Here is a 57671-nt window from a genome sequence, read left to right on the forward strand (position 1 = left end):
GGCGACGGCCGGCATGCGGGTGGAGCCGCCGACGAGGACCACGTGGTCGATCTCGGACAGCTGGATGCCGGCGTCCTTGATGACGTTGTGGAACGGGGTCTTGCAGCGGTCCAGGAGGTCCGCGGTCAGCTGCTGGAACTGGGCGCGCGTGAGCTTCTCGTCCAGGTGCAGCGGGCCCTCGGCGGAAGCCGTGATGTAGGGCAGGTTGATCGTGGTCTCCGTGGAGGAGGACAGCTCGATCTTCGCCTTCTCGGCGGCCTCGCGCAGACGCTGGAGCGCCATCTTGTCCTTGGACAGGTCGACGCCGTGGCCGTTGGCGAACTGCTTCACCAGGTAGTCGACGACGCGCTGGTCCCAGTCGTCACCGCCGAGGTGGTTGTCACCGTTGGTGGCCTTGACCTCGACGACGCCGTCGCCGATCTCCAGGAGCGACACGTCGAAGGTGCCGCCGCCCAGGTCGAAGACGAGAATGGTCTGGTCGTCCTTGTCCAGGCCGTAGGCCAGGGCGGCGGCGGTCGGCTCGTTGACGATGCGCAGGACGTTCAGGCCCGCGATCTCACCGGCCTCCTTCGTCGCCTGACGCTCGGAGTCGTTGAAGTAGGCCGGGACGGTGATGACCGCGTCCGTGACCTTCTCACCCAGGTAGGCCTCGGCGTCGCGCTTCAGCTTCTGCAGAATGAAGGCGCTCATCTGCTGCGGGTTGAAGTCCTTGCCATCCAGGTTGATCTTCCAGTCAGTGCCCATGTGGCGCTTGACGGAGCGGATGGTCCGGTCCACGTTCGTGACCGCCTGGCGCTTGGCCACCTCGCCGACGAGGACCTCGCCGTTCTTGGCGAAGGCGACGACGGACGGCGTGGTCCTGGCGCCCTCGGCGTTGGTGATGACGGTGGGCTCGCCGCCTTCGAGAACGCTGACGACGGAGTTAGTGGTGCCCAGGTCGATGCCGACCGCACGTGCCATTTTGATTTCCTCCAGCTGACTTGAGTGGAACAGACTCAACCATGCCGCATGGCCGCGCGCGCGTCAACAGAGGTGAGTGGAGTCGACTCAACTTTTATCCCGGCCTTAAGCTCACTCGCAGGGCGCACTGCCTCGTACCCGCAGCTCACCGGCCTGCACCGGCCTCCCCCGGCCTCTCACCGGCAGCTCGCCCGGGACGCGCCGCGGCTTCCGGGGGCCGAGCGGGCGATGCTCGGCCGGCCCACTGCGCGGCACCGCGGAAACCGCCGGATACGCGGGCAGGGTGCCCCCATGCCGCTGCCGCCGCTCACGCTCCCTCCGGTCCGGCCGTTGCGCGAGCTCCTGCTCCTGCTCCTGCCGTCGCGCCCGGCCGCTTGCCGGCCGGACGTGTCCGCGAAGCGGGTGGTCGACCTCCTCGGGGCCACCGCGCTGCTCGGGCTGTTCGCGGTGCCGCTGCTGGCCGTCGGCGCCCTGCTGTACGCGACCCAGGGCGGGCGGGTCCTCGTACGGCAGCCGGCGGCCGGGCTGGCCGGCCGGCCGTTCCGGACCTGGCGGCTGCACACGGACGCGGCGGGCCGGCTGGGGGCGGCGGTCCAGCGGTGCGCCCTGGACGGGATGCCGCAGCTGCTGAACGTGCTGCGCGGGGAGATGTCACTGGTCGGGCCGCGACCGGAGGCCCGCACGGACCGGGCCGACCGGCTCCTCGTACGGCCTGGAATGACTGGTTTGTGGCAGGTCAGCGCACGCTCCGACCTCCCCTGGGAGGAGATGGCCCTGCTGGACCGGCACTATGTGGAGAGCCATTGGCTGGGGATGGATCTCGCGATCCTGGCTCAGACCCCTCGGGCGGCCTGTCGACACAGGCATGCCTGAGCGACACAGATCACCGCTCGCTCACCTACATTGCGGCGCGGGGAATGGGTAACCTCAAGCCTTGACTCAATAAGTTACCGCTTAGTAAGTCCCGCCCGAGGAGCCCTCCCATGCAACTCGCCGCGATCATCGTGTCGCTGGTCCTGACCGTGGTCGGCGTCGCGCTGCTCGCCCGAGCCGTGGCGCAGATCTACCGCTTCGTGAAGCTCGGACAGCCCGTACCGGCAGGCAGCCGTACGGACGATCCGAAGGCACGAACGCTCACCCTGGTCCGGGAGTTCCTCGGCCACAGCCGGATGAACCGCTGGGGCATCGTCGGCTTCGCGCACTGGTTCGTCGCCATCGGCTTCCTGACGCTGCCCCCGACGCTGCTGCAGGCCTACGGCCAGCTCTTCCAGGCCGACTGGGTGCTGCCGATCGTCGGCGACTTCCTGCCGTTCGAGCTGTACATCGAGTTCATCGGCGTCATGACGATCCTCGGCATCCTGGTGCTGATCGCCATCCGGCTGCTGTCGCTGCCCTCCCGGGCGGGCCGCAAGTCGCGCTTCACCGGCTCGAAGGCCTGGCAGGCGTACTTCGTCGAGTACGTCATCCTCACGATCGGGCTCGCGATCCTCACCCTGCGCGGCCTCGAGGGCGCGATCCACCACGTGGACTCGTACGAGCCGGCGTACTTCGCCTCGTACCCGCTGGTGCTGGCCTTCAAGAGCCTCTCGCTCGGCACCCTGCAGAACGCCATCTACTTCACCGCGATGATCAAGATCGGCGTCTCGCTGATCTGGATGATCGTCGTCTCGCTGAACACCAACATGGGTGTCGCCTGGCACCGCTTCCTCGGCTTCCCGAACATCTGGTTCAAGCGCAACGCCGACGGCGCGACCGCGCTGGGCGCGCTCCAGCCGATGACGAGCGGCGGCAAGGAGATCGACTTCGAGGAGCCGGGCGAGGACGACGTCTTCGGCGTCTCCCAGGTCGAGCAGTTCTCCTGGAAGGGCATCCTCGACTTCTCCACCTGCACCGAGTGCGGCCGCTGCCAGTCGCAGTGCCCGGCCTGGAACACGGGCAAGCCCCTGTCCCCCAAGCTCCTGATCATGTCGCTGCGCGACCACGCCCACGCCAAGGCCCCGTACCTGCTCGCAGGTGGCGGCAAGACCATGGAGGGCGAGGAGAAGGCGACCGCGGAGCAGCTGAAGGACGTCCCGGCGGCGGCCCTGGCCGAGGCGGAGCGCCCGCTGATCGGCACCGCCGAGGAGAACGGCGTCATCGACCCGGACGTGCTGTGGTCCTGCACCACCTGCGGTGCGTGCGTGGAGCAGTGCCCGGTCGACATCGAGCACATCGACCACATCGTCGACATGCGCCGCTACCAGGTGATGATCGAGTCCGCGTTCCCGTCCGAGGCGGGCACGATGCTCAAGAACCTGGAGAAGAAGGGCAACCCCTGGGGTCTGGCCAAGAAGCAGCGCGTGGAGTGGACCAAGGAGGTCGACTTCGAGGTCCCGATCGTCGGCAAGGACGCCGAGGACCTCTCCGAGTACGACTACCTGTACTGGGTCGGCTGCGCGGGCGCCCTGGAGGACCGGGCCAAGAAGACGACGAAGGCCTTCGCGGAGCTCCTCAACATCGCGGGCGTCAAGTTCGCGATCATGGGCGGCGACGAGAAGTGCACCGGCGACTCCCCGCGCCGCCTCGGTAACGAGCCGCTGTTCCAGCAGCTCGCCCAGGAGAACGTGGCCATGCTGAACATGGCCTTCGGCGAGGACGACGAGGACCCGTCGACGAAGAAGCCGAAGTCGGCGAAGCGGATCGTCTCGACCTGCCCGCACTGCTTCAACACCATTGCGAACGAGTACCCGCAGCTGGGCGGCGAGTACGAGGTCATCCACCACACGCAGCTGCTCCAGCACCTGATCGACGAGGGCCGGCTGCTGCCGGTGACGCCGGTCGACGGGCTGATCACGTACCACGACCCCTGCTACCTGGGCCGGCACAACAAGGTCTACACGCCGCCGCGCGAGATCATGTCCGCCGTGCCGGGGCTGCGGCAGCAGGAGATGCACCGCCACAAGGAGCGGGGCTTCTGCTGTGGCGCCGGTGGCGCGCGGATGTGGATGGAAGAGCGCATCGGCAAGCGCATCAACAACGAGCGGGTGGACGAGGCCCTTTCCCTCAACCCGGACATCGTCTCGACCGCCTGCCCGTTCTGCCTGGTGATGCTGACCGACTCGGTCAACGGCAAGAAGAACGACGGCCAGGCCAAGGAATCCGTCCAGGTCGTGGACGTGGCGCAGCTCCTCCTGGAGTCGGTGAAGGCTCCGGGCCCGACGGAGGAGGAACTGGCGGCGGAGGCGGCGGCGGCCGAAGCGGCGGCGAAGGCCGAAGCGGAGGCCAAGGCAGAGGCCGCGGCCAAGGCGAAGGCGGAAGCTGAAGCCAAGGCGAAGGCCAAGGCAGAGGCTGAAGCCAAGGCCAAGGCGGACGCTGAGGCGGAGGCGGAAGCGGCGGCCAAGGCCAAGGCGGAAGCCGAGGCAGAGGCTGCGGCTGCTCCGGCTGCGGCGGGGGAAGCTGCCGAGGCCGAGTCGGCGGAGGAGGCTGCCGCCGAGACCGAAGCCGCTGCGCCGGCCCCGGCCGACGCGGACGCCGCTGCAGAAAGGGCGGAGGCCACTGCGGAGGCCGAGCCGAAGGCGGAGGCCGAGCCGAAGGCGGAGGCCGAGCCCGCCGCCGAGCCGAAGGCGGAGGCCGAGCCGAAGGCGGAGGCCGAGCCCGCCGCCGAGCCGAAGGCGGAGGCTGACGCCGAAACGGCGGCAGAAGCCGACGCGGAGGCCGAGTCGGCCGCAGGCGCCGCAGCCGACCCCAAGGCGGAGGTTGCGGGCGAGGGCGGAAGCGCCAAGTAGCCCGTAGCGACGCGAGCAACGCAACGCCGGTGCGGCCGGTCCCCTGAGCGGGGGCCGGCCGCACCGGCGTTTCGGGTTCCGGGGGCGTTCGCGGACTCGCCGGCCGTGCCGGAGCCGGACGTCCTGCCTGGGGTCGGGCAGCCCGTTACGGAGCCGTCGGTCGCGGAGCTGTCGGTCGCGGAGCCCGCCGTACCACCCTTCGTACCGCCGCTGTCTTCGCCGGCACGGCCGCCGTCCTGGCCTTCCCGGTCGGGTCGGCCTCCGGCTGCGTCGCCTCCCCGACCCTTCGGTCCCGGCCCTCAAGCCGCCCTTCGGCACCACGCGCTGCCCCGGCTCCTCCGCCATCTGCGCCCTCGGTGCCCTCTACCCCCTCTACGCCCTCGGCGCGCTCCGCTCCGCCGTGTACTTCTCGATCAGCTTCCCGTCGAACCGGTACACCCAGCTGCTCCCGCCGCCCTTGCCGTCGATGACGACGAACTTCACGCGCTTCCCGTCCTGGACGATCCGGTACGTCCAGCCGTCGTTCTGCGCGCTCGGGTGCTTCAGGTCGATCGCTGCGAGCCGGTTGCCGTTCGGCGTGGAGATCGCCACGCGCTTGCCGTCGGGGCCGTCGATCAGCTTCGCGATCCGCCCGTCCGGCACGGCGATCCGGACCGAGCTCTCCCTCTTCACCCCGGGCCTCGCCTTCGGCCCGACCTCCATCCACGAGGTCACGGTCCCGTTCGGCTGGAGGACGACGTGCAGCCCGTTGCTCTGCCCGTACGTCGTGGCGCCCCCCTTGCTGACCAGCGTGTCCCGCTTCGTCGAGCCGGCGAAGACGTCGGCCTCGAAGTGGTCGTCGCCGATCTTGTAGACCTCGGCGACCGAACCGTCCGCGAGCTTGACGGTGGTCACGAAGACCCGGGCCGGCTTCGGCTGGACCGCCGGCTGCGGCGCGGCCGACGCGTCCGCGAACGCGGAGCCGACCGGGAGGGCCAGGACAGCGGCCGTGCCGACGCAGACAGCGGCGGTACGAAGGGTGGTACGGCGGGTGCTACGCATGTGGAGGGCTCTCCTCGTGTTCGTGTTCGTGCTCGTGCTCGTGGTCGTGGTCTACGGCGACGGACACGAAGCTACGGACCCGATATCTACGTATTCCGTAGACCATGTAACGAACCCCCGCAGACTGCCCTGCAACCCCGTAAACCGGACACGGGACCGGCTCCCCGGGGTTCCCCTAGGGGATGTCACAGGTCAGCCGCAAACAGTGCTTATTCCGGCGGCCCGTCCACGACGAACCCCGGGACCAGGTACGTTCGATCACGTGGCTGGATTCAGGATCGGACGCGGCAGGGACAACAACCGCGCTCCCCAACAACCCCCGCGGCAGCAGCCGTACGGTCAGCAGCAGCAACCGCCGCAGGCGCCGTACGGCCAGCAGCCCTACCCTCCCCAGCAGCAGTGGCCTCAGCAGCCCGCCGCCGGGGACCACGGCGAGCCCGAGTACTTCGACCCGTACGGACAGCAGCAGCCGCCTCACCAGGCCCAGCAGCAGCCCCCGTACGGCCACGGAGGCGGCGGCGGTGGCTCGTACGCGAACGACAACCCGGGGCACACCCAGGTCTTCGCGTACGGCGAGGACCCGTACAGCCAGGGCGCGACGTACCACGCGGGCGCCGCGGCGGCCGCACCCACGGGCCCGCGGCTGCCGTGGAAGGAACTGCTCCGCGGCATCGTGATGCGGCCGGGGCCGACGTTCCTGCAGATGCGCGACTACGCGGTCTGGGGCCCGGCGCTGATCGTGACGTTCCTGTACGGGCTGCTCGCGGTCTTCGGCCTCGACGACGCCCGCGAGGACGTCATGAAGGCCACCGTCCCCAACGCCATCCCGATCGTCCTCAGCGCGGCCGTGGCCTTCGTCGTGTGCGGCCTGATCCTGGGAGCGGTGACGCACACGCTGGCCCGCCAGCTGGGCGGCGACGGCTCGTGGCAGCCGACCGTGGGCCTGTCGATGCTGGTCATGTCGATCACGGACGCGCCGCGCCTGCTCTTCGCCGTGTTCCTGGGCGGGGACAACATGGTCGTACAGGTACTGGGCTGGGCCACGTGGGTGGTGGCCGGGGCCCTGTTCACCTCGCTCATCAGCAAGTCGCACGACCTGCCGTGGCCGAAGGCGCTGGGCGCGTCCGCGATCCAGCTGGTCGCCCTGCTGTCGATCATCAAGCTGGGCACGCTGTAGGCAGGGCACGGCACGTGAGGTCACGGCGCGGCACGGCACGGCACGGCGCCGCCGCGCGAGCCGCGCGACAGACAACGCAGCGGAAAGGGCCCCCACCACGACCGGTGGGGGCCCTTTCCGCTGCGGAGGGGGTCAGGCGTCGAGGACCTGGCCCTCACGCTTCACGACGGGCGGCTCGACCGACCACGGGAAGTTGATCCACTCGTCGGTCTTCTTCCACACGTACTCGCACTTCACGAGCGAGTGGGACTTCTCGTAGATCACGGCGGAGCGGACCTCGGCGACGTGGCCCAGGCAGAAGTCGTGAACGAGCTTCAGCGTCTTGCCGGTGTCGGCGACGTCATCGGCGATCAGCACCTTCTTGTTGGTGAAGTCGATCGCCTCGGGCACGGGGGCCAGCATGACCGGCATCTCCAGCGTGGTCCCGACCCCCGTGTAGAACTCGACGTTCACGAGGTGGATGTTCTTGCAGTCGAGCGCGTACGCCAGGCCGCCGGCGACGAAGACCCCGCCGCGGGCGATGCTCAGGATGATGTCGGGCTCGTACCCGTCGTCGGCGATGGTCTGCGCCAGCTCGCGGACGGCGCGGCCGAAGCCCTCGTAGTTCAGGTTCTCTCGTACTTCGCTCATGCCTCGTGCCTCACCTGCGTGCGGTGGAAGTTCTGGAAGGAGCGCGAGGCCGTCGGGCCGCGCTGCCCCTGGTACCGCGAGCCGTACCGCTCGCTCCCGTACGGGAACTCGGCGGGCGAGCTGAGCCGGAACATGCACAGCTGCCCGATCTTCATCCCGGGCCACAGCTTGATCGGCAGGGTGGCGAGGTTCGACAGTTCGAGGGTGACGTGCCCCGAGAACCCGGGGTCGATGAACCCGGCGGTCGAATGCGTCACCAGCCCCAGACGGCCCAGGCTGGACTTCCCCTCCAGTCTGGAGGCGATGTCGTCGGGCAGCGAGATGACCTCGTAGGTCGACGCGAGCACGAACTCACCGGGGTGCAGGATGAAGGCCTCGTCACCCTCCGGCTCGACCATCCGGGTCAGGTCGGGCTGCTCGACCGCCGGATCGATGTGGGCGTAGCGGTGATTCTCGAACACCCGGAAAAAGCGGTCGAGACGCACATCGATGCTGGAGGGCTGCACCATCGACTCGTCGAACGGGTCGATGCGGACCCGTCCGCTGTCGATCTCGGCCCGGATGTCTTTGTCTGAGAGAAGCACGTCCCGAGGATACGCAGTGCGCGCGGACCACCCGCAATCGAGAGGGGCGGCCCGCGCGCCTCGCCGCCTATCGCTTGACGGCCGCCCCGACCGGCACGGCATGCCTCAGCCGCGCACACCGCGGACACCGCAGCAGCCGCCCGGGCCCGATCCGGCCGGCACCGAGGTGCTGCAGCGGGAACGAAGCGGTACTGAAAACGTGCCCTTCGGCACAACGGACGACGGTGTTCTCCATCGAGTCCCTTTCCCCAACCTGCCGTACTGCGACGAATCGCCACATTAGGGGATGATCGCGACCCGCTCCAGCCGCCACTCCAGCACCCGGGAACCGCCACCGCGCACGGGTACGTTACGCCCCAACTCCCGTCCCCACGACTGTCGGTGCACCCCACACACGACGACGACCCCGCGGCGGATTCACCGGGGGTCGATCATGGGGTAGAGTGTGCAACGGTACAGCTCCAGGAAACTGGAACGCCGTGCGGATGTAGTTTAATGGTAGAACATGAGCTTCCCAAGCTTATAGCGCGGGTTCGATTCCCGTCATCCGCTCCACAGCAAAGCCCCAGGTCAATGACCCGGGGCTTTCGTGTTGCCTAGACCTCTCTACCCTTCCCGTGCCAGATCCGTGCCAGATGCTTGCTCGGCGGCCTTGGCCCGCAGCGCCTGCACCCGGGCATCGATGCCGGCCGCAACCTCCCGCTGACGCTCTGGATGTGTGGTCCGAGTGCTGGTAGATCATGGCCGCCTTCTCCGAGGACCGGCCGGCCCGCACCCTCGTGTCCTTCGCGTGGCCCCGACTGCGTCGACAGGGTGTGCTTCTGCCCGGTGTGACGAAGGTCGTAGAGGGTGGTCGCGGTCAGTGGACCGCCTATCAGTGTCCGGACCACCCCAGTTACTAACTGGCATGTATCTGGCATCTCTGGCATTTGGGTCTTCATACGCCAGGGTGCGCCATGGAACGCGATGGCCCGCCCTCTTGATTCGCCAGGGTTCGCCAGGGTGCGCTCGGTGGAGAACCACGGTTGAACGGCGGCACTCTGGGCAATGAAAGAGCCCGCCAGCACCGCTGTGGCTGCAACCGATTGCGGTACTGACGGGCATACGACGCTTGCAAAGGAAGCATCTCTATGAGTTTGACGCCTCGACGGTGGCCGCTGTCAAGCACTCTGGGCAGCCCCTGGGCATCGGTTGTCATCATTGTGGTTGTCGTCTGGCGCGTGCCTGCAGAACTCGTTGTGGCCGTACTGCCCTTGCTGGGAGGCGTGGTAGCCCTGCTGTTGGGCAAGGAGGCTGGCGAGCAGGAGACGGCGCCGTCTGTGCGACACGGTTGATCCTGCTAGCAGCGGCGTACGGCAACCGCAATGACTGTTGCTGACCTCTAGAACTACGGATCAGACGGTTGCGGAAGAGGAGACGGCTCGGCTTCGGCCGGGCCGTCTCAGTTTCCGTTTCATTCATCTCCGTCCGGGGCCGCCCATAGGGGACCAAGAGGCTAAGCAAGAATGGCGGCCGGCCGAGCGTGAACGCAGCTGAATGCCTGGGCACCCGCCCGTGATCGGTACCAACAGATTTCGGGGTGGACTGGATCGACTAAACGGACCTACCACTCCCGTCCCGTTCATGGGCGCAGGCCAGTGGCCTGCACGGGGCCCTTGTGCGCAACGGCGGCGAGGAGATCGCCAGATCGGAAGCAGGCCCTGCCGACGTCATCTTTCACGAGCAGGTCGCTCCCGACCCGGACGAGCCGCAGGGTGAGATCTACCACGCTGGGCCGCTCCCCGCTGCCGGGCGGTCTGGGCGTCGCAGCCCTGGACGGGCTCTGCTGGGCGGGTACTTCGCTGTCCTCGGGCTCTTCGCCCGGACGTTCCCACCAATGAGGAACACCTCGCCTTCCAGCTCGTCGGCCGCAGGGGGCGCAGGCCGCCGCACGGTTCGTCGGTGAGACGTACGGCGCCCTCCGCCTCCGGGGATCGTGAGCCTCGTGCCTCAAGGTTCCCTGGGACTGTCCGGGGCCTCATCGCCGCCTTGCGCGCCTCGCGAGACCGCTGCTGGATGTCCGGCCATTCGGACGTGCTCCCGTCACCGGCCGGTGTGCACCGGGGCGTGCACGGAAGCCGTGGGGTGTGCGCGGCCACCGGGAGGCGGTGCGATCAGGTGTGCTCCGGGGGCGAGAAGATGCGGTCCAGGTGGTGGTGGAGCACGGCGATGGCCGACTCCGGGGTGCGCTGGCCCACCAGGATGCTGGTGCCCAGGGTCGCCGTCATCGCGAGCAGACTGATCGCCTCCGTGCGCGGGGCGATCGCCGGGTCGGCCAGGCCTTCGGCCCGGGCCCGTTCGAGCAGGCCCGTCACGGCGTTCTCCGCGGCGTCGGGGTTGTCGATGAAGGGCTGCGCCGCGAGCGCCTCGTCGGTCACCGACAGGATCGAGTAGGAGCTGTAGAGCAGGTGGAAGGTGCGGCCCTCGTCGTCGGTGGGGAGGGAGGCCAGCAGCAGCGCTTCCACGGTCGCGCGCGGTCCGGGGTCCGCTCCGGCGGCGGCGAGGCGGGCGCCGACGCGTGCGGTGAAGCGGTCCGTCAGGTGCTGGAGCCCGTAGAAGAGCAGCTTCTCCTTGGTCTCGAAGTAGTACTGGACCAGCCGGAGCGACACCCCCGCCTCCGCCGCCACGTCGCGCATGCCGACGGCGTGCAGTCCCCGTCGCCCCGCCACCCGGATGAGTGCGTCGGCGATCTGGGCGCGTCGTTCCTCGTGGTCCACGCGCTTTGGCATGCCGGTGTCTCCGCCCGTCGGCCGCGTTCGCCGCCCGGCCTTCCCGGGTCTCTTCACGGCCCCTTCATGGTACCGCCGTACCACCATTATGATACGGTCGTATCACGAAGAACGGATCTTCCAGGAGGTGCCCCGTGCCCGAGACCACGACCCGCGTGCGCCGCGACGTCGGCCGCTACGTCAACGACACCCTGCGCGACCGCTACTTCGCCGCCTCCGACGTCCTCTACGCGATGGGTGCGCCCCTCCGCTCCGAGACGGACGTCGAGACGAGCTTCGGCACCACGCACGTCTACCGGTACGGCCCCGCGGACCCGGCCGCCGAGTCCCGCACCCCGGTGGTCCTGATCCACGGCGCGGGCTACTGCTCGGCGATGTGGTACCCCAACACCCCCGCGCTCAGCGCCGACCGGCCCGTCTACGCGCTCGACACCCCCGGCGACGCCGGGCGCAGCGTCCAGCGCGAGCCGATGTGGCAGCCCGAGCGGGCCGCGCAGTGGATGGACGAGGCCCTCGACGCGCTCGGTCTCGACCGGGTCCACCTCGTCGGTTCGTCCTACGGCGGCTGGCTGGTGCTCAACCAGGCGCACCTGCGGCCCGGACGGCTCGCCTCCGTCACCGCCCTCGACCCGGGCGGCCTGGAGAAGGTGGGCCTGCGCTTCTTCGCGTGGGTCTTCGTGAGCCTCTTCGCCTCGTTCGCACCCAAGGCGCTGCGTCCGCGGCTCGCCGCCTGGCTGGAGCAGCCCGTCCTCGTCGTGCCCGAGATGCGCACCTGGATCCACGCGGGCGCCCGGGCCTTCCGGATACGCCGCCCCGCCCCGCAGCCGCTGACCGAGGACGCGCTGCGCTCCATCCGCACCCCGCTCTACGTGATCATGGGCAAGCGCAGCCTGCTGGTGCACCCGCGACGGCAACTGGAGCGGGTGCCGCGCCTGGTCACCGGGGCCCGCGCCGAGATCGTCGGCGCGACCGGCCACGGACCGCAGATCGACCACCCGGACGTCGTCAACACCCGGATGCTGAGCTTCATGGAGGACGTCGACAGCACGCTCCGCCACTGACGTGCAGGGCGAGGCGGTCGGGACAGGCGGTCGGGGCGGGCGGTCGGGGCGGGCACTCAACTGTTCCGGCTGCGGACGGGCGTTCCCGCCGCTGCGGCGCGCGTACGCCAGCGCGTGTACTGCTGTTCGGGGTCGCCCGTGTACGACCAGGGGACCCGGGTGGCCCGGCCGTCCAGGAGTTCGAACACCGTGGCCGCCTCCGTGAGCAGTCCGGCGTGGACCAGGGCGTGGGCCAGGTGGTTGAGGTCGGCCACGTCCTGGGCCTGGACGGCCGTACGGAATCCGATCCAGCGCTCCATCGTCGTGCGCAGGTCCCACAGTTCGGCGTCGCCGTTCCAGTGGTGCAGCAGGTCCAGGCGGCCCGGGCCCTCCCGCTCCGCCCGGTGCCGGTACTGCTCCGCCCGCGCCACCTGCGGCAGGACCGCGAGGGGCGAGCCCAGCGGGGCGGCGGCCGCACGCTCCCGGGCGAAGGTGGACGCCTGGCCGTGCGAGCCGTGCCAGCGGGCGGACATGTAGCGCAGCCCCTGGTGGTGCGCCTCCCGGTGGTGCGGGTCGCGGGCGCAGAGCTCCTGCCACCACCGGCCCGTCTCGGCGTGTCCGCCCTCGTACAGCCGGGCCAGGGTCACCAGGGAGACCCACGGATGGGGGTCGTCGGGGGCCGCGTCGGCGGCGTGCAGGCAGATCCGGGCCGTCCAGTCGAGGCGGTTCGCGGCCGGCATCGTCCCGCGGCGGGCGACCGCGAACATCCGCATGACCTCGATGTCCGCGCGCAGCACGACCGCGTCGGCGCTGTGCGGTTCGGCGGACTGCCAGGCCTCCGCGACGCGCCGGTCCGCGGCGGCGTTCGCCAGCAGCCGGATGCGGTGGCTGCGCCGGTCCCAGTCGTGGGGGCCGCCGGCGGCGAGCAGGTCGCGCGGACCCTGCCAGCGGCCCGCGGCGACGTCCTGGCAGGCCTCCGCGAGGGCCTTGTCGCCGAAGGCCGGGTCATAGTGCGGCGCCGCGGCGGAACGGCGGCGTTTCCAGGCCATGACCATGCGGGACCCCCTCCTGGGAACATCGGATCAGAAGTCGGTGAGCAGTTCCCCGTTCCCGCCGCAGCCGCCCCTGGAGGCGGGGTCGGGGCCGGTGCCCCCGTACGCGGCGTCGACGGCGCGGGCCCGCCCGGGATCCAGCGGGACCCGACGGTGGTACGCGGGGGCGTGCCGTCGGGAGCGCAGCATCGGCAGGATGCCGAGCCCGAGGCCGCCGAGGCCGATGCCGAGGGCGAGGCCGTTCAGCTCGGCCACCGACCGTACGAGGATCCACACCATGAACAGCCCGCCGCCCAGCGGCCACAGGCCGACGAGGAGCAGGTTCCGTACGGACGAGAACAGCTCCCTGCGGTGGACGGCGACGGCGCAGAACGCGGTGAGGCCGTAGTAGAAGCAGATCAGGAGTCCCGTGCCGCTGACCGCGTCTGCGAGCAGCAGCGCCCCGGAGCGGCTGCCGGGAACCGACCCGGCGGCGACGGTGCACGCGAGCGCGACGCACACCACCACCAGGGTGGCCGTCCACGGCGTCCGCCGTCGGGGGTGGACGCGGCCGAACGCCGGGTGGAGGGTGCGGTCCCGGCCCATGGCGAACAGGGTGCGGGTGGCCTGGATCAGCGTGGTCTGCAATGTGGCGACGGTGGAGAGCAGCACCGCGAGGACGAGCAGCCGGCCGCCCCGGCCCGGCCAGACCGCATCGCCGAGGACGGTGAGGAAGGAGTCGGGGTTCTGCCGTACGACATCGGCGCCGACGAGGATGTTGACGCAGAGGGCGAAGACGACGAACAGCGCGGAGCACGTCACGATGCCGATCACCCCGCCCGGCCCCGGGCCGGGGCGGCCGCCTCGGGTCTCCTCGCCGAGGTTGCCGGTCACGTCCCAGCCCCAGTACGCGAAGACGGCGATCAACGCGCCGGTCATGAAGTGGTGTTGGCCGTCGAAGTGACCGAAACCGAACCAGGAGGGCGAGAATTCGGCCACGGTGCCGTCCTGCGACAGGGCGGCGACGGCGACGGCGACGAGCAGGACGAGCTGTACTCCGGTGATGACGCTCTGGGCGCGGGCGCTGATGCGGACGCCGTACATCACCACGCCGGCCATGAGCAGGAACCAGCCCGCCCCGACGGCCGTGGCCAGGGCGGTGTGCCCGGCCGGCCCGGCCCCGAACAGGGACAGCGTCGCGGCGCCGGCCGGGCGCGTGGCCGAGGCCATGAACACGGTGGCGCAGACGACGAGCGCCCAGCCGCTGAGGAAGCCGAGGAGGGGGTGCAGCGACCGGCCCACCCAGCCGTACGCGGCGCCCGCGCCGGGGTCGAGCCGGCCCAGGTGGCGGAAGGCGAGGGCGATGCCGACGACGGGGAGCGCGCAGTACAGCAGGACGGCCGGGCCGGCGACGCCGACGGCGGCTATCAGCGCGGGGAACGTGCCCGCGATGGTGTGGGCCGGGCCGCAGCCCGCCACGGCCATCACGACGGAGTCGAACGTGCCCAGCGCGTCCGCCCGCAGACTCCCTCCGGCGCCAGAGTTCTTGCTCACGATCACGTCTTTCCGGGGACGGGTACCAGCGGGCCGACTGCGCGGGCGTTCGCCTGCGACGCCCGTGCCGTGTGACCTGACGCGCCGGGCGGAGGAGGGGGGCGGGGAGGCGACGTGGGGAGGGGGACCGGGGGATCGGGACCGGGAGGACCGGGAGGGGCCGGAGCGTGGCGGTGGCCGGCGCGTCGGAGCGCGGGCGGCCTCGCGGTGGCGTTCCCCGCCCTTGCAGTGCCGGGCCGGTCGCGGTTCGCACGACCGGGCGGCTGAACAGGAACCAGATCCTGCCCAAGCCGCCCGGGATGCGCAAGGGTTCCCGGGTCAGTCGCCCAGGACCGCCTCCAGGTCGATCCGCGCGAGGCGCTCGGGGTCCGTGAGGATGTCGAGCGCGACGACCTTCCCGTCCTTGACGGTGAACGCCATGACCGACAGGGGCTTGCCCTCGGCCAGCGCGAGCACACCCGGAAGGCCGTTGACGAGCACCGGACGGGCCACCGCGGCGAACCTGGCGAAGGTGATCGCCTGCGAGGCGACCTGTGCCGCCCCGCGCAGGACGGCGCTGGGGCGCAGCGCGCCGCCGTCGGAGCGGGCGATGATCTCGGGGTCCAGGAGGTCGACGAGCGCGTCGAGGTCACCGCCGCGCGCGGCGGTGAGGAACGCGTCGACGACCTCGCGGGTGCGCACCAGGTCGGCGTCGGGGGTGGGCGCGGCGTCCTGGACCCGGCGGCGGGCACGGCTGGCGAGTTGCCGGGTGGAGGCGGCGGTACGGCCGAGGACCGGGGCGATCTCGTCGAACGGGACGGCGAAGAGGTCGTGCAGGACGAAGGCGAGCCGTTCGGCGGGGCCCAGCGCCCCCAGGACGACCAGCAGGGCGATGCCCACGGAGTCGGCGACGAGCACCTCGTGCTCCGGATCGACGCCGGCGGGCCCGGTGACGACCGGGTCGGGGAGCCGGACGTAACCCTCCTGGTCGTACAGCGGGTCCTCACGCCGTGAGTGGCGCGACCGCAGCATGTCGAGGCACACCCGGCCGACGACCGTCGTGAGCCAGCCGCCCAGGTTCCCCACGGCGGTGACGTCCGAGCGGCTCAGCTTCAGCCACGCCTCCTGCACGGCGTCCTCGGACTCGCTCAGCGAGCCCAGCATCCGGTAGGCCACGGCCCGCAGATGCGGCCGGTGCTCCTCGAACCTCCGGGCCAGGGCGTCCTGCTCGCTCACCTGTCACGTCCTCGTGTCGTGATCGTCAGTGCACGACGCAACGTTAACCGGACGGCCTTCCCCGGAGTCCACATCATGGACAACTACGCTCAGGACATGAACGCTGAAGCCGCCGACGCGCTCGCCGCCGTGAAAGACGCCGACCGCAAGCATGTCTTCCACTCCTGGTCCGCGCAGGAGCTCATCGACCCGCTCGCCGTGGCCGGGGCCGAGGGCTCGTACTTCTGGGACTACCAGGGCAACCGCTACCTCGACTTCTCCAGCGCCCTCGTCTACACGAACATCGGCTACCAGCACCCCAAGGTGACGGCGGCCGTCCAGGAGCAGGCGGCCAGGCTCTGCACCGTCGCGCCCGGCTTCGCCGTCGACGTCCGCTCGGAGGCGGCCCGGCTGATCGCCGAGCGCACCCCCGGCGACCTCGACAAGATCTTCTTCACCAACGCGGGCGCCGAGGCCGTCGAGAACGCCGTACGGATGGCCCGGCTGCACACCGGCCGGCCCAAGGTGATGTCCGCGTACCGCTCGTACCACGGGGCGACGTCCACTGCGATCAACCTGACCGGGGACGCCCGCCGCTTCGGCAACGACAGCGCGACCGCCGGCGTCGTGCACTTCTGGGGGCCCTTCGCCTACCGCTCGCCCTTCTACGCGGCCACGGAGGCCGAGGAGTGCGAACGCGCCCTGCGCCACCTCGAGGACACCATCGTCTTCGAGGGCCCGCAGTCCATCGCCGCGATCATCCTGGAGACCGTCGGCGGCGCTCCGGGCGTGCTCGTCCACCCCGACGGCTACCTGGCGGGCGTCCGCGAGCTCTGCGACCGCTTCGGGATTGTCTTCATCCTCGACGAGATCATGGTCGGCTTCGGCCGCACCGGGCGGTGGTTCGCCTCCGAGCACTGGGGCGTCACCCCCGACCTGATCTGCTTCGCCAAGGGCGTGACCAGCGGTTACGTCCCGCTCGGCGGGGTCGCCATCTCGGCCGCCATCGCGGAGACATTCGCCCGCCGGCCCTACCCGGGCGGGCTGACGTACTCCGGTCACGTCCTGGCCTGCGCCGCCGCCGTGGCGACGATCAACGTCATGGAGGAGGAGGGCATCGTCGAGCAGTCCGCCCGCACCGGCGCGGAGCTGCTGGGCCCCGGCCTGCGCGCCCTCGCCGAGAGGCACCCCTCGGTCGGGGAGGTCCGCGGTCTGGGCACGTTCTGGGCCCTGGAGCTCGTACGGGACCGGCGCACGCGCGAGCCGCTCGTGCCGTACAACGCCTCCGGCGCGGACAACGCGCCGATGGCCGCATTCGGTGCCGCCTGCAAGAAGGGCGGGCTGTGGCCGCTGACCGCCGGCAACCGCATCCACGTCGCACCGCCCTGCAACATCGGCCCCGAGGACGTGGCCAAGGGCCTCAGGATCCTCGACGAGGCCCTGTCGGTCGCGGATACGCACGCCGTCTGACCTGCACGGACATGCGGTCGCCCAATCCGTGGGTGCCGCTCTCGGAGGATCCGCGCCATTACGAACAGCACGTGAACGTGCTGAAATCCGACAGAGCACCTACGGACCGGGATGCACGTCAGTCCCGGGGCGGTCCAGTGGGACCGAACGGCGGGGAGCGGGCCGACCGCTGGACGCCGGGCGTACGGGATCCAGTCAGCCGGACTCCGTGTACCCGAAGGAAGACAGCCATGAGCAAGCACATCCTGGCGCAGAACCAGTACGGCAAGGCCGAGAACCGCATCGTCAAGGTCACCCGCAAGGGCGCCGAGGGATCGTGGCACGAGATCCGGGACCTGAACGTGTCGGTCGCGCTCCGGGGCGAGTTCCGTGATGTCCACCTGACCGGCGACAACGCCAACTGCCTGCCCACCGACACCACCAAGAACACGGTGTACGCCTTCGGCAAGGAGCACGGCATCGCCTCCCCCGAGGCCTTCGGCATCCTGCTCGCGAAGCACTTCGTCTCCTCCCAGTCGCCGATCCGCGAGGCGCAGATCCGGATCGAGGAGTACGCCTGGGAGCGGATCCCGGTCCCGACGCGCAAGGAGCAGCACTCCTTCGTCCGCAAGGGCCAGGAGGTGCGCACCGCGCAGATCACGTACAGCGAGACGACCGGTCTGCAGGTCATCTCGGGTCTGAAGGACCTGACCGTGATGAACTCGACGAACTCCGAGTTCCACGGCTACATCAAGGACAGGTACACGACGCTCAAGGAGGCGTACGACCGCATCCTGGCGACGAAGGTCACCGCGCGCTGGGCGCACTCGGCGCTGGCCGGCGACGACGACGCTTTCGACTGGGACCAGTCGTACAAGAAGGTCCGCAAGAACATGCTGGAGGCCTTCGCCGAGACCTACTCGTACTCGCTCCAGCAGACCCTGAACCAGATGGCCGAGCGGGTGCTCGACAACTGCCCGCGGGTCAACGAGGTACGCCTCAACCTGCCCAACAAGCACCACTTCCTCGTCGACCTGGAGCCCTTCGGCCTCAAGAACGACAACGAGGTCTACTTCGCGGCGGACCGGATGTACGGCCTGATCGAGGGCACGGTCCACCGCGACGGCGTACAGCCGGTGATCGCGACGAGCGACTGGATCGTCGCGTAGGCACCGGCAGTACCGGGGGTCGTCCTCACGGTTCGTCCAGCGGCCGGCCGAGCTGGAGGTTCCACCGGCCGAGCCGCCCGGTGAGGGTGGTCACGGTGTCGGGGCGTACGTCCAGGCGCCAGAACGCGGCGGCCGGCAGCTCCAGCGCGTGCACGACGGCGGCCCGTACGACGGCCTGGTCGACCACCGCGCGATGGGTGCCCGCCGCCAGCCCGCCGAGCACGGCGCCGACGCGGGCGATCAGCGCGGCGACGGACTCCCCGCCGGGCGGAGCGTAGTCGGGGTCGGTCAGCCACCGGTGCACAGCGGCCGGATCCTCGGCGGAGACCTGCTCCAGGGTCCGGCCCGCCCATTCCCCCGTGTCCGGGCCGCGCAGGCCCTCGTAGCCCGGGCACGGGTCGCCGTGGCCGAAGCGGGCCTGGCGGGAAGCGTCGTCGAACGGACGTCTCACGAACTGAACTCGTACCACGGCGCTCTTCATAAGGGGAGCGTAAACGCGGTACGGTCTCGGACGACAACCTAAAAAAAGACGACGGTATGACGGAAGTACCGGTGAGAGTCCGGCACGGTCGCGCCACTGTGAATCCTCCCGGAGGGGGAGGGGAAGTCAGACCCGCCATGTCGTCGCGAGCACCACTGACCGGGACGCGTGTTCCCTCTGGAGGTACTGCCATGGCTCACTCCGCCGTGCCCACGACGGCCCCTGCCGTCGCCCCGATTTCGCTCTCCGCGCTCGCCCCCTGGGCCCTGTTCGTCGGCGTTCTCATGCTCGTCCTGCTCTACCTCGTCGGCGCCGAGCAGGGCGCCACCGCGATCTTCCAGGGCGACACCGTCCACGAGTGGATGCACGACGGTCGCCACCTCCTCGGCTTCCCCTGCCACTGACCTCCGGCAGGCAAGGGAAGAACCGAACCATGAACCCCATTTCACCCCGCGTCCTGCTGGTCCGGGGCATGCTGGCAGGCCTGTTCGCAGGCCTGGCGGCCTTCCTCGTCGCGTACGTCCTCGGTGAGTCCAAGGTCGACGCGGCCATCGCCATCGAAGAGGCGGGCCACGCCGCCCACGACCACGCCGAGGAGGCGGCCCCGGTCAGCCGGGCCCTCCAGGCCACGGCCGGCCTCGGCACCGGAACGCTCCTGTACGGGATCGCGCTCGGCGGCATCGCCGCGCTCGTCTTCTGCTACGCCCTGGGCCGTATCGGACGCTTCAGCCCGCGGGTCACGGCCCTGCTGGTCTCGGGCGGCCTGTTCGTCTCCGTCAACCTGGTCCCGTTCCTCAAGTACCCGTCCAACCCGCCGGCCGTCGGGGACCCCGACACCGTCGTCCGGAGGACCACCCTCTTCGTCCTGATGATCGCGCTGAGCGTGCTGCTGTCCTCGGCCGCGCTGATCCTGGGCCGGCGCCTGGCGCCCAAGCTCGGGAACTGGAACGCGTCGATCATCGCCACGGTCGCCTTCCTCGTGGTGGTCGGCATCGCCTACGCCACCCTGCCCGGCGTCAACGAGGTCCCGGCGGACTTCCCCGCCGCCCTCATCTGGCAGTTCCGCCTCGCGACGCTGGGCATCCAGATCGCGATGTGGACGACTTTCGGCCTCGCCTTCGGTTTTCTTGCCGAACGGTCTCTTGCCCCCGCCGCCCTGCCCAAGGAGGCTGTACAGCCCGCGAGCTGACGATGAGGGGGCCGGTGGGCCATGCAGACGGCGATCTGGGAATGGCGTGGCTGGACGGGCGCCGTCCCGTTATGGCTCAACACCGTGCTGCTGCTCCTGGCCCCTTTCACCGCGGTCACGCTCCTGGCCCAGGTCGGCGTCATCACGGCTCTGGCCGCCCTCGGCGGCCTGGCCCGCCACCTCTGGTTCGGTGACTACGGTCACCCGGCCGTCCACCTCGCCGCCGCCCTCATGGGGGCGGCGGCGGTCGTGTTCGTGGTCCTCTGATCGCCCGTTCGGCTGCATCTGTGGCAATGCCCCGCACACGGCCGGTCCACCCGCCGCCATCTGCGAAGACGTCCCGGCGGTGACGCCGACACGCCTGTGACGCGATGTCAGTCTCCGGCGTTGTAAGCGGTACTGACGGGCAGAGAAGGGTTCCACTGCTCTCAGGACACCCGGCCGCCGGAGCCGGGGGGATCGGACCAGGAGGGACTCCATGCCCCGCGCCAAGTGGGTGGCCGGCGTGCTGACCGTGGCTCTGCTGGGCACCGGCATAGTGATGCTGCGCAGTACGGAGGGCGCCCGGCCCACCGCGGCCACCGCCGCCGACGCACTGCCCTCCCGGGCACTGGGCCTGTCCGGCCACCGCCGGCTCGTCGAGCAGCTGGAGCACGCGGGTCATCACGCACCGGCCGGCAAGGGCTCCCGGCCGGCGCGGGCCGCCTCCATCGCACCCCTGCGGCCCGTACGGCCGCTGCGGCTGCTCATCCCCAGCCTGGGGGTCGACCTGCCGCTGGACGGCGACGGGGAGGAGGCCGCCTGGGACCGCGACGGCCCGGCACCGGGCTCGGCCGGCACCGCCGTGGTCACCGCCGCCGACCTGCCCCTCGCCCGGCTGCGGCGCGGGCTGACCATCGAGATCGCACGGGCCGACCGGCGTACCGCCGTGTTCACCGTCGACCGGGTGTCGCCCACCGTCAGCGGTCGCGGACAGCGGCCCGGACGTGCCCAACTGCGCCTGCTCAGCGGTGAGACCACCGTCCTGGCCCGGCTGACCGGCCACCACCGCACCGGCCGTCGCCACACCGGCTGAATCCGGCGGGCCGGCCCGCTGTCAGCCGAGGGGGGTGTCTTCGTCCCCCGGTCGGGGGCATTCTGCGGGCCGGTCGGGGAGTCGGCCGACGCGTCGGGGCAGACCCCTCGCATGAGCGGGACGCGGCATGCGCACACGGCACTGGCCAGGGCCCTCACGGCCGCCTGTGTCCTGCTGCTGTGCCTGTTCGCGGCCGGCCCCGGCGTCACGGCGGCCAGCGCGGCCACCGCCGCGGTCGAGCGCACCGGCTCCGGGGCGCCGAGCGAGCCCGGAACCCCCACCGAGAGGGAGTCCGATCCGGCCGCCGATCCCGAAGCCCGGGTCGCCGTACGACCGGTCGTGCGCGGGGTGCCGGGCGTACGGCAACTCCCGCGCCCGGTGTTTCACGTGAAACACCCCGGTCAGCCGGTACGCACAGAGGTGTGCGGGCCGGCCGGGCCGGCGCCGTCCGCGGTGACGGGGCGGAGTGTGGTCCTGCGCTGCTGAGGGTGCCGAGCAGCAGCGCGTCCCCCACACACCCCCGCACACCGTGAGGTTCCGGCATGCCCATCGACCCGTACGCCGCCCTGAACGCCATGCTCCGCGCCGAGGTCACCCGCTGCACCCCGACCGCCCCGAGGCCGCCGAGCCGTCGGACCGACGACGAGGACACCCCCGCCGCCCCGGCGACCGCTCCGGCCACCGGCTCCGAGGCCCCCTCCGAGAGCTGAGCCGCCGGACGACGTGCAGGCGCCGGTCCCGTGCGGGACCGGCGCCTGCCGCGCTCAGCGGATCAGGGATCGCGCGTGTGGTAGCGGTAGAACGCCGCCAGCCCGATGCAGATGCCGGTGATGAAGCCGACCCAGCACGAGCGGATGATCGAGTGGTCGGCCATGCTGTAGAGGTAACCCACCGCGATCCCGCCGAACGCGCCGTACGCCGCGGCGTGCAACTCCTGCATCAGCCGCGGGCCGAGGCGGGCGAGGGCGAACATGACGCCGGCGAAGACGACGCCGCACAGGATCCCGTAGAAGACGTTGCCCGTGGTGACCCCGCCGGTGTCGCGCCTCATGAAGGCCGCCCAGACCCCGTAGACCAGTCCCAGGAGCAGTGCCCGCGTCAGCTGGCCCTTCATCGTGTGGTCCGTGCCGGTCGCCTGCCAGTGCCGCCTCGGGGCGACGGGTGCCGCATGTGCCATGACAGGGCTCCTCTCTCCCCTCATCCAGGGCACACCCGCCACCCCCGACCGGCAAGTGGATCAGCGGCGCGGCCGCCACCCGCCCGCAGCAGCACCGCTCGCGCCCGACGGCGTCGCGGCTTTCCCTGGTGACGTGCGCACCTTCCTCTCGGCGGTACTCATCGTTCTCGTGGCCGTCCTCGTGCCCGCGAGCGCCGTCGCGTACTGGACGGACCACGAGCTCGGCAACGCCGACCGGTACACCGCCGCCATGTCCCCCCTGGCCGAGGACCCGGCCGTGCAGGGCGTCGTCGTCAGCCAGGCGGGCCGCGCCCTCGCCGGGCAGATCGACGCCGGCCCCTTCCAGAGCGGGGTCGACGCGCTGCTCGGCGAGGCCCTGCGCTCCTTCGCCGGCACGCCCGCCTACCGCACCGCCTGGGACGCGGCCAACCGTGCCGCGCACGCCGCCTTCCTCAAGGCGCTCACCACCGGCGACGGCGACGCCGTCACCATCGACCTGGCACCGGTGATCGAGCGGGTCAAGGGGGAGCTCGTCGCCGACGGCGTGCCGTTCGCCGACCGCATCCCGGTGACCCACGTGTCGGTCAAGGTCATGGAGTACGACGGCCTCGGCGCGCTCCGGAAGGGATTCCGCATGCTCCAGATCGCCGGTGTCTGGCTTCCCGTGCTGACCGTGGTGCTGGCCGCGGCGGCGATCGCGGTCGCCGTGCACCGGCGGCGCGCCGTGATCGCCACCGGGCTGGGGGTCGCCGTCGGCGCCGTACTGCTGTGGATCGCAGTGGCCGTCTGCCGCCGGCTCACCCTCGACGACCTGCCGGCCGACATCGACCGCGCGGCCGCCGCGGCGGTGTACGACGCCCTCACCGCGTTCCTGCGCACGACCGCCTGGGTGGTCCTGGCGATCGGGCTCGCCGCCGCGCTGGCCGCCTGGCTGACGGGACGACTACGCCGCACCCCATAAGCTCGGAACGTACCGACCCGCGCAGAACGCCCCGGAAGAACCCGAGAAGAACACAAGCCGAACGCAAGACCCCGGAACAGCGCAGAAGAACCGATTCACGAGCGGCCGCACGGAAGCTGAATGAGCACCGAACGCACCGAACAGATACCCCCCGGGCGCCCCCGGCACCATGCGCTGGCTCCGCCCGCCTGGCTGCTCAAGGGACTGCGTCCGAGCCCCGCCCCGATCCCCTGGGCCGCCGCCGCGCGCGCCGGAGTCGCGATGGCCACCCCGCTCGCCGTCGGCTTCGCCCTGAACGAGCCCGAGTACGGGGCCCTCGTCTCCATGGGCGCCCTGTCCGGGGTCATCGGCGACACCGCCGACGCCTACCGGATGCGGATCCTGAACATCGCCGTGCCCCAGCTCTTCGGCGCGGTCGGAGTCGCCCTGGGCACCCTGGTCTTCGGCCACGGATGGCTGGCCGTCGGCGCCCTCACCCTGATCGCCCTCGTGTCCGGGATGATCTCCTCGATCGGCACCGTCGCGTCCGTGTCCGGACTGCTGCTGCTCCTCAATGCAGTGATCGGCGCCGGCCTGCCGCTCCCCCGGCCCTGGTGGACGGCCCCCCTGCTGCTCACCGCGGGCGGACTGTTCGTCCTCCTGCTGACACTGCTGGGCTGGCCGCTGCGCGGCAGGCAGCCGGAGCGCGTCGCCGTGGCCGACACCTACCGTTCCCTCGCCGATGCCCTGGAGGCCGCGGGCGGACCGGAGTACGACGAGCGTCGGCGCCGGGTCACGCAGGCCCTGAACCACGCCTACGACCTGGTCCTGGGCCGCCGTGCCCGGGTGCACGGCCGCAGTCCCGCGCTCGTCCGGATGCTGGCCCAGCTGAACGTGGTGATCCCGCTGGTCGAGGCCGCACCCGCCATGCACCTGCGCGGCGCACCGCTGCCGCCCGAAATCCCGGCGGCCGTGCGCGATCTGGCACAGGCCGTGGAAGGGGGCCGCACCGAGCGGCCCGTACTGGACCTCCCCGCACCGCACACCCCCGCCGAACGGGCCCTCGACGCGGCCCTGCGGCATGCGGCGGCCATCGTGCACCTGCCCGATCCCGACCTGCACAACGTCGACGACCGGCTCGGCCGGCCCGCCTCGCTGACGGTCCGGGCCCGGCGGGCCGTGCGCGACATGATGCTGTCCCGCGCCTCCTGGCGGTACGGGCTGCGCCTCGCCCTGTGCATCGGGCTCGCCCAGTGCCTGGTCTCCCTAATCCCGGTCGAGCGGTCCTACTGGGTCGCCCTGACCGTCACCTTCGTCCTCAAACCCGACTTCGGGTCGGTGTTCTCCCGGGCCGTGCTGCGCGCCCTGGGCACGGCGGCCGGGCTGGTCATGGCCGCCGCCGTGCTCTCCGAAGTACCGCGCGGCTGGTGGGACGTGCCGGTCATGGTGGTGCTCGCCGCACTGATCCCCGCCTTCTCCGTCAAGGGGTACGCCTTCCAGACCGCCGCGATCACCCCGGTGATCCTGCTGCTCTCGGACCTCCTCAACCACCAGGGCTTCGACCTGATCCGGCCCCGGCTGCTGGACAGCCTGATCGGCTGCGCCATCACCCTGGTCTTCGGCTACCTGCTGTGGCCCGAGAGCTGGCGCACCCGCATCGGCGACCGGCTCGCCGACACCGTCGACGACGCGGCCCGGTACGTGGAACGAGCCTTCGGCGACCAGCCCGACACGGAGGCCGGGCAGCGGGCGGCTCGGACCGCCCGGCTCCAGGCCCGGCGGCGGATCTACCGGGACATGTCGGGGGTGCGCAACGAGTTCCAGCGGGCGCTGACCGAGCCGCCCCCGACGGGGGCGCGGGCCGCCGCCTGGTGGCCGCTGGTCGTCGCCGTCGAACGGATCGTGGACGCGACCACCGCCGCCCGGGTCCGGGTCAACCACGGGGCCGAACCGCCCGGCGCCGAGGAAGTGGCGACCGTCATCACCGATCTGCGGGCCCTCGCCGAAGGGGTGCGCAACGCCGACAACCCCTCCCAGCTGCGCCCCTCGGCCCCACCCTCGGGCGACGCGGACTCCGTACTGGCCCCGGTGCGCCAGGAGCTCGCCGCGGCGCGTGCGATCGCCTCGCCCGGCCACTGACCCGCCGCCGACCCCGGGCCGCCGTGGCACCGGGGCTCCCAAGGCCCCGGCACCGGCATGCGGGGCGTGAACGGGGTGGAGGTCGTACGGGCCGACATCAAGGCCGCCACCGCCCAGGACGGCGGGACCGGGCGCCTCGTCGACCCCCGGGCCGTGCAGCGGCTCGCGCCGTGTACACAGGCTGTGGACAGAGCCCGTCATATGGGCCGCCGGAATCGTGGCACTGGCCGGCCTCTTGCTCGCCCAGCGGATCCTGGCCACGGTGGAGCTGGGCCGAGCGGTGCGGCGGGCCGGCGCGGCCACCGGTCCGGACGCCTGGGTACGGGTGATCCGCGGCTTCGCCAACGCACCCGACGGCGGGGCAGTGACCACCCTCGGGCTTCCCGTCGGACGGCTGACGGACGGTGTTCCACGAGAACGTTTCACGTGAAACACCGCCCACCCCACCGGCCTTGGGGCCATGGGCGCGATCAGACGCCGATGTTCTTGCCGTCCTTGCGCCACACGGACACGACCGCCGGACGGACGATCTTGCCGGGGCCGTCGGGCCACACCGACTGGGGCTTCTCGACGGACGCGCCGTCGATCTCGCCCGGGTGCTGGACGGCGACCAGGACGCGCTTGTCCTGGACCAGCGGACCGCAGGTCTCGGCACCGCGCGGAACGGTCAGGAACTGCTTCAGCTCACCGCGGCGCTCACCGGCGGTGGCGACACCGAACAGGCCGTCGTGGGAGCCGAGCTGGTTGCCGTCCGTGGCGATCCACAGGTTGCCGTGCGGGTCGAAGGTCACGTTGTCCGGGCAGGAGATCGGGCTGACCTTGTCCTTCGGGAAACCCGCGAAGAACGTAGACGGGTCCTTCGGGTCGCCGGCGACCAGGAACAGGCGCCAGGCGAAGCCGTCACCGGCCGGGTCGTCGAAGTTCTCGGCGAGCTCCAGGATCTGGCCGTGCTTGTTCAGGTTCCGCGGGTTCGCCTCGTCCGCACCGGCCTTGCCGGCCTTGCCGCGGTCGGCGTTGTTGGTGAGGACGACGTACACACGGCCGGTGCGCGGCGAGGGCTCGATGTCCTCGGGGCGGTCCATCTTGGTCGCGCCCACTTTGTCGCCGGCCTCACGCGTGAAGACGGCCACCTCTTCGGCGGTCATGCCCGGGACGTGCGAGACGTTGCCGGAGGGAGAGGAGGTGAGGAGCTTGATCCACACGCCGGAGCCGTCGAACTGGCCGTCGGAGGGGAGCTTGCCCGAGCCGTCGAGCTCGGCGGCCGGGGAGTCGCCGGTCAGCTTGGCGACGTACAGGGTGCCCTCGTCGAGCAGCGTCAGGTTGTGCTCCTTCGCCGCGCGCGAGTTGCCCTTCTTCATCTGCTTCGACGAGACGAACTTGTAGAAGTAGTCGAAGCGCTCGTCGTCGCCCATGTAGACGACCGGGCGGCCGTCCTCGGTCAGGCGGGGCTGGGCCCCCTCGTGCTTGAAGCGGCCCAGCGCGGTGCGCTTGCGCGGGGTGGAGTGCGGGTCGTACGGGTCGAGCTCGACGACCCAGCCGAAGCGGTGCGACTCGTTGGGCTCCTGGAGCACGTCGAAGCGCTTGTCGAAGCGCTCCCACTTGCGCTCGGTGGCACCGGCCGTCACGCCGTAGCGCTTCAGGCGGGCCGCCTCGACGGGCTCGGTGACCTGGCCGGCGTTGGCGAAGTACTGGTTGAAGTTCTCCTCGCCGTGCAGCGTGGTGCCCCACGGGGTGGTGCCGCCGGAGCAGTTGTTGAGCGTGCCGAGGACCTTGGTGCCGGTCGCGTCGGCGGAGGTCTTCACCAGGGCGCTGCCCGCGGCCGGGCCGGTGAGCTTGAACTCGCTGGTCGCGGTGAGGCGGCGGTTGAGCTGGTGGCGGTTGACCGCGGTCAGCTTGCCGCTGCGGTGGTCCTCCTGGACGACGACGACGCCGAGGCCGTGCGCGGCCCAGGCGACCTCGACCTGCTCGCGGGTCGGGTTCGCCGGGTCGTAGCCCTTGAACATCAGGTTCTCGTCGGTGTACTCGTGGTTCGCCACGAGGATCTGCTGGCGCTCGTAGTCGCCGCCGAGCGGGAGCAGGGACAGGAAGTCGTTGTTGTAGCCGAACTGGCCGGCCTGCGCGGCGGCGGTCTGCTTGTCGGCGTTGAACGCCGGAGCTCCCTTGACGATGGGCTCACCCCAGCGGATGACCACGTTCTGCTCGTAGCCCTCGGGGACGGTGACCCGGTCGTCGGTGTTCGGCAGGACGGCCTTGAAGCGCAGACCGCGGGCGCCCGCGGCGTTGGCGGCGTCCGCGGCCGGGCCCTGGGCGTCGGCGGCGGGGGCGGCGGTGGCCGAGGAGCCGTTCCCGCTGAGGGTGACGGCGGTACCGGCGGCGGAGGCGACGGTGACGACGGCGGCGGAGCGCAGCATCGAGCGGCGGGAGTAGGCGCGGGCGATGACATCGCCGACGTACTCGTTGTCGCTCGTGTTCGGGACCTCGTGGAAACAGGCGTCGCCGCAGCGGTAGCGGCAGGTGAGGGCGGAACGGCCGCCGCCGTGCGGGTTCCCTATGAGCGGCAGAAGCTTGCGCACGAGTGTCCTCCGTAGATGCACGGGCGCCGACGTCATGTCGGTCGAATCCAGCCGTGACGGTAGGCGCGGGTTGCGCCAATGCGGCGGCGGCGAAATGAACGCGTGATGAACCGGGCCCGTCGGTGCGGGAGTTCGGCAAGATGGGGTGTGTGCTGTATGGGCCGGGCGCCACGAAGGGCGCCCCTGCCGAAGTTCCAGCCAGGCGGCCGATAACCTTACGTGTCCACTCTGGGCAGGGATCAACCGCGCAGCACGGACAAATGACGCACGCACTCATGCGAAAGGCCTGGCCCATGGGTATTCGGAGCTTGTTGCGCAAGGTGTTCGGACGGTCTGCCGAGCCGGTTCCGGAGATGACGGATGCCACGTCGGCCTCCGTCCCGAGCCAGGCGGAACGGACCCCCCTGGACGTGGCGGCCGAACTGGTCGCGGCGTCCTTCGACAACCCGACGGTTCCCCCGCAGTCCGCTCCGCGGGACCGTGAACCGGGGACCCTTCTCACCGCCCCGGCACCGGACCCCACGGTCCCGGAGGCCCGGCGCCCGTTGCAGCCGTCGGTCCAGCAGGACGCTGGGGACGCGCCTGCGGCGAAGCCGGAGCTCGTCACGGCCGAGGCCGACGCGCCTGCGGGGGAGCCGGTGGCCGAGACCCCGGCTGCCGAGTCGCAGCCCGAGGCCGAGGTTACGGCCGAGCCGGAGCCCGAGGTCGTCACGGCCCAGGCCGAGCCCGAGGTCGTCACGGCCCAGGCCGAGCCCGAGGTCGTCACGGCCGAAGCCGAGCCCGAGGTGGTCACGGCCGAGGCCGAAACCCCCGCAGCCGAAGCCGAGGTCGTCACCGCCGAGGCAGACGCGCCTGCGGCGGAGCCCGAGGTCGTCACGGCCGAAGCCGAGGCCGTCACCGAGCCGGAGGCCGCCGAGGCCGACGCGCCCGTGGCGGAGCCTGCAGTCGAGGCGGTAGCCGAGGTCGTCACGGCCGAAGCCGAGGCGCCCGTGGCGGAGCCCGAGATCGTGGCCGAGGCCGTCGCCGAGCCGGAGCCCGAGGTCGTTACCGCCGAGGCCGACGCCGAGCCGGAGCCCGAGGTCGTTACCGCCGAGGCCGACGCCGAGCCGGAGCCCGAGGTCGTTACCGCCGAGGCCGACGCGCCCGTGGTGGAGCCTGCAGTCGAGGCGGTGGCCGAGGTCGTCACGGCCGAAGCCGAGGCCGTCACCGAGCCGGAGGCCGCCGAGGCCGAGGCGCTCGTGGCGGAGCCCGAGATCGTGGCCGAGGTCGTCGAGGCCGAAGCCGAGGCCCCGGTAGAGGACGAGGCCGGCGTCGAGCTCGTGGTCGAGGCCGACGCCAAGCCTGAGGCCGACGCCGAGCCCGAGATCGCCGCCGAGCCCGAGGCCGAGGCCGCCGTGGCGGAGCCGCTGGGCGAGACCGCGGACGGGGGGCCGGCTCGGGCCCTGGGTGTCGTGAAGCGGCAGGCACCCGGGATCGTGGGGGCGTACAAGGCCGCGGGGCAGGTGCTCCGGGGCAAGGGCAAGGCCGGCGCGCGGGCCAAGGTGTACCTGGTCCTGGACCGGTCCGGTTCGATGCGCCCGTTCTACAAGGACGGCAGCGCCCAGCACCTCGCCGACCACGCCCTCGCCCTCGCCGCGCACCTCGACGACGAGGCGACCGTGCACACCGTGTTCTTCTCCACGGACGTGGACGGCACGGCCGACCTGGCCCTCGACGCCCACGACGGCACCTGGGTCGAGGCCCGCCACGCCGAGCTCGGCCGGATGGGCCGCACCAGCTACCACGTGGCCGTGGAGGCCGTCGTGGAGCGGTACCAGAAGGACGGCGGCGAAGGCCCCGCCCTCGTGGTGTTCCAGACCGACGGCGCCCCGGACAGCGTCCGGCCCGCCAAGCAGGCCCTCGCCGATGCCGCCGCCTCCGCGCCCGGCGTGCACTGGCAGTTCGTCGCGTTCGGCGACCACGACGCCAAGGCCTTCGACTTCCTGCGCAAGCTGGACGCCGAGAACGCCGGCTTCTTCCACGCCGGCCCCGCCCCGGTGGAGCTGACCTCCGCGGCGCTGGTCAAGGGCCTGCTCCAGAGCTTCTGAGCAGGCAGGGCGCATGACGAAGGGGCCCGGGATCCGATCGGATCCCGGGCCCTTCGTCATGCCGTGCCCGCTTAGCGGGCGGCGTCCGGGTGGACGGCCTCGGCGACCGGCTTGGCCTCCGCCGGCTTGGTCTCCACCGGCTTGCGCAGCGCGATGTTCAGCTCGCGCAGGCGGGACTCCTCCAGGACGGTGGGCGCGCCCATCATCAGGTCCTGCGCGTTGCCGTTCAGCGGGAAGGCGATGGTCTCGCGGATGTTCGGCTCGTCGGCGAGCAGCATCACGATGCGGTCCACGCCCGGGGCGATGCCACCGTGCGGCGGGGCGCCGAGGCGGAAGGCGCGCAGCATGCCGGCGAACTCGCGCTCGACGGTCTCGGCCTCGTAACCGGCGATCTCGAAGGCCTTCAGCATGACCTCGGGCTCGTGGTTGCGGATGGCGCCGGAGGACAGCTCGATGCCGTTGCAGACGATGTCGTACTGCCAGGCCAGGATGTCGAGCGGGTCCTTCTCCTCCAGGTCCTTCATGCCGCCCTGCGGCATGGAGAAGGGGTTGTGCGAGAAGTCGATCTTGCCGGTCTCCTCGTCCTTCTCGTACATCGGGAAGTCGACGATCCAGCAGAACCGGAAGACGTTCTCCTCGAACTGGCCGGCGCGCTTGGCGGCCTCGACCCGGACCGGGCCCATGATCTTGGAGACCTCGTCGAACTCGCCCGCGCCGAAGAACACGGCGTGGCCGGCGGCCAGGCCCAGGCGCTCGGTGAGGACCTTGACGTTCTCCTCGGTGAGGAACTTGGCGATCGGGCCGGTCAGGCTGCCGTCCTCGCCGACGCGGACCCACGCGAGGCCCTTGGCGCCGAGCGAGATCGCGTACTCGCCGAGGCCGTCGAAGAACTTGCGCGGCTGCGCGGCGGTGTCCGGGACGGCCAGCGCACGCACGTGCTTGCCGGCGAACGCCTTGAACTCCGAGCCCTCGAAGACGTCGGTGATGTCGACGAGCTCCAGCTTGGCGCGCAGGTCGGGCTTGTCGTTGCCGTACTTCAGCATCGACTCGCGGAACGGGATCCGCGGGAACGGGGAGGTGACCTCGCGGCCGCCGCCGAACTCGGTGAAGAGCTCGGTCATCAGCCGCTCGATCGGCTGGAAGACGTCCTCCTGCTCGACGAACGACATCTCGACGTCGAGCTGGTAGAACTCGCCCGGCGAGCGGTCGGCGCGGGCGTCCTCGTCGCGGAAGCACGGCGCGATCTGGAAGTAGCGGTCGAAGCCCGAGATCATCAGCAGCTGCTTGAACTGCTGCGGGGCCTGCGGCAGGGCGTAGAACTTGCCCGGGTTCAGGCGGGACGGCACGACGAAGTCACGTGCGCCCTCGGGGGAGGTCGCGGTGAGGATCGGGGTCGCCATCTCGTTGAAGCCGAGGGCCACCATCTTGTGGCGGATCGCCGCGATGACGGCGGAGCGCAGCATGATGTTGCGGTGCATGCGCTCGCGGCGCAGGTCGAGGAAGCGGTACTCCAGGCGCCGCTCCTCGTTCACACCGTCGTCGGTGTTGATCGTGAAGGGCAGCGGGGCGGCCGCGCCGAGCACCTCGACCTCGGCGGCCTCGATCTCGATCTCGCCGGTGGGCAGGTCGGGGTTGATGTTCTCCGAGCCGCGGGAGACGACCTTGCCGTCGACGCGGACGACGGTCTCCTTGGAGAGCTTGTCCAGGACGGCGGCCGCGGCGGTGCCGGGGCGGGCGACGAGCTGCGTGATGCCGTAGTGGTCGCGCAGATCGATGAAGAGGATGCCGCCCAGGTCTCGACGGTTGTGCAGCCAGCCGCTCAGCCGGACGTCGGCGTTGACGTCAGAGGCGCGGAGCTCGCCGCAGGTGTGGGACCTGTACCGATGCATCAGTCATCCAGTTCTTCGCGATACCAGGGTGGATTCAACCCTCCCAAGGTTACCGTCCGGGCCGGGGACCGTGCCTGCGTGCCCGCCGGCCCCGGTGAACAGGCACGCCCCGGGGATGACCTGTAAAGATGACCGGGTGCGCACCGAGGACGTCCTGGCCGCCATCGCGACGGGCCTGTGGCGGTGGGACAACGCCTCCGGAACGGTCACTCTCGACAGCGAGGCCGCCCGGCTGCTGGGGCTGCCCGCGGAGCCCGTCGTCCTCCCGGAGGTCGTCGTACGGTCGCGGTTCCACCCGGTGGACTGGAACGAGATCAACGGGATCGTCAACCTCGCGGTGGCCGAGGACACCCTCGCCGAGGCCCGACTGCGGATCATGGACGAGGACGGGCGGGTCCTGCGGACCGTGCGCAGCCGCTCCAAGCCGGTGGAGAACCGCTGCCCCGACGGCCGCGTCGACTACGAGCTGATCGGCACGATCCAGGAGATCGCCGAGCCGCAGCCCGGGACGACCGCCGTGCACACCCCGATCACCGGCGACTGGCGGCGCTCCCGCGAGGCGTTCCTGCTGGATGCGGGGCGGGCGCTCGCCGAGGCCCGGTCCACGGCCGAGGTGCTGCGGGTCGCCGCGTCGCTGTCGATGCCCGGCTTCAGCCCCGACGGGCTGGCGGTCTTCGGGGTGGCCGGGGACCGGCTGTCGATCATCGGGCACCACGGGCACGGTCCCGGGGACGAGGATCCCTTCACTGACATGCGGCTGGAGACGGACTATCCGGCCGCCGAGGTCGTGCGCACCGGCCGGGCGATCTACCTGCCCTCCCCCGAGGACTACAAGCGGCGCTTCCCGGCGACCTGGCCGCTCGCGCAGCGCTTCGGCCGGGTCTCGTGGGCCTTCCTCCCCCTGATCGTCGCCGGGCGCACCATGGGCGCCTGGATGGCCGCGTTCAAGCACCCGGTGTCCTTCTCCCCGGACGAGCGGTCCGTCCTGACGACGGTGGCCCGGATGCTGGCCCAGGCCCTCCAGCGGGCCGGCGTGGCGGAGTCCGAGCGGGAACTCACCTCCGGCCTGCAACGGTCGATGATGCCGACGGTGGGCCCCCACATCCCGGGCATGCGGATCGCCGCCCGGTACGTCCCGACCGGTGGCGGGCTGGAGGTCGGAGGTGACTGGTACGACGTGATCCCGCTGCCGTCGGGACGGTTCGCCCTGGTCATCGGCGATGTGCAGGGGCACGACGTACGGGCCGCCGGGCTGATGGGCCAGCTGCGGATCGCGGTGCGCGCGTACGCCTCCGAGGGCCACCGGCCGGACGCGGTGCTCTCCCGCGCCTCCCGCTTCCTGGCCGGCATCACCGATTCCCACGAGGAGTCCGACTTCAGCAGCCCGCGCTTCGCGACCTGCCTGTACGTGGAGTGCGACCCGGAGACCGGGCTGCTGGAGGCGGCCCGGGCCGGCCACCCCGACCCCGTCATCCGGATGACGGACGGCACGGTGCTGATGCGCCCGACCGCCGGCGGCCTGCCGCTCGGCATCGTCGCGGACACGGACTACCCGACCACGCAGTTCACGCTGGAGCCCGGCGAAACGATGATGCTGTGCACCGATGGGCTCATCGAGACCGGCGGCCACGACCTGGACACCGGCTGGGCGCGGCTGCGGGCGATCCTGGAGTCCGAGACGCACGAGCCCGGCACCCACGGCTCCGACGACCTGGAGGAACTCGCCGACCTGCTGGTGCAGGCCGTGCACGGGCCGTCCTCGCACCACACCACCGGCCCGCTGGCCGACCGCCGCGAGGACGACATAGCCGTCGTACTGCTGTGCCGGGACGGCGGCTGCGGGGCCCCGCCCGCACGGCCGGTGCGGCCGGCCCGCCGCACGATGCTGACGGTGGCGCAGGCGGAGCCGGAGCGGATCGCGGGCGCGCGCCGGCAGATCCGCGAGCTGCTGCACGACTGGGCGGACGCGGAGCAGGTGGACTCGGCGGTGCTCATGGTCTCCGAGATGGTCACGAACGTCCTCATGCACACGGACGGCGACGCGCTGCTGGTCGCGGAGGCCGCGGGCGAGCTGGGGACGCGGCGGCTGCGCATCGAGGTGGCGGACTCCAGCGACGAGCTGCCGCACAAGCGGCACCCGGGGGAGATGGCCTCGAGCGGGCGGGGCGTCCTGCTGACGGAGATGCTCGCGGACAGCTGGGGCGTGGACCCGCGCGGCGAGGGCAAGTCGATCTGGTTCGAGCTCCACGAGCGGTCGAAGCCGGACACCGCGCCGACGGACGCCGCGCTGACGGACACCGCGCCGACGGACGCCGCGCTGCTGCCGGCCCCGGACCTCGGCCCGGAACGCGGCCCCGAACGCGGCCCGGCCCCGGCTTCCCGGGTGGAACCGGGCTCAGGGGTGGTCTGAGACGACGCCGCGCCCGGGCTCGGGGGTACGGGGGCGTCCGCGTGGTTGGATGCAGCGGTGCCGACTCCCCTGCTTCCCCCGCCGGTCAGGCGGCTGGCCGCCTGGTGCGTGGTCGTCCTGCTCGTCACGGGCGTCCTCGCCGTCGGCGTGTGGCTGTGCATCGTCTTCAAGACCGCCGTCACGCCCGTCCTGCTCGCCCTCCTCGGAACCGCACTGCTCGGGCCGATGCACCGGCGGCTCGTGCGGATGGGCGTCCAGCGCTCCCTCTCGGCCGCGCTGACCTGTCTGACCGTGCTCGTGGTGATCGGTGGCGCCGCGTACGTCGTCGTCCACGCCCTGATCGGCACCGGCGGTCAGATCCGCGACGCCCTCAAGCAGGCCGGGCGGTACCTCGCCGGGCACTTCGGGCCGGCCGGGACCTCGCTGGAGGACCTGGCGTCGAACGCCAAGGACCTGCTGGGCAAATTCGGCGGTACGGCCGCCTCCGGCGTCATCACCGGCATCAGCGTCGTCGGCGAGGTGCTCGCCATGGCCGTCCTGGCCCTCCTGCTGATGTTCTTCTTCCTGCGCGATTCCCCCCGCGCCGCCGGCGCCCTGCGCTCGCTCGCGCCCCGTGGCGCCGCAGACGTCGTCGAGGCGGTCGCGCGGCGCGCCTTCAGGGCCGTCGCGGGCTTCATGCGCGGCACCACGTTCATCGCGCTGATCGACGCCGTCTGCATCACGGTCGGTCTGCTCGTGCTCCGCGTCCCCGGCGCCGTCGGCCTCGGCGCCCTGGTGTTCGTCGGCGCGTACATCCCCTACCTGGGCGCCTTCATCTCCGGGGCGGTGGCCGTCCTCGTGGCCTTCGCCGAGCGGGGATGGTTCATCGGCCTGTGGACCGTGGGAGTGGTGCTCGCCGTCCAGGTGCTGGAGGGTCACGTCCTCCAGCCGGTGATCCAGAGCCGGACCGTCCAGATGCACCCGGCCGTCGTCCTGCTCGCCATCACGGCCGGGGCCAGTGTCGCCGGGATCCTGGGGATGCTGCTGTCCGTGCCGCTGACCGCGGCCGCGTTCGGTGTGCTGTCGGAGCTCCGGGGACGCTACGCGGGGGCGGAGCGCCCCGCGTAGCACCGGCACGGCGCGTCAGGAGTGCTGGTCCGCCGACTTCGTGCGCTCCCGGGCGGTGGTGGGGATGGTGCCCAGCCGGCCGGCCTGGAAGTCGTCGAAGGCCTGCTGGAGCTCCTGCCGGCTGTTCATGACGAACGGCCCGTAGTGCGCCATCGGCTCCCGGATGGGACGCCCGCCGAGGAGGATGACCTCCAGGTCCGGGGCGTGGGAGTCCTGGGACTCGTCGGCCCGCAGGGTGAGGGAGCCGCCCTCGCCGAAGACCGCCGTCTGCCCGGTGTGGACGGGCCGCCGGTCGGTGCCGACGCTGCCGCGGCCGGCCATGACGTACGCGAGGGCGTTGAAGTCCTCGCGCCACGGGAGGGTGACCTGCGCGCCCGGGGTGACGGTGGCGTGGATCATCGTGATCGGGGTGTGGGTGATGCCCGGGCCGGAGTGGCCGTCCAGCTCACCGGCGATCACGCGGAGCAGCGCGCCGCCGTCCGGGGTGGACAGCAGCTGCACCTGGCCGCCGCCGATGTCCTGGTAGCGCGGCGGCATCATCTTGTCGGAGGCGGGGAGGTTCACCCACAGCTGGAGGCCGTGGAAGAGCCCGCCGGACACGACGAGGGACTCCGGCGGGGCCTCGATGTGCAGGAGGCCGGCTCCGGCGGTCATCCACTGGGTGTCACCGCCGTTGATGACTCCGCCGCCGCCGTTGCTGTCCTGGTGGACGAAGGTTCCGTCGATCAGGTACGTGACGGTCTCGAAGCCGCGGTGCGGGTGCCAGGGGGTGCCCTTCGGCTCGCCCGGCGCGTACTCCACCTCGCCCATCTGGTCCATCATGATGAACGGGTCGAGGTACTGGTAGTTGATCCCGGCGAACGCGCGGCGCACCGGGAATCCCTCGCCCTCGAACCCACCAGGGGCGGTCGTGACGGCCAGCACCTTGCGGGCGGCGGTCTCCTGGGCGGGCTCGGCGACGCGGGGGAGCGTCAACGGGTTCTCCACAGTCACTGCAGGCATGGTCGGAACCTCCTTCTGCTTCGAGTTTAGTTGAAACTCGAACTTTCTGCCACACCCGACAGAACAGAAAGGGCCCCGGGGACATTCCCCGGGGCCCGAAGCCCTGCGCGGCGACGGCGGTGAGCCGTCTGTGCGGCAACGGCGCCTAGCCGTCTGTGCAGCAACGGCGCCTAGCCGTACATGCGGCGCATCGCGAAGTCGACCATCTGCTCCACGGCCTTGGCGTCGAAGACCATCCGGTGGTCACCCTCCATGTCGAGGACGAAGCCGTACCCGGTCGGCAGCAGGTCGATCACCTCCGCGCCCGTGATCACGAAGTACTTGGACTCCTTGCCGGCGTACCGGCGGAGCTCCTTGAGCGTGGTGAACATGGGGATCACCGGCTGCTGCGTGTTGTGCAGCGCCAGGAAGCCGGGGGTGTCGCCGCGCGGGCAGTAGACCTTCGACGTGGCGAAGATCTGCTGGAAGTCCTCCGCGGACAGCGACCCGGTCGTGAAGGCCCGCACCGCGTCGGCGAGCGACGGCGGCGAGGGCTCGGGGTACAGCGGCTGCTCGCCGTACCCACCGGCCATCTGCTGCGGGGCGGCGTACTGCTGCCCTGCGCTCACGTTCTGGTCGTAGCCGTACATAGGGCGAAGCCTACCGAGCGCCTCCGGCCCCGCGGACGCGCATTCCCGCCATGGTCGCGGACGGCGCCGCGGCCGGATCGCGGGCCACGGCCGGCCGGCGCGCGGGTTGACCCTGGTCACAGTCGACGGGCAGGGGGTTGCGTCTTATTACCCACGGGTAGCATCATGACGTTACCGATTGGTATGTACGAGGAACCTGTCTTCCCGAGCCTTAACGGAGCCGTCGCCATGGGGCACTACAAGTCGAATCTCCGAGACATCGAGTTCAACCTCTTCGAGGTGCTCGGCCGCGACAAGCTGTACGGCACCGGCCCGTTCGGTGAGATGGACACCGACACCGCCAAGAGCGTCCTGTCCGAGATCGCCCGCCTCGCCGAGAACGAGCTGGCCGACTCCTTCGCGGACGCCGACCGCAACCCGCCGGTCTTCGACCCGGCCACCAACACCGCGCCCGTTCCGGCGTCCTTCAAGAAGAGCTACGAAGCCTTCATGGACTCCGAGTACTGGCGGCTCGGCCTTCCCGAGGAGATCGGCGGCACCACCTCGCCCCGCTCCCTGATCTGGGCCTACGCGGAGCTGCTGCTCGGCTCGAACCCGGCCATCTGGATGTACTCCTCCGGCCCGGCGTTCGCCGGCATCCTCTTCGAAGAGGGCAACGAGGCGCAGAAGAAGGTCGCTCAGATAGCGGTCGAGAAGCGCTGGGGCTCCACCATGGTCCTCACCGAGCCGGACGCCGGCTCGGACGTCGGCGCCGGCCGCACCAAGGCCGTCCAGCAGGAGGACGGCTCCTGGCACATCGAGGGCGTGAAGCGCTTCATCACGTCCGGTGAGCACGACATGGAGGAGAACATCCTCCACTACGTCCTCGCGCGCCCCGAGGGCCACGGCCCGGGCACCAAGGGCCTGTCGCTCTTCCTCGTCCCCAAGTTCCACTTCGACTGGGAGACCGGCGAGCTGGGCGAGCGCAACGGCGTCTACGCCACGAACGTCGAGCACAAGATGGGCCTCAAGGCCTCCAACACGTGCGAGATGACTTTCGGCGACCAGCACCCCGCCAAGGGCTGGCTGATCGGCGACAAGCACGACGGCATCCGCCAGATGTTCATGATCATCGAGTTCGCCCGCATGATGGTCGGCACGAAGGCCATCGCGACGCTGTCGACCGGCTACCTGAACGCCCTGGAGTACGCCAAGGAGCGCGTGCAGGGTCCGGACCTCGCGAACTTCATGGACAAGACCGCGCCCAAGGTCACCATCACGCACCACCCCGACGTGCGCCGCTCGCTGATGACGCAGAAGGCGTACGCCGAGGGCATGCGCGCCCTGGTCCTGTACACCGCCTCCGTCCAGGACGCGATCCAGCTCAAGCAGGCCGCGGGCGAGGACGCCTCCGCCGAGATCGGCCTGAACGACCTGCTCCTGCCGATCGTCAAGGGCTACGGCTCGGAGCGCTCGTACGAGCAGCTCGCCCAGTCGCTGCAGACCTTCGGCGGCTCCGGCTACCTGCAGGAATACCCGATCGAGCAGTACATCCGGGACGCCAAGATCGACACCCTCTACGAGGGCACCACGGCGATCCAGGGCCAGGACTTCTTCTTCCGGAAGATCGTCCGCGACCAGGGCGCCTCCCTGAACGTCCTCTCCGAGACGATCAAGAAGTTCCTGGCCGAGGCCGCCGGCGGCGAGGAGCTGGCCGGCGCCCGCGACGCGCTCGCCAAGGCCGCCGTCGACCTGGAGGCCATCGTCGGCCAGATGATCGTCGACCTCACCGCCACCGGCGAGGACGTCAAGAACATCTACAAGGTCGGCCAGAACACCACTCGCCTGCTGATGGCCTCCGGCGACGTCGTCGTCGGCTACCTGCTGCTCAAGGGTGCGGCCGTCGCCGCCGAGAAGCTCGCCACGGCTTCCGCGAAGGACGTCCCGTTCTACACCGGCAAGATCGCGGCGGCGAAGTTCTTCGCCTCGCAGGTCCTGCCGAACGTCTCGGTCGCCCGCGCGCTGGCCGAGTCCGTGGACAACACCCTGATGGAGCTCGACGAGGCCGCCTTCTAGCCTCCGGTTCCCACCGCGCACCCACGGCCGGACCCTCCCCGGAGGGCCCGGCCGTGGTCGTACCCGGCCCCCGGACGCACGCCCGGCCAAGCCCCGGACGACGCTCCGGGCGGGCCCCGACGACGCTCCGGGCGGGCCCCGGGACGGTGCCCCGGCCTGGGGCATTCCCCGAATGTCGGCGGTCCGTGGGACGCTCGTAGACATGAGACCGGCAGAGCAGCACGGCAACAGCAGGGGGTACTCCGTCCCGACCGGGCGGCCGTACGCCCTCAAGGAGCTGCAGGCCGCCGTGGGCAGCCTCGGCGACCATCTGAAGGAGCTGTACGAAGGCGCCCACCCCGCCGAGTACGAGGCCGTGGCGGACGCGCTCTACACCGCCTTCCAGACCGCCGCCGGACTCGCCCCCGCCAAGAGCTACACCGGCTGCTCCGAACACCCCAACGGCGCCCTCGACCCCGAAGCGCCCGACGGCTGGGGCCGCTGTCTGATCTGCAACGACCGGCGCCGTCTGGGCCTGCGCGCCCAGGGCGCCCGCGGCGCCCGCGCAGCCGCCCCGCCCGCGGGGGAACAGCGCCGGCTGGGCTATCCCGTGCCCGACCCCCCGTACACCCTCCAGGCACTGCGCGAGCACCTGCGCACCGTCGAGGACCGCCGCTTCCACCTCGGCTTCTCCTCACCGCCCGAGGATTTCGTACGGATCGCGGACGACCTCCACCGGGCCTTCATCGTGGCCCGCGAACTGTCCCGCCCCCGCAACGCCTCCGGCTGCTCCGAGCACCCCGGCGCACCCATCGATCCGGATGCGCCGCCCGGCGAGGCCTGTATCTTCTGCGCCGGACGCAAGAGACGCGCGCAGCGCTCCGCGACGACCCCGGAGATGCTCCCGCGCATCCGCCGGGGCGAGCGCAGGCAGCTGCAACGCCGCTTCGAGCGCCCGCCGGGCTGAAAAACCGCCGGGAAAGGGACCACACGACCCGTAACCCCGGCGTTCCGGCCATCCGCCGCAGCCCGACCATGGCGAACACGACCGTCGTTAAGGTGAACCACATGAGCTCTCCCGCCCGCTTCGACCGCGGCCACACCGACGATCTGATGACCTTTCTGACGGCCAGTCCGTCGCCGTACCACGCCGTGGCCAATGCGGCCGAGCGGCTGGAAAAGGCAGGTTTCAGGCAGTTGTCGGAAACGGACGCCTGGGACTCGGGCAGCGGGGGCCGGTTCGTCCTCCGCGGCGGGGCGCTCATCGCCTGGTTCGTCCCCGAGGGCGCCTCCGCGCACACCCCGTTCCGCATCGTCGGCGCGCACACCGACTCCCCCAACCTGCGGGTCAAGCCGCTTCCTGACACGGGCTCACAGGGCTGGCGGCAGATCGCCGTCGAGATCTACGGCGGCACCCTGCTCAACACCTGGCTCGACCGGGACCTGGGCCTGGCGGGCCGGCTGAGCCTGCGGGACGGCACCGAGCGGCTGGTGAACGTGGACCGCGCGCTGCTGCGCGTCCCGCAACTGGCCGTCCACCTGGACCGGTCGGTCAACAGCGACGGCCTCAAGCTCGACAAGCAGCGCCACATGCAGCCGATCTGGGGCCTGGGCGAGGTCCAGGAGGGCGACCTCATCGCGTTCCTGGAGGAGGAAGAGGGTCTGCCCCAGGGCTCCGTGGCCGGCTGGGACCTGATGGTCCACTCCATCGAGCCGCCCTCGTACCTGGGCCGCGACCGCGAACTCGTCGCCGGCCCGCGGATGGACAACCTGATCTCGGTGCACGCGGGTGTCGCGGCGCTGGTCGCCGCCTCGACCGCCGACAAGCTGAACAACATCCCGGTGCTGGCCGCGTTCGACCACGAGGAGAACGGCTCGCAGTCGGACACCGGCGCGGACGGCCCGCTGCTGGGCAACGTGCTGGAACGTTCCGTCTTCTCGCGCGGAGGCACGTACGAGGACCGGGCGCGCGCCCTCGCGGGCAGCATCTGCGTGTCCTCCGACACCGGCCACGCCGTGCACCCCAACTACGCGGAGCGGCACGACCCCACGCACCACCCGCGCGCCAACGGCGGCCCGATCCTGAAGGTCAACGTCAACCAGCGGTACGCGACGGACGGCAGCGGGCGCGCCGTGTTCGCGGCGGCGTGCGAGCGGGCCGGCGTGCCGTGGCAGACGTTCGTCTCGAACAACTCGATGCCCTGCGGCACGACCATCGGCCCGATCACGGCCGCCCGGCACGGGATCCAGACGGTGGACATCGGCGTCGCGATCCTCTCCATGCACAGTGCACGCGAGCTGTGCGGTGCACAGGACCCGTACCTGCTCGCGAACGCGCTCGTCGCCTTCCTCGAGGACTGACGCGCCGAACGGGCCCAGCCCGCGCCGCGCCCCGCGCCCGCCCGCCCGAAGTTCCGGCGGGCGGGCGCGGGGCTTCGGCCGGGCGGGTCGATCTGCGGGCCGGTGCGGTGTGATGAAACGATGATGACAATCCGTCATGTTGTTCTGGACTCCTGTCACCCCCGGTCGACAAGGAGAGTCCCGTGCCCCGCCTGTTCCGAACGGCCCCCGTGCCCCGCACGGCCCGCAGACTCCGTCCGCCACGCACCGGCGGGGCCGTGGGCATCGCCCTCGCCCTGCTCCTGTCCGGCCCCGCAGCGGGCGCGATCGCGGCCCCCGCGCCGACGCCGCCCACGTCACCCAAGCCCTCGCTCCGGCTCACGGACCCGCGGATCGTCGCCCACTTCAACTTCGATGCCGGCCAGACACCCGAGAACATCGCCCTGGAGCCCGACGGCGCCGCCGACCTGACCCTCGCCCTGGCCCGCCAGGTGGTCCGCGTGGACCGGCACGGCGCCACCCGGCTCCTGGCGACCCTGCCCGCCGTCGCGAACCCGCAGACCCCCCTGGTGGGCGCCGCCGTCGTGTCCGGGATCGTCCGCACCAAGGACGGGTCGCTCTACGTCGCCTACAACACCGGCACCTCCGAGAGCGGCGTCTACCGGATCTCCCCGAACGGCAACGTCACCAAGTTCGTCGACCTGCCGGCGAACGGCTTCGCCAACGGCCTCGCCCTCGACGAGCAGCACAAACGGCTCTACGTCGCCGACTCCGTCCTCGGTACGGTGCGGCGCATCTCCCTCGACAAACAGCCCGAGGTGACGGCCTGGGCCACCGGCGCCGCCCTGGAGCCGTCCACGTTCATCGGGGCGAACGGCATCAAGGTGCGCGACAACGCCGTCTGGGTGTCGAACTACGACCGGGGCACGCTGCTGCGGATCCCGATCGAGAAGAACGGGGCCGCGGGCCCGATCAGGACGCAGGCCACCGGACTGACGGGGATCGACGACTTCGCGTTCGCCGGCCAAAGCACGACGGTGCTCGCAGCACTGAACACCGTCGACGGCGAACTCGTCCTGATCCGGCCCGACGGCACCCACACCGTCCTGCTCACCAGGGCGGACGGGCTGTCCGGGCCCACCGCGGTGGCGATCCGCCACCACCGCGTCTACGTGACCAGCGGCGCCTTCCTCACCGGCATCGACCCGAACCTGCTGATCGCCGACGTCGCGAAGCCCGAGACCGGGGACGGCAAGGCCGAGGACCACGGCAAGACGGAGGACAACGCCAAGGACGAGGACCCGGGCCGGCGCGAGGACCACGCGAAGGACGAGGACCACGCCAAGGACGAGGACCACGCGAAGGACGAGGACCACGCGAAGGACGAGGACCACAGCCGGGACCAAGACCAGGCGCGCGACGAGGACCACGGCCGGGACCAAGACCAGGCGGACGACCAGGCCGCGGATGACAACGGCGCGGACCAGGACGCGGACGAGGACGAGGACGAGGACAGCCGCACCAGGGGCTGATCCGTCCGGCCGGGGCCCGCTGGGGGCCCCGGCCGGAAGTCCGTCCACCCCTACGCGTCGAGTCCGGCCAGGACGAGCGGCAGCCGGGCGACACCCTCGGCGGTGACCGTCACCGGCACGCCCCAGTCCTGCTGGTGCACGTGGCAGGCCGGGTACTCGTTCGCCGGGTCGTCGTCGCAGGAGGCCGCCATCGCGGAGACGTGCAGGACCCCCTCGGTGACGTCCGGGTTCAGCGCCAGCTCCCGGAACAGGTCCGTCCCGGCCCCCTCGCCCGCCACCAGGAGCTCCGGCGGCGTCGAGGAGACCAGCAGCCGCGTCGAGGGCCCGTACCGGGTGTCGAGCTTCTGGCCGGCCGGCGCCTGGAACACCACGTCGAGGCGGAGCGTGCCCGGGGCGACCTCGGTGGCGGCCCGCTGGGTGCGGTGCGCGACGGCGTCGACCCGCACCGCCTCCTCGGGCAGCCGCAGCCGGGTCAGCCGGTGGCGGGCGGACTCCACCACCACGATGTCCTCGCCGACGAGCACGGCGTCGCTGGGCTCCCGAAGGTCGGTGGCCAGCGTGGAGACCTGGTCCGTCGCCGGGTCGAAGCGGCGCAGCGCGTGGTTGTACGTGTCGCACACCGCGACCGAGCCGTCCGGCAGGGCGGTCACCCCGAGCGGGTGCTGGAGCAGGGCCTGGCCGGCGTCACCGTCCCGGTGGCCGAAGTCGAACAGGCCGGTCCCGACCGCGGTCCGCACGGCGTAGCCCTCGCCCTCGGGCTCCACGTACCGCAGGGCGCTGTTCTCGGAGTCGGCGATCCACAGCCGGCCCTCCCCGGCGGCCGCGAGCCCGGAGGGCTGGGCGAGCCAGGCCTCCAGGGCGGGCCCGTCGTGCAGGCCCTCGCTGGTCGTCCCCGCGGCGACGGCGACGGTCCCGGTCTGCGGGTCCCAGGTCCACAGCTGGTGCACGCCCGCCATGGCGATCCACACCTTGTCCCGCCACCAGGCGACGTCCCACGGCGAGGACAGGTCCACCTCCAGGGCCGGCCCGGAGGTCGGGGACCCCTGCCACCACTGCCGGCCGGTCCCGGCGACGGTCTCGACGGCGCCCGTCACGGGGTCGAAGCGGCGCAGCGCGTGGTTGACGGTATCGGCGACGATCACGGACCCGTCGGGCAGCAGCGCGAGCCCCTGCGGCTCGCTGAAGCTGTCGGCGGTGAAGCCGCGCTCCCCGCTGCCGATGCGGCGCACGACGCTCTCGCCGTCGGCGGCCAGCTCCACGAGCTGGTGGCGCGTCGAGTCCGACACGAGCAGGTTCCCGCTCGGCAGCAGGACCGCCTTCCCGGGGAACCGCAGGTCGGTCGCCACCGGCTCGGGAGCCACGTACGGGCCGTCCCCGCGCCGCAGGGTCCCCTTGGCCTCGTGCTCGGCCTCGAGCTCCTCGACGAGCCGCGCGATGGCGTGCGCATGCCCCTCACCGGCGTGCTGCGCGACGATGTACCCCTCGGGGTCGATCACGACGAGCGTCGGCCAGGCCCGTACGGCGTACTGCTTCCACGTGGCCAGCTCGGGATCGTCGAGCACGGGGTGGTGCACCTCGTATCGCTCGACGGCGTCGACGACGGCCGCGTGCTCGGCCTCGTGCACGAACTTCGGCGAGTGCACGCCGATGATCACGACGGTGTCGCGATGCTTCTCCTCCAGCTCCCGCAGCTCGTCGAGGACATGCAGGCAGTTAATGCAGCAGAAGGTCCAAAAATCCAAGATCAGTACGCGACCTCGGAAATCGGCGAGCTTCAGGTCCTTCCCACCGGTGTTGATCCATCCGCCCTTGCCGATCAGCTCGGGGGCACGGACACGGGCACGCTTGCGGGGTGCGGGCGCGGGGGTGGGCGCCTGGGCAGCATCGTTCATGTTTCAAGCTTGCCATCCGCTTGTGAAGGCGGGATCACGGCCGTACGAAGCGAGCCCGGACGATCTGGCAGCGCTCATCAGCGTTGAACCTCACGCCCACCCTGCCTCGCCGGACGGCCATGCCGTTCGGGGTCGGTCTCGGCGTCGGCGGGCTCTAGGCGAAGAGGGTGCTCAGGCGGGGGAGGCGGGTGGAGGTCTCCGCCGTGTCGTCGAAGTCGAAGTTCCAGGACGGGTCCAGCGGCGGGTAGCTGATCGTGAAGGAGTCCGAGGGGAGTTGCCGGCCCGTACGCGCCTCGTACGCCGTCCAGGCGATCGAGAGGGCCTCCTCGTCCCACAGTTCCAGGCCCTCCGCCGCCGCCTCGCGGACCGCGGGGTGGTCCGCGAGGGAGTCGGGGTCGGTCAGGGCGCGGGCGAAGGCCTCCTCGCCCTGGGTCAGGAGCCAGCCGCGGAAGTAGTCGAAGCCGTCGTCCGAGCAGCCGCCGTTGATCACGTAGGCCGCGGCCCACAGGGGACTGCGGTAGGACTCCGCGAGCAGGTCCCACAGCACCTGTTGGGCCTCGGCTATCTCGGCCTCGGGGCGGCGCGCCAGCAACTGTGCGGCATACGCGGCCACTTGGTCGGGACCGGCCTCCGACCGGGCCGTCGCGATCAGCTTCCAGAACGTGTGCTTGTCCATGGGGAAAGCCTGGCATCCCCCTCTGACATCAGACGGTGAGGAAGGAGTGGAGGGATTCGGTGAGAGCGGTGATGAAGGACTCCCGCTGCGCCGCGGACACGAGGTCCAGGGAGAGGTACGGGTTCAGGTCCTCCAGCTCGACCAGGAGGAGTTCGCCGGAGGGGGCGCGGCAGGCGTCCACCCTCTGGATGCCGTGCGAGAGGGTGTTCCACTCGATGAAGCTGCGGGCGAAGCCGAGGTCCGCGGGGGTGGCCTCGTAGGGCACCAGCTCCCAGCGGCGGGCCGGGTCCGGGGCGTGGAGGGCGTACTGGAAGGCGTCGTCGACGAAGTAGAAGGACACCTCGTACGTGAAGTCGATGCGCGGCTGGATGAGGTTCTCCCCCGCCGGGCCGGCCGGGTGCGGGGTGAAGGTCAGGCCTATGGAGTCGGCGCCCTGCTTGGGCTTGACCGCGTACGAGGGCACCGACGGGAGCTTGGCGAGGTCGGCGGGGTCGTCGATCGTGGGGATCACCGGGTAGCCGGCGGCCGTGAGGTCGAGGAGGTACTGCTTGCCGGCCATGTCGCCGCGGCCGGTGAGCGGGTTGTAGACGCGGGTGCCGGCGGCGAGGGCGGAGGCGCGGAAGGCGTCGTACGCCTCCTGGTAGTGCAGGACCGGGCCGCTGTTGCGGACGATCACCGCGTCGAAGCCGGCCGCCATGCCCGCCGCGTCCAGCGGGTGGCACAGGGCGAGCGGGAAGTGCTCGCGCAGGCGGGAGGTGAGGAGGATGTCCTCGTCGCAGTAGCGGCGGCCGCGCGCCGGGTACGCCAGGTCGGTCACGTAGAGCAGGGGCATGGCGGCAACCTATCGCGGGCGTCGCTGCGGGCATGAAGTACCCGGTTCGGGACAAAACGCGGGTGCGGCCGTGCGCCCTGCCGGACGCGATGACGCCGGAGCGCCGGGGGCACCTCCCAGCGGTGGCCGGGGGAGACGACGGCTCGCGGCGACCGGAGGACCCGGACGCCGCGCTGCCGATCGCCTCGCCGTGTGCGTGCTCCGGATCGCGGAGAGGGAGCGCGAGGGTTCCGCGGCGTGGTGGCTCAGCGGCCCAGGCGGCGGTCCTTGAGGGCCGGGAACTGCTCGCGGGTCTCGGCGACCTTCGCCGGGTCCAGGTCGACGGTGAGGACGTCCTCGCCGGGGCCCGCCTCGGCCAGCACCTCGCCCCACGGGTCCACCGCCAGGCTGTGCCCGGCCTGCTCGACACCCGCGTGCGTTCCGGCCAGCCCGCAGGCGAGGACGTACGACTGGTCCTCGACGGCCCGGGCCCGGTTCAGCAGGGTCCAGTGGGACCGGCGGCGGGCCGGCCAGCCCGCGGCGACGACCATCGTCGTGGCCCCGGCGTCGACCAGGCCGCGGAACAGCTCGGGGAAGCGCAGGTCGTAGCAGGTGGCGACGCCGAGGGTCTGCTCCGGCAGGGTCACGGTCGTCAGGGAGTCACCGGCCGTCATCAGCACGGCCTCGCCCTGGTCGAAGCCGAAGCGGTGGATCTTGCGGTACGTGGCGGCCAGCTCGCCCGCTGGGGAGAGGACGAGGGCGGTGTTGTAGAGCGACCCGTCGCCGGCGCGCTCCACGACCGAACCGGCGTGCAGCCAGACCCCGGCGTCGCTCGCCGCCTTGGACATCGCCTCGTACGTCGGGCCGTCCAGGGGCTCGGCCTCGGTCTCGAACTGTTCGTAGGCGAAGGCGCCCACGGTCCACAGTTCGGGCAGGACGACGAGGTCCGACCCGGCCTGTTCCCGTACGAGATCGGCCACCCGGGCACGGCGTGAGGCGACCGACTCCCCGTCGGTCACGGCGATTTGGATCAGAGAGGCGCGCACAGTACCACCGTCCTGGCTTTCAAGCCGTCAACTCGGGCCTACGATCGTCACACGAAAGCACTGCCGGGGCGCTCACCGGCAGCGTAGTTTTGGAAGCAGTCCACACGCTTCCAGAAAACGCGCCACTGAACAGCACGCGAGGGGTCCCGTTGACCGTCCAGCCGCATCCCAGCCTCCAGCCCTATGCCGACGCGTGGACGCATTCCATCGAGGCGATATCCGAGCTGGTCCTCCCCCTGGCGGAGGGCGAGTGGAACCGGGCGACGCCGTGCCCTGGCTGGTCCGTCCGTGACGTGGTGTCACACATCATCGGCATCGAATGCGAGCAGCTGGGGGATCCGCGGCCGATCCACACCGTCGCGAGGGACCTGCGACACGTGGTCGACGAGTTCAGCCGGTACATGGAGGTGCAGGTGGACGTCCGGCGGCACCACACCGCGCCGGAGATGACGTCGGAACTCGAGTACACGATCATCCGGCGGTCGCGTCAGCTGCGCAACGAGAAGCGGGATCCGGCCACGATGGTGCGCGGGCCGCTGGGCGACCAGGTGACGCTGGAGCACGCGCTGCGGCTGCGCGCGTTCGACGTGTGGATCCACGAGCAGGACCTTCGGGCGGCGCTGGGCGTGCCGGGGAACTGGGACTCGCCGGGGGCGTACGTGGCGCGGGACCTGCTGCTCGCCGGGCTGCCGAAGGTGGTCGCGAAGCTGGCCGGCGCGCCGGCGAACTCGGCGGTGGTCGTCGACGTGCACGGCCCGGTGGAGTTCATGCGGACGGTGCGCGTGGGCGCCGACGGGCGTGCGACGGTCGACAAGGCGCCCTCGCTGGGGCCGGCCGTGACGCTGACGACGGACTGGGAGACGTACGTCCGGCTCGCGGCGGGGCGGGTCCGTGCGGGCGCGGTGGCGGACCGGGTGAAGATCGAGGGCGATGCGGAGCTGGCGGACGCCATCCTGGCGAACTTCGCCGTGACCCCGTAGGACCGTCGCCGCGGTGATCCGGCAACGGCCCCTCCTGGGCTATGCGGGCGCCGGCCTCGGGGATTCGGACGGGGTTCCGGACGCGGCGGGGGCGGCGGCCAGTCGGGTGCGTTCGCGGGTCAGGGCCTGGGGGCGCAGGCGCAGGATCTGGGTCAGACCCAGGAGTTCCACCGCGAAGACCGACGAGAAGGCGATCCGGTAGTTGTCGCCGGTGGCGTCCAGGAGGAGGCCCACGGCCAGCAGGGTCGTCATCGACGCGAGGAAGCCGCCCATGTTGGTGATGCCCGAGGCGGTGCCCTGGCGTTCCGCGGGGTTCGCGGGGCGGGCGAAGTCGAAGCCGATCATCGAGGCCGGTCCGCAGGTGCCCAGGACGGTGCACAGGGTGACGAGGAGCCACATCGGGGCGTGTGCGCCCGGGTAGGCGAGGACCGAGGCCCACAGCAGTGCCGTGACGGCGACGGTGCCCAGGGCCAGCGGGATGCGGGCCGACTGGCGGCGGCCGATGAGCTGGCCGTAGACGAGGCCGAAGCCCATGTTCGAGGCCACCACCAGGGTCAGCAGGCCCGCGGCGGTGGTCCGTGCCAGCCCCTGGTCCTCGACCAGGAACGGCATGCCCCACAGCAGCAGGAACACCATCGCCGGGAACTGGGTCGTGAAGTGCACCCACAGGCCCAGGCGGGTGCCGGGTTCGCGCCAGGAGTCGCGGATCTGGCGGCGTACGAAGCCCCCGCCGCCCGGCGGTGCCGGCGGCGGCTCGTGGCCCTCCGGGTGGTCCCTCAGGAAGAGGGTGAGGGGGACCAGGACGAGGAGGCCCGCCACGGCGCTGCCCGCGAAGGCCGGCACCCAGCCGACCCCGTGCAGGACGGGGGCCAGCACCAGGGTGGAGACGAGGTTGCCGGCCATGCCGACCAGGCCGGCCAGCTGCGCCATCAGGGGGCCGCGCCGGGCCGGGAACCACCGGGTGCCCAGCCGCAGTACGGATATGAAGGTCATCGCGTCGCCGCAGCCCAGCAGGGCGCGGGCCGCGAGGGCCATCCCGTACGTGGGCGAGAGCGCGAAGCCGATCTGGCCCGCCGTGAACAGGACCGCGCCGAGCGTCAGGACCCGCTTGGTGCCGAGCCGGTCCACCATCAGGCCGACGGGCACCTGCATGCCCGCGTAGACCAGGAGTTGGAGGAGGGAGAAGGTCGAGAGGGCGGAGGCGTTGACGTGGAAGCGGTCCGCCGCCTCCAGCCCGGCCACGCCCAGGCTCGTACGGAAGATCACCGCGACGAAGTAGACGGCGACGCCGATGGACCAGACGGCCACCGCCTTCCGGCCGCCCGGGGGGTCCCTGAACGGCGTCGGCGCGTTCACCTGCCCGGTCACCGGCCGGCCTTGCGCACCAGCGCCTCGACCCGGCCCACATGGGCCCGGACGGCGGCGGCCGCGGTCTCCGCGTCCCCGGCCCGCAGCGCGTCCAGGATCTCCGTGTGCTCGGCCAGCGTCCGCTCGACCCGCTCGGGGTGCGCGTGCAGCAGCGCCACGCCCATCCGCAGCTGCCGGTCGCGCAGCTGGTCGTAGAGCCGGCTCAGGATCTGGTTGCCGGCGCTGCGCACGATCTCGGCGTGGAAGCCCCGGTCGGCGGCCATCAGCGCGGGCAGGTCCCCCGACGCGGCGTGCCGGCGCTGCTCCTCGACCAGGGCGGCGAGCCGCTCCAGCAGGCCGGGCGGCGCCGGCACGGCCCGGCGTACGGTGAACTCCTCGACCAGCAGCCGGGTTTCGATGACGTCGGCGATCTCCTGCGCGGAGACCGGCAGCACCAGTGCGCCCTTCTTCGGGTACAGCTTCAGCAGCCCCTCGGTCTCCAGCCGCAGCAGCGCCTCACGGACCGGGGTGCGGGACACCCCGACGGCGTCGGCGAGTTCGCCTTCGGTGAGCAGGGTGCCGCCTTCGTAGCGGCGGTCCACCAGGACGGCCTGTTTGACGTGCCGGTACACGCGTTCGGCGGCGGTGACGGCGGTCGGGGCGTTACCCGTGGTGGTCGGGGCGGTGCCCGTGGCGGTCAGGGAGGGGGGCGCGGCTGACGGCATGCGCACAGGATAGATACATGAGCGGTGCACCGGTCGCCCCGTCCGCGATGTGGACCGCCGCCGGGGCCGCTGCATCGAAGGATGTACCCGGGCTTCGTCCACCGGCAGGACGTCCGGGCCGCCGCGCGCCGGGACGCTGGACCCATGGCCCACACCACTCTCGTCGCCCCCGGCGTGACCGCGACCCGGCTGCCGCTCCTCGACGTCCTGCGCGGTGCCGCCATCCTCGGCACGCTCATGACCAACGTCTGGATCTTCGCCTCCCCCGGCTCCGAGTGGGCCGTGCTCCAGGGCGGCCTGAACGCACCCGACCCGCTCTCCGACCCGTCCGCCGCACACATCGCCGAGTCCCTGTTCCGGTTCCTCGCCGACGGGAAGTTCCTGTCCCTGCTGACCATCCTGTTCGGGGTGGGCCTGGCCATCCAGTACGACTCCGCCGCCCGCCGCGGCGCGCCGTGGCCGGGCCCCTATCCGCGCCGGGCCGCGTTCCTCTTACTGGAGGGGACCGTCCACTTCGTCCTCGTCTTCGCCTGGGACGTGCTGATGGGGTACGCGGTCACCGCCCTGCTGGTGGCCTGGCTGCTCGCCCGCTCCGAGCGGGTGCGCGGGGCCGCGATGTGGACCGCGGCCGCACTCCACCTGACCCTGGTCGGCCTCGTGACGCTCGGGGACCTGGCCCGGCCGGACTCCGGGCCGAAGGCCCCGGATCCCGCCGCGGTCGCGCTGTACGCCCACCGCGGCTACCTCGACCAGGTCGGCTTCCGCCTCGACCACGCCCTCGCGCTGCGCATCGAGCCCGTCTTCTCCTTCGGACTGCTCGTCTTCCTGTTCCTCCTCGGCGTGCGGCTGCACCGCGCGGGCGCCTTCGCGCCGACCGCCGGCGGGCGCCGCATCCGGGTCCGGATGGCCGCCTGGGGCCTCGGCCTCGGGCTGCCGCTGGGCGCCGCCGCCGCGCTCGGTGGCCCCGACCTCTTCGTCCTGGGCCGCTACGGCATCGCCCCGCTGGTCGCCGTCGGGTACATCGGCCTGATCGGCTGCGCCCTGGACCGGTTCCGGGTGCCCGGGGCCGGCGCCCTCGGCTCCGTCGGACGCACCGCCCTGTCCTGCTACGTCGGCCAGAACCTGCTCTGCATGCTGCTCTGCTACGGCATCGGCTGGGGCCTCGCCGACCGGCTGGGCGCCAGCGGCCCCTGGTGGGTGATGGGCCTGTGGGCGGCGGTGAGCCTCGCCCTGCTCACCGCGTCCCGGCTGTGGCTGCGCCGCTTCGGGCGGGGCCCGCTGGAAGCCGTACAGCACCGGGTCCTCAGCGGGCGGGCGCCGCGCCCCCGGCCGCAGCCGTGACCTCCACCTCCAGGACGAACTCGTCGTACGGGGCCTCCTGCGGGTAGGGCGGGCGGATCTGCGCGAAGCGGATCCGGGCCCGTCCGCCGGGGCAGCGGCCGTGGACGACGTACGTCCGCTCCAGCGGCGCTCCCGGCAGGACCTGCACGGGCGGCGGCGGGGCCTCGTCCACGCTGACGGCGTCCGCGTCCCCGCTGACCTGCCAGGTCCACACGTACCCGCGGGCGCCGCGCCCGGTCAGGCGCAGCTCGTACGACTCACCGGCGCCGAGGGCGACCTTGCGTACCTCCACCCCGCCGACCTCCCGCTCAGACGGGGCCGATCACCGGCCCCTCGTGCCAGCCCGCCGGGTCCCGCCAGTAGTGCTGGAGCCGGCGGTCCGTGCGCAGGACGATGACCTCCAGGTTGAACCCGAAACTGCCCTGGAGCATCCCGGTGACGGCGAGCGCGTCGTGGCCGAACTCGGCGCTGCGCGTCCATGCGGAACCGGAGGCGTTGCCCCGCCACCAGTGCTCGACGCGGCCTCCTCCGCCGACCGCGCAGAGCTCGTAGTTCCCGGCGGTGTCCTCGTCCAGCGCCCCGTACTGCGCCTCGATCAGGCAGGGCGCGGAGGTGATGGCGCTGCCGAAGACCTCCCCGGGGCGCCAGGTGAACCCGTTCGGGTCGTCGCGCCACCACAGCTGCATCCGGCCGTCCGCACGGGTGGCGACGAGGTCGAGGTGGCGGCTGCGGGTCTGCACGAGGGCGGGCCCGAAGTGGGCGATGCCGGAGGCGAAACGGCCGCCGTCGTTCCAGGTCCAGGGGGCGCCGTTGATCCGCCACCAGTGGTTCAGGCGCCCGTCGGCGGTGCGGACGACCACCTCGAAGTTGCCCGGCTTGCCGTAGTCGCTCTGGATGAACGCCGGGGTCGAGCCGATCGCGGCGTCGCCCGGCCCGAAGGCGCCGCCGTCGCGCCAGACGCCGGCGGACTGCTCGTAGTACCAGTGGCGCAGCCGGCCCCCGGTGGTGACGTGCAGGGACTCCATGTTCCGGTTGTACGTGGTCCCGGTGAAGGCGGGCTGGCCGGAGGCGTCGTTCGCGTAGGCCTGCGCTCGGGCCCAGGGGAAGGGGGGATCGCCCTCGCGCCACCAGTGCTGGAGGCGGCCGCCGCCGGCGGTGGAGAGCATCTCGAAGTTGCGGTGGGCGCGGCCGTTGCCGCTCTCGTAGACGTTGCCGGCGTGCAGGCGGCGCTTGCTCCACGGGTCGACGTTGGTGCCGCGCAGCCCGCACTTGGCCCAGTGGTCGATCCTGACCTCGCCGTAGGCGATCCGCCCGTAGCCGCCGACGTGGTAGCCCGGACCCCACGAGTTCTTGAACAGCCAGCAGCCCGCGGCGTCGTCGTAGCCGACGATCAGCACGCAGTGGCCGCCCGCGAGGCGGTCGCTGGTGCGGTGGTAGACACCGGAGCCCAGCCCGAAGAAGTCGTCGTACACGTCGAAGCAGGCCGTCAGCGGGCCGACCGTGTCGAGCCAGACCTTCTGCTGCTCCACGTCGCCGAGGCGGACGTAGTCGGTGATCCGGACGGTACGGCCGGACCGGTCCCAGCTGGGGGTGTACTCGGCGCGCCAGGCGTCGCGGCGGTCGGCGGGCACGGTCGCCGGGGGCGGGGAGTAGGGCCAGCAGTCCGGATCGGCCAGGCCGCCGTTGCCCTTGATCCAGTCGAGGGCGGTCTCGGGGTTGGAGCCCTGGCCGCAGGTGAACTTCAGACCGTCGTGGACGTCCCCCTCCGAGCGCTCCGCCCAGACGTCGTGCTCGATGCGGGCCATGGACTCGACGAGGCCTGCGGCGCCGAAGGCCCAGCAGGAACCGCACGGGTTCTGGTCCTTGACCTTGGTGATCCACGGCCAGCCCCAGCGGCTGCGCCAGTCGACGGCGGCGGGCCGGGCCCCGACGGCCGCCCCTTGCACACCGGGCAGCAGCCCGTGGGCCGCCCGCCGCCGGGTGAGGTGCGGATTGCCGCTCTCGTGCCCGATGAGCCCCCGCAGATCGACGGAGCCGGCCTCCTCGGCGGGTGTGAGGTTCGCCCCGGGTTCCAGGCCGAGGGAGGGCCGGGGCACGGGCTCCTCGTCGGCGAGGTGCTCGATGACGGACCAGCGCGCTCCGTGCGCTGCGAGCCGTGCGCGCAGCTCCCCCGCCGTCCGGACGGGTTCGGATTCCGGTTCCGGCTCTGACTCTGGCCTTGACCCTGATCCTGATCCTGATCCGACAGACTGCTCCGGCATGGCGGCCCCCCAGCTGCAACCGTTCTGGTGCGAGAGCCGGGAGCGTCCACCGGGCGGCGGGGCGCGTCAAGGGTGTTCGTGAGGTCGCGCGGTCGCACGGAGGGGTCGTACGAGGTCGCCCGTCCGCCCCCGGTGCCGGGGGCGGCGCCGGGGGCGGACGGGGGCTCGGCGCCGGGGGTGCCGGCCGGGCCGCCTCCGCGGGTGCGGCGACGGCCGGGCCGGCTCGGCGCCGGGGCGCTAGTCGGCCGGTTCCGCGGGGGCGGCGGCGGGCATGCCGGGCAGTCCGAGGCCGGTGAAGACGGCTACCACTGTGGTCCCGAGGTCGGCCATGACGTTCGTGGCCTTGGCCTTGGCGTCGGTCGTGCAGTTGCAGGGGCCGGCCGCCTTGGCGACTTCGTCGATGGAGGCCTTGAGGTGGTCGACGGCGGCGGTCACGGCGTCCAGGCGGGCGCGGTTCACGGCCCGGTTCATCCCGGCCGGCGCCACGGCCGGCACGGCGGCCGGAAGCGTGACGGGCTTGGCCTCGGCCGGAGGCTTCACGACTGCCGCCGGGGGCACGGCCGGCTGCGCGGCTTCAACCGGCTTCACAGCCTCCGCGGGCGGCTTGACGGCCTCGACCGGGGGCTTCACGGCCTCGGCCGGAGGCTTCACCGCTTCCGCCGGGGGCTTCACAGCCTCCGCGGGCGGCTTGACGGCCTCGGCCGGGGGCTTCACAGCCTCCGCCGGGGGCTTGACGGCCTCGACCGGGGGCTTGACGGCCTCGACCGGAGGCTTCACGACCTGAGCCGGGGGCTTCACAGCCTCCGCCGGGGGCTTCACAGCCTCGACCGGAGGCTTCACGACCTGAGCCGGGGGCTTCACAGCCTCCGCCGGGGGCTTCACAGCCTCGACCGGAGGCTTCACGACCTGGGCCGGGGGCTTCACGGCCTCCGCCGGGGGCTTCACAGCCTCGGCCGGGGGCTTCACAGCCTCCGCGGGCGGCTTCACGACCTGGGCCGGGGGCTTCACGGCCTCCGCCGGGGGCTTGACGGCCTCGACCGGCGGCTTCACTGCCTCGACCGGGGGCTTGGCCGGGGTGGCCGGGGGCTTGGCCGCCTCTGCCGGGGGTTCGTCCACCGGGTTCTCGTCCGCCGGTGCGTTCGGCAGGACCACCGGGGTCACCACCGGGGCCACCACCGGGGTCATCGGCGTGTTCGCCGGCGGCTTGGCCGCGGCCTCGGGGGCCGCCGGGGCCGCCGCCGCGAAGGTCTTCCTCAGGCTGGCGAGCGCAGCCTCGATCTTCTGCTTGTGCGCGGCCAGGTCCGCGTCCGGGAGCTTGCCGTCCGGTGACCTCAGGACCTCCCCGAGGAAGTTGGTGACCGGGGTGATCAGGCTGCCTGCGGCACCCAGGGACTCGACCTGCGCGGTCAGCGCCTCGGCGCCGGGGATGGCCTTCTTCGCCGGAGTGGTCGCCTTGGTGGGGGCGTCGGCGGCACCGGCCAGACCGGGGGACGCGCCGAGCAGCGTCACGCAGAGGGCGGCGGGGAGGGTGTAGCGGGTGATGCGGTGCAAGATGCTCTCCTGTTCAGAGTCGGGGGGCACGGGGTTCGCCCCTGTCCACTCACCGCCACGCCGTCACATTCGGCAACCGGAGACGCGGCCGCGCCCCCCTCCAAACACACCGTGAATCACTGACCAAAACCCGCCTACCTGCACATATATCGTCAGCCACCCCGCTTGCTGCACCCGTGCCACCGTCACCTTGAGTGACCCTGGTCGGGTCCGGGACCTCCACCCCGGCCTGCCCCCCTTGGTCAGGCCGGAGTGGAGGAGTGTTCTGCCTGCCGTTCGGCGGTCCGCGGCCGCTCCCGGCGGACCGGGCGGCGGTCCGGCGCCAGCCCGTACCCGGCCAGGCCGATGGCCAGGACGAACACCGCGCAGGCCGCCTCGAAGGCGAACGCGTACCCGCCGGTCGCGGCGGCCGGATCACCGGCGGCCAGCAGGGTGGCCGTGCGGGCGTCGGCGGCGGAGGTGATCAGGGCGAGGCTGATGGTCGGACCGGCCAGGATGGCCGTGTTGACCACCGCCCCGGCCAGCGCGGACTGCTCCTCCGGGACCCCGCTGACGGCCCCCACGACCGCGGCGGACATCAGTGTGCCGATCCCCGCCGACAGGATGACCAGCCCGGCCAGGACGCAGGGGGTCGAGCCCGTGCGCAGCCCCACGCCGCCGATGAGGAACAGCCCCGCGGCGATGACGGCCAGTCCGCCGACCGCCACCGCGCGGACGCCGTGGCGGGCGACGATGCGCCCCGCCAGGAAGCCGACGCCGAGCAGCATCGCGCTGTACGGGATGAAGGCCAGCGCGTTCTGGAAGGCCGAATAGCCGCGCACCTGCTGGAAGTAGAGGGCCAGCAGGAAGGCGGTGCTCGCACCGATCGCCGGGCCGAGCAGCGCACAGACCAGCGCGGTCGCCCGGCGGCGCGAGGCGAGGAAGGCGAGCGGCAGCAGGGGTGCGCGGACGCGCTGTTGGGCGGCGACGAACACGGCGAGCAGGACCGCGCCGAGGGCGAGCGGGGCGAGCACCTCGGTGGCGGCCCAGCCGTGCGGGCCGACCATCACGAGGCCGTAGCCGAGGGTGGAGAGCGCGAGCGTGCCGAGCACCGCGCCGAGAAGGTCCACGGGGACCCGTACGGGGGCCGGCCCGGCCGGCAACGAGCGGGGGGCCAGGGCCAGTACGGCCGTGGCCGCGGCGGCGAGCAGCCCGAAGCTCCACCGCCAGGTCAGCCAGGTGACGAGCGCTCCGCTGAGGACGATGCCGACGGCGGCGCCGAGGCTGGCCAGCAGACCCCAGCGGGCCAGGGCGGCGGCCCTGGCCCGGCCTTCGGGGAAGACGACCCGCAGGAGGGCCATGGCCGCCGGGGCGGCGAGGGCGGCCCCGCAGCCCTGAAGGAAGCGGGCGGCGAGGACGGTGTGCGAGCTGGGGGCCAGCGCCGCGGCGAGTGAGGCGACGGCGAACAGGGCCGTGCCCCGGGTGAACAGCCGGCGCTGCCCCGTCCGGTCGGTGAGCCGGCCGCCGAGCAGCAGCAGGCCGCTGAAGGCGAGGCCGTAGGCGGCGCTGTCGAGGATGAGGTCGATCCGGCTCAGGCCGAGTTCCCGCTGCATGGCCGGGCCGGCGGCGAAGGTCACCGACACCGAGGCGTTGAGCAGGAGTTGCACGGCGCCGAGGATCGCGAACCGCACCCAGGTGCTGCGCGGGGCGGCCAGGGCCTGGGCCTGGGCCTCCGGGGAATCGTCCATGCGGCGAGTCTGGCAGTCACTGTCAGCGGCAGGGGGCGCCGCCGACTCAGTCCGTCAGGTCGGCCGGCGGGGTCTGCGTCAGGACTCCTTCGGCAGCAGGACGACGCGGCTGCCGTGCAGTTCGCCGTCCTCGATGCGCCGGTGCGTACGGGCCGCGTCCGACAGCGGAGCCCGCTCGATGGAGCGGGCGCGCAGCCTGCCGTTGGCCAGCAGGCGGTTGATCGCCCCAGCGGCCTCGGCGAGTTCGGCCGAGGTGGCGTGCGAGATCACGAAGCCGACGACGGAGCCGTCCTTCATGTAGAGCGGCCCGGCCGGCAGGACGGGCTGGGAACGGGCACCGGCGAGGAGC

48 protein-coding genes, 1 tRNA gene and 1 pseudogene (2 of these 50 only partly in view) are annotated in these 57671 nt (G+C 71.9%); 25 read left to right on the forward strand and 25 right to left on the reverse strand.

Translation table 11 applies throughout. The features are described from left to right. Positions 1–960 carry the 5' portion of a molecular chaperone DnaK gene (dnaK, locus tag ACIPK4_RS07765; RefSeq protein ID WP_402309982.1) on the reverse strand. The gene continues 894 nt to the left of window position 1, outside the view, so the window shows 960 of its 1854 coding nt (coding positions 1–960); the start codon lies at positions 958–960; its stop codon lies beyond the left edge, outside the window. A gap of 291 nt (positions 961–1251) precedes the next feature. Between dnaK and ACIPK4_RS07770 the strand changes: the two genes are divergently transcribed. Further along, positions 1252–1833, forward strand: coding sequence for a sugar transferase (locus tag ACIPK4_RS07770; protein WP_402309984.1), 582 nt, complete (start codon positions 1252–1254; stop codon positions 1831–1833). Positions 1834–1943: 110 nt separating this feature from the next. Beyond that, positions 1944–4166: pseudogene (locus ACIPK4_RS07775) on the forward strand ((Fe-S)-binding protein); the annotation flags it as partial. Positions 4167–5096: 930 nt separating this feature from the next. Here the strand turns inward: ACIPK4_RS07775 and ACIPK4_RS07780 are convergent. Beyond that, positions 5097–5765, reverse strand: coding sequence for a hypothetical protein (locus tag ACIPK4_RS07780; RefSeq protein WP_402309987.1), 669 nt, complete (start codon positions 5763–5765; stop codon positions 5097–5099). Between the two features lie 262 nt (positions 5766–6027). Between ACIPK4_RS07780 and ACIPK4_RS07785 the strand changes: the two genes are divergently transcribed. Beyond that, entirely contained in the window at positions 6028–6942 is a 915-nt protein-coding gene (locus tag ACIPK4_RS07785; RefSeq protein ID WP_402309989.1) for a Yip1 family protein, read from the forward strand. Positions 6943–7074: 132 nt separating this feature from the next. Here the strand turns inward: ACIPK4_RS07785 and ACIPK4_RS07790 are convergent, their stop codons facing one another. Further along, a complete protein-coding gene (locus ACIPK4_RS07790) occupies positions 7075–7572 on the reverse strand; it encodes a phosphoribosyltransferase (protein ID WP_054221688.1) in 498 nt (165 codons plus the stop codon). Next, positions 7569–8156, reverse strand: a complete 588-nt coding sequence (gene dcd / locus ACIPK4_RS07795; protein ID WP_054221687.1) for a dCTP deaminase — start codon at positions 8154–8156, stop codon at positions 7569–7571. The genes ACIPK4_RS07790 and dcd overlap by 4 nt, the downstream gene beginning before the upstream one ends. Before the next feature lie 481 nt (positions 8157–8637). Between dcd and ACIPK4_RS07800 the strand changes: the two genes are divergently transcribed. Next, positions 8638–8711 (forward strand) — tRNA-Gly (locus ACIPK4_RS07800). A gap of 1598 nt (positions 8712–10309) precedes the next feature. On the opposite strand, the gene ACIPK4_RS07805 is transcribed toward ACIPK4_RS07800, so the two are convergent. Further along, entirely contained in the window at positions 10310–10924 is a 615-nt protein-coding gene (locus ACIPK4_RS07805; RefSeq protein WP_402309992.1) for a TetR/AcrR family transcriptional regulator, read from the reverse strand. A 134-nt stretch (positions 10925–11058) separates the two neighbouring features. Here ACIPK4_RS07805 and ACIPK4_RS07810 point away from each other — a divergent pair, with 134 nt between their 5' ends. Further along, positions 11059–11985, forward strand: coding sequence for an alpha/beta fold hydrolase (locus tag ACIPK4_RS07810; RefSeq protein ID WP_402309995.1), 927 nt, complete (start codon positions 11059–11061; stop codon positions 11983–11985). A gap of 56 nt (positions 11986–12041) precedes the next feature. Here ACIPK4_RS07810 and ACIPK4_RS07815 read toward each other — a convergent pair whose 3' ends face one another. From ACIPK4_RS07815 to ACIPK4_RS07825, 3 genes are all read right to left on the reverse strand, one after another. Then, positions 12042–13019: a hypothetical protein gene (locus tag ACIPK4_RS07815; RefSeq protein WP_402309997.1), complete on the reverse strand. Its 978-nt coding sequence runs from the start codon at positions 13017–13019 to the stop codon at positions 12042–12044. 27 nt (positions 13020–13046) lie between these two features. Then, on the reverse strand, positions 13047–14549 hold the full coding sequence (locus tag ACIPK4_RS07820) for an APC family permease (RefSeq protein ID WP_402309999.1): 1503 nt from the start codon (positions 14547–14549) through the stop codon (positions 13047–13049). A 318-nt stretch (positions 14550–14867) separates the two neighbouring features. Beyond that, entirely contained in the window at positions 14868–15764 is an 897-nt protein-coding gene (locus ACIPK4_RS07825; RefSeq protein ID WP_402310002.1) for a sigma-70 family RNA polymerase sigma factor, read from the reverse strand. A 96-nt stretch (positions 15765–15860) separates the two neighbouring features. On the opposite strand from ACIPK4_RS07825, the gene ACIPK4_RS07830 reads away from it, so the two are divergent. Beyond that, a complete protein-coding gene (locus tag ACIPK4_RS07830; protein WP_402310005.1) occupies positions 15861–17213 on the forward strand; it encodes an aspartate aminotransferase family protein in 1353 nt (450 codons plus the stop codon). Positions 17214–17443: 230 nt separating this feature from the next. Further along, positions 17444–18361: a factor-independent urate hydroxylase gene (gene pucL / locus ACIPK4_RS07835; RefSeq protein ID WP_402310008.1), complete on the forward strand. Its 918-nt coding sequence runs from the start codon at positions 17444–17446 to the stop codon at positions 18359–18361. A 25-nt stretch (positions 18362–18386) separates the two neighbouring features. Here the strand turns inward: pucL and ACIPK4_RS07840 are convergent, their stop codons facing one another. Beyond that, positions 18387–18842 carry a histidine phosphatase family protein gene (locus ACIPK4_RS07840; protein WP_402310011.1) on the reverse strand — a complete coding sequence of 152 codons (456 nt, stop codon included), beginning with the start codon at positions 18840–18842 and terminating at the stop codon, positions 18387–18389. A gap of 191 nt (positions 18843–19033) precedes the next feature. Between ACIPK4_RS07840 and ACIPK4_RS07845 the strand changes: the two genes are divergently transcribed. The 6 genes from ACIPK4_RS07845 (at position 19034) to ACIPK4_RS07870 (ending at position 21816) form a co-directional block, all read left to right on the forward strand. Further along, on the forward strand, positions 19034–19246 hold the full coding sequence (locus ACIPK4_RS07845; protein WP_327284483.1) for a CbtB-domain containing protein: 213 nt from the start codon (positions 19034–19036) through the stop codon (positions 19244–19246). 29 nt (positions 19247–19275) lie between these two features. After that, positions 19276–20031 carry a CbtA family protein gene (locus ACIPK4_RS07850; RefSeq protein WP_082410248.1) on the forward strand — a complete coding sequence of 252 codons (756 nt, stop codon included), beginning with the start codon at positions 19276–19278 and terminating at the stop codon, positions 20029–20031. Between the two features lie 21 nt (positions 20032–20052). Then, positions 20053–20298: a hypothetical protein gene (locus ACIPK4_RS07855; protein WP_054221672.1), complete on the forward strand. Its 246-nt coding sequence runs from the start codon at positions 20053–20055 to the stop codon at positions 20296–20298. A gap of 211 nt (positions 20299–20509) precedes the next feature. Beyond that, entirely contained in the window at positions 20510–21106 is a 597-nt protein-coding gene (locus ACIPK4_RS07860; protein ID WP_402310014.1) for a hypothetical protein, read from the forward strand. Between the two features lie 111 nt (positions 21107–21217). Beyond that, positions 21218–21592, forward strand: coding sequence for a hypothetical protein (locus tag ACIPK4_RS07865; RefSeq protein WP_402310017.1), 375 nt, complete (start codon positions 21218–21220; stop codon positions 21590–21592). Between the two features lie 56 nt (positions 21593–21648). Beyond that, entirely contained in the window at positions 21649–21816 is a 168-nt protein-coding gene (locus ACIPK4_RS07870; protein WP_402310018.1) for a hypothetical protein, read from the forward strand. 62 nt (positions 21817–21878) lie between these two features. Here ACIPK4_RS07870 and ACIPK4_RS07875 read toward each other — a convergent pair whose 3' ends face one another. Further along, positions 21879–22283 carry a hypothetical protein gene (locus ACIPK4_RS07875; RefSeq protein WP_402310020.1) on the reverse strand — a complete coding sequence of 135 codons (405 nt, stop codon included), beginning with the start codon at positions 22281–22283 and terminating at the stop codon, positions 21879–21881. Positions 22284–22416: 133 nt separating this feature from the next. Between ACIPK4_RS07875 and ACIPK4_RS07880 the strand changes: the two genes are divergently transcribed. From ACIPK4_RS07880 to ACIPK4_RS07890, 3 genes are all read left to right on the forward strand, one after another. Then, entirely contained in the window at positions 22417–23244 is an 828-nt protein-coding gene (locus ACIPK4_RS07880) for a hypothetical protein (RefSeq protein ID WP_376202228.1), read from the forward strand. 120 nt (positions 23245–23364) lie between these two features. Continuing rightward, complete coding sequence (locus ACIPK4_RS07885; protein ID WP_402310023.1) at positions 23365–25362, forward strand: FUSC family protein; 1998 nt, start codon at positions 23365–23367, stop codon at positions 25360–25362. Positions 25363–25579: 217 nt separating this feature from the next. After that, entirely contained in the window at positions 25580–25792 is a 213-nt protein-coding gene (locus ACIPK4_RS07890; RefSeq protein WP_402310025.1) for a hypothetical protein, read from the forward strand. 40 nt (positions 25793–25832) lie between these two features. Here the strand turns inward: ACIPK4_RS07890 and ACIPK4_RS07895 are convergent, their stop codons facing one another. Beyond that, the gene (locus tag ACIPK4_RS07895; RefSeq protein WP_402310028.1) at positions 25833–27935 is read right to left on the reverse strand and encodes a PhoX family protein; all 2103 of its coding nucleotides are present in this window, start codon (positions 27933–27935) and stop codon (positions 25833–25835) included. A 353-nt stretch (positions 27936–28288) separates the two neighbouring features. Between ACIPK4_RS07895 and ACIPK4_RS07900 the strand changes: the two genes are divergently transcribed. Beyond that, complete coding sequence (locus ACIPK4_RS07900; protein ID WP_402310031.1) at positions 28289–30022, forward strand: VWA domain-containing protein; 1734 nt, start codon at positions 28289–28291, stop codon at positions 30020–30022. Between the two features lie 71 nt (positions 30023–30093). Here ACIPK4_RS07900 and aspS read toward each other — a convergent pair whose 3' ends face one another. After that, positions 30094–31911 (reverse strand): aspartate--tRNA ligase, encoded by a 1818-nt coding sequence (aspS, locus tag ACIPK4_RS07905; protein ID WP_376202214.1) that lies wholly within the window; start codon positions 31909–31911, stop codon positions 30094–30096. Positions 31912–32047: 136 nt separating this feature from the next. Here aspS and ACIPK4_RS07910 point away from each other — a divergent pair, with 136 nt between their 5' ends. Beyond that, entirely contained in the window at positions 32048–34321 is a 2274-nt protein-coding gene (locus tag ACIPK4_RS07910; RefSeq protein WP_402310616.1) for a SpoIIE family protein phosphatase, read from the forward strand. 57 nt (positions 34322–34378) lie between these two features. After that, a complete protein-coding gene (locus ACIPK4_RS07915; protein ID WP_402310033.1) occupies positions 34379–35428 on the forward strand; it encodes an AI-2E family transporter in 1050 nt (349 codons plus the stop codon). A gap of 15 nt (positions 35429–35443) precedes the next feature. Here the strand turns inward: ACIPK4_RS07915 and ACIPK4_RS07920 are convergent, their stop codons facing one another. Together ACIPK4_RS07920 and ACIPK4_RS07925 are read right to left on the reverse strand one after the other, a co-directional pair. After that, positions 35444–36430 carry a pirin family protein gene (locus ACIPK4_RS07920; protein WP_402310035.1) on the reverse strand — a complete coding sequence of 329 codons (987 nt, stop codon included), beginning with the start codon at positions 36428–36430 and terminating at the stop codon, positions 35444–35446. Positions 36431–36600: 170 nt separating this feature from the next. After that, positions 36601–37059, reverse strand: a complete 459-nt coding sequence (locus tag ACIPK4_RS07925; RefSeq protein WP_054221662.1) for an SseB family protein — start codon at positions 37057–37059, stop codon at positions 36601–36603. A gap of 228 nt (positions 37060–37287) precedes the next feature. On the opposite strand from ACIPK4_RS07925, the gene ACIPK4_RS07930 reads away from it, so the two are divergent. From ACIPK4_RS07930 to ACIPK4_RS07945, 4 genes are all read left to right on the forward strand, one after another. Further along, positions 37288–39114: an acyl-CoA dehydrogenase gene (locus tag ACIPK4_RS07930; RefSeq protein WP_054221661.1), complete on the forward strand. Its 1827-nt coding sequence runs from the start codon at positions 37288–37290 to the stop codon at positions 39112–39114. A gap of 202 nt (positions 39115–39316) precedes the next feature. After that, positions 39317–40060, forward strand: coding sequence for a hypothetical protein (locus ACIPK4_RS07935; protein ID WP_402310037.1), 744 nt, complete (start codon positions 39317–39319; stop codon positions 40058–40060). A 101-nt stretch (positions 40061–40161) separates the two neighbouring features. Then, positions 40162–41454: a M18 family aminopeptidase gene (locus ACIPK4_RS07940; RefSeq protein WP_402310039.1), complete on the forward strand. Its 1293-nt coding sequence runs from the start codon at positions 40162–40164 to the stop codon at positions 41452–41454. A 182-nt stretch (positions 41455–41636) separates the two neighbouring features. Then, positions 41637–42965: an SMP-30/gluconolactonase/LRE family protein gene (locus tag ACIPK4_RS07945; RefSeq protein WP_402310040.1), complete on the forward strand. Its 1329-nt coding sequence runs from the start codon at positions 41637–41639 to the stop codon at positions 42963–42965. A gap of 50 nt (positions 42966–43015) precedes the next feature. Here the strand turns inward: ACIPK4_RS07945 and ACIPK4_RS07950 are convergent, their stop codons facing one another. The 4 genes from ACIPK4_RS07950 to ACIPK4_RS07965 form a co-directional block, all read right to left on the reverse strand. Then, positions 43016–44857 carry an NHL domain-containing thioredoxin family protein gene (locus tag ACIPK4_RS07950; RefSeq protein WP_402310042.1) on the reverse strand — a complete coding sequence of 614 codons (1842 nt, stop codon included), beginning with the start codon at positions 44855–44857 and terminating at the stop codon, positions 43016–43018. 154 nt (positions 44858–45011) lie between these two features. Next, positions 45012–45533 (reverse strand): DUF4240 domain-containing protein, encoded by a 522-nt coding sequence (locus tag ACIPK4_RS07955; protein WP_402310045.1) that lies wholly within the window; start codon positions 45531–45533, stop codon positions 45012–45014. Positions 45534–45561: 28 nt separating this feature from the next. After that, positions 45562–46365, reverse strand: a complete 804-nt coding sequence (locus ACIPK4_RS07960) for a hypothetical protein (RefSeq protein WP_054221656.1) — start codon at positions 46363–46365, stop codon at positions 45562–45564. A 245-nt stretch (positions 46366–46610) separates the two neighbouring features. Further along, a complete protein-coding gene (locus ACIPK4_RS07965; RefSeq protein ID WP_054221655.1) occupies positions 46611–47390 on the reverse strand; it encodes a carbon-nitrogen family hydrolase in 780 nt (259 codons plus the stop codon). A 149-nt stretch (positions 47391–47539) separates the two neighbouring features. Between ACIPK4_RS07965 and ACIPK4_RS07970 the strand changes: the two genes are divergently transcribed. Beyond that, complete coding sequence (locus ACIPK4_RS07970) at positions 47540–48370, forward strand: maleylpyruvate isomerase family mycothiol-dependent enzyme (RefSeq protein WP_402310048.1); 831 nt, start codon at positions 47540–47542, stop codon at positions 48368–48370. Positions 48371–48409: 39 nt separating this feature from the next. Here the strand turns inward: ACIPK4_RS07970 and ACIPK4_RS07975 are convergent, their stop codons facing one another. Together ACIPK4_RS07975 and ACIPK4_RS07980 are read right to left on the reverse strand one after the other, a co-directional pair. Further along, entirely contained in the window at positions 48410–49738 is a 1329-nt protein-coding gene (locus ACIPK4_RS07975) for a nitrate/nitrite transporter (RefSeq protein ID WP_402310050.1), read from the reverse strand. Then, positions 49735–50442, reverse strand: coding sequence for a GntR family transcriptional regulator (locus tag ACIPK4_RS07980; RefSeq protein WP_402310052.1), 708 nt, complete (start codon positions 50440–50442; stop codon positions 49735–49737). Before ACIPK4_RS07980 ends, ACIPK4_RS07975 begins: the two co-directional genes overlap by 4 nt. Positions 50443–50586: 144 nt before the next feature. On the opposite strand from ACIPK4_RS07980, the gene ACIPK4_RS07985 reads away from it, so the two are divergent. Continuing rightward, a complete protein-coding gene (locus ACIPK4_RS07985; RefSeq protein ID WP_402310054.1) occupies positions 50587–51783 on the forward strand; it encodes a DUF418 domain-containing protein in 1197 nt (398 codons plus the stop codon). Here ACIPK4_RS07985 and ACIPK4_RS07990 read toward each other — a convergent pair. The 5 genes from ACIPK4_RS07990 to ACIPK4_RS08010 all read right to left on the reverse strand — a co-directional run. Then, entirely contained in the window at positions 51746–52075 is a 330-nt protein-coding gene (locus ACIPK4_RS07990; protein ID WP_054221652.1) for a protease inhibitor I42 family protein, read from the reverse strand. The genes ACIPK4_RS07985 and ACIPK4_RS07990 overlap by 38 nt on opposite strands. A gap of 16 nt (positions 52076–52091) precedes the next feature. Then, a complete protein-coding gene (locus tag ACIPK4_RS07995) occupies positions 52092–53879 on the reverse strand; it encodes a C1 family peptidase (RefSeq protein WP_402310057.1) in 1788 nt (595 codons plus the stop codon). Positions 53880–54281: 402 nt separating this feature from the next. Further along, on the reverse strand, positions 54282–55595 hold the full coding sequence (locus ACIPK4_RS08000; RefSeq protein WP_402310060.1) for a hypothetical protein: 1314 nt from the start codon (positions 55593–55595) through the stop codon (positions 54282–54284). A gap of 242 nt (positions 55596–55837) precedes the next feature. Further along, positions 55838–57322, reverse strand: coding sequence for an MFS transporter (locus tag ACIPK4_RS08005; protein WP_402310063.1), 1485 nt, complete (start codon positions 57320–57322; stop codon positions 55838–55840). A gap of 78 nt (positions 57323–57400) precedes the next feature. Next, positions 57401–57671 carry the end of an NADPH:quinone reductase gene (locus ACIPK4_RS08010; protein WP_402310065.1) on the reverse strand. It continues 713 nt past the right edge of the window, so only the last 271 of its 984 coding nucleotides appear in the window; its start codon lies off the right edge, out of view — the gene reads right to left on this strand; it ends in the stop codon at positions 57401–57403.

Origin of the sequence: Streptomyces sp. NPDC086989, from assembly GCF_044745505.1 — a bacterium.
Lineage (GTDB): Bacteria > Actinomycetota > Actinomycetes > Streptomycetales > Streptomycetaceae > Streptomyces.

Excerpts from the sequence above, each read along its gene's own strand:
- ACIPK4_RS07770 (WP_402309984.1), top strand. The coding sequence starts at position 1,252 with ATGCCGCTGCCGCCGCTCACGCTCCCTCCGGTCCGGCCGTTGCGCGAG.
- ACIPK4_RS07780 (WP_402309987.1), bottom strand. The coding sequence starts at position 5,765 with ATGCGTAGCACCCGCCGTACCACCCTTCGTACCGCCGCTGTCTGCGTC.
- ACIPK4_RS07790 (WP_054221688.1), bottom strand. The coding sequence starts at position 7,572 with ATGAGCGAAGTACGAGAGAACCTGAACTACGAGGGCTTCGGCCGCGCC.
- ACIPK4_RS07805 (WP_402309992.1), bottom strand. The coding sequence starts at position 10,924 with ATGCCAAAGCGCGTGGACCACGAGGAACGACGCGCCCAGATCGCCGAC.
- ACIPK4_RS07815 (WP_402309997.1), bottom strand. The coding sequence starts at position 13,019 with ATGGTCATGGCCTGGAAACGCCGCCGTTCCGCCGCGGCGCCGCACTAT.
- ACIPK4_RS07830 (WP_402310005.1), top strand. The coding sequence starts at position 15,861 with ATGAACGCTGAAGCCGCCGACGCGCTCGCCGCCGTGAAAGACGCCGAC.
- pucL (WP_402310008.1), top strand. The coding sequence starts at position 17,444 with ATGAGCAAGCACATCCTGGCGCAGAACCAGTACGGCAAGGCCGAGAAC.
- ACIPK4_RS07840 (WP_402310011.1), bottom strand. The coding sequence starts at position 18,842 with ATGAAGAGCGCCGTGGTACGAGTTCAGTTCGTGAGACGTCCGTTCGAC.
- ACIPK4_RS07845 (WP_327284483.1), top strand. The coding sequence starts at position 19,034 with ATGGCTCACTCCGCCGTGCCCACGACGGCCCCTGCCGTCGCCCCGATT.
- ACIPK4_RS07850 (WP_082410248.1), top strand. The coding sequence starts at position 19,276 with ATGAACCCCATTTCACCCCGCGTCCTGCTGGTCCGGGGCATGCTGGCA.
- ACIPK4_RS07855 (WP_054221672.1), top strand. The coding sequence starts at position 20,053 with ATGCAGACGGCGATCTGGGAATGGCGTGGCTGGACGGGCGCCGTCCCG.
- ACIPK4_RS07860 (WP_402310014.1), top strand. The coding sequence starts at position 20,510 with ATGCCCCGCGCCAAGTGGGTGGCCGGCGTGCTGACCGTGGCTCTGCTG.
- ACIPK4_RS07865 (WP_402310017.1), top strand. The coding sequence starts at position 21,218 with ATGAGCGGGACGCGGCATGCGCACACGGCACTGGCCAGGGCCCTCACG.
- ACIPK4_RS07870 (WP_402310018.1), top strand. The coding sequence starts at position 21,649 with ATGCCCATCGACCCGTACGCCGCCCTGAACGCCATGCTCCGCGCCGAG.
- ACIPK4_RS07875 (WP_402310020.1), bottom strand. The coding sequence starts at position 22,283 with ATGGCACATGCGGCACCCGTCGCCCCGAGGCGGCACTGGCAGGCGACC.
- ACIPK4_RS07885 (WP_402310023.1), top strand. The coding sequence starts at position 23,365 with ATGAGCACCGAACGCACCGAACAGATACCCCCCGGGCGCCCCCGGCAC.
- ACIPK4_RS07900 (WP_402310031.1), top strand. The coding sequence starts at position 28,289 with ATGACGGATGCCACGTCGGCCTCCGTCCCGAGCCAGGCGGAACGGACC.
- aspS (WP_376202214.1), bottom strand. The coding sequence starts at position 31,911 with ATGCATCGGTACAGGTCCCACACCTGCGGCGAGCTCCGCGCCTCTGAC.
- ACIPK4_RS07920 (WP_402310035.1), bottom strand. The coding sequence starts at position 36,430 with ATGCCTGCAGTGACTGTGGAGAACCCGTTGACGCTCCCCCGCGTCGCC.
- ACIPK4_RS07925 (WP_054221662.1), bottom strand. The coding sequence starts at position 37,059 with ATGTACGGCTACGACCAGAACGTGAGCGCAGGGCAGCAGTACGCCGCC.
- ACIPK4_RS07930 (WP_054221661.1), top strand. The coding sequence starts at position 37,288 with ATGGGGCACTACAAGTCGAATCTCCGAGACATCGAGTTCAACCTCTTC.
- ACIPK4_RS07935 (WP_402310037.1), top strand. The coding sequence starts at position 39,317 with ATGAGACCGGCAGAGCAGCACGGCAACAGCAGGGGGTACTCCGTCCCG.
- ACIPK4_RS07940 (WP_402310039.1), top strand. The coding sequence starts at position 40,162 with ATGAGCTCTCCCGCCCGCTTCGACCGCGGCCACACCGACGATCTGATG.
- ACIPK4_RS07950 (WP_402310042.1), bottom strand. The coding sequence starts at position 44,857 with ATGAACGATGCTGCCCAGGCGCCCACCCCCGCGCCCGCACCCCGCAAG.
- ACIPK4_RS07955 (WP_402310045.1), bottom strand. The coding sequence starts at position 45,533 with ATGGACAAGCACACGTTCTGGAAGCTGATCGCGACGGCCCGGTCGGAG.
- ACIPK4_RS07960 (WP_054221656.1), bottom strand. The coding sequence starts at position 46,365 with ATGCCCCTGCTCTACGTGACCGACCTGGCGTACCCGGCGCGCGGCCGC.
- ACIPK4_RS07980 (WP_402310052.1), bottom strand. The coding sequence starts at position 50,442 with ATGCCGTCAGCCGCGCCCCCCTCCCTGACCGCCACGGGCACCGCCCCG.
- ACIPK4_RS07985 (WP_402310054.1), top strand. The coding sequence starts at position 50,587 with ATGGCCCACACCACTCTCGTCGCCCCCGGCGTGACCGCGACCCGGCTG.
- ACIPK4_RS08005 (WP_402310063.1), bottom strand. The coding sequence starts at position 57,322 with ATGGACGATTCCCCGGAGGCCCAGGCCCAGGCCCTGGCCGCCCCGCGC.